The following is a 56,815-nucleotide window of genomic DNA, read 5'->3' as shown; positions in this document are numbered from 1 at the left end:
CTGACGTTCCCGCTGTACCTCCTCGGCGGCGCGATGGTCCCCGTGGCGCTCCTGCCGGCGGGGTTCGAGGCCGCCTCGCGGCTGTTCTTCCTGTCGTGGGCGACCGACCTGCTGCGCGACAGCCTCGCGCCCGGCCCGGTCGCGGCCTTCGGGCCGCGCCTCGCCGCGGTGCTCGGCCTCGCGGCGGCGACGTTCGCCGCGGGGTTCTGGATCGCGCACCGCCTGGTGCGGCGCGTCCGGCGGACCGGGACGGTGGGGTTCGCGTGAACGCGATCGCGGTACTGCGGCAGACGATGTGGTCGGGCTGGACCGACCTGCGGATCGTCTACACGCCTACGACGTGGGCGTTCGGGTGGATGGTGCGGGTGTTGTGCCAGGTCGTGTTCTATTCGATGCTCGGCACGCTGCTCGGCGACCCCGAGCGCACCCGCTACCTGCTGGTCGGCGCGGCGGTCTTCATCGCCGTCAACGAGACGATGATGGCCTCGGCCTCGACGACCTGGGAGCGCATGAGCGGCACGCTGTCGCTGCTGGCGGCCGCGCCGGCCGGCATGGTGACGGTCCTGGCCGCCCGGAGCTGGTTCTGGGTCGCGACCGGGACGCTCTCGTCGTCGATCGCGCTCCTGGCGCTCGCGCCGGTATTCGGGCTCGGCCTCGGGCCCGGCGAGTCGGCCGCGGCGGCGGCTCTGGTCTTCGCGACGGCACTGGCGAACTACCCGGTCGGACTGTGCTGCGGCAGTCTCTCGCTGCGCTTCCACCGGCTGCGGAACGTCTTCTCGAACCTGACGCTGCTGACGATGACCGCCGTCGGCGGGGTCATGGTCCCGGTCGCGTTCTGGCCCGGCTGGATCCAGTGGTTCGCCGCCGCGTTCCCCGCGGTGCACGGCCTGGAGGCGGTCCGCCTCGCGATCGGCGGCGGCGCCGCGGACGCGGTGTTCGCTCGGCTCGGGCTCGCGTTCGCGACCGCCGCGGCCTGGCTCGCCCTCGCGGCCGCGTCACTGTGGTGGTTCCAGCGCGACGCGAGGCGGACCGGCTCGATCGACTTCGGCGACTGAGTCAGCGGCGGGGGCCGGGGGCCGCGGTGCTCGCTCGGATGACGAGCCGGGGGCGTTCGGAGGAGTGGCGGCGGTCGTCGGTCCCGTTGACGGCGTTGAGGAGCAGCTGGAAGCCGCGGCGGCCGAGGCCGGCGAAGTCCTGGCGGACGGTGGTCAGGGGCGGGCTCCAGAGTTCGGCGAGGGGGTTGTCGTCGAAGCCGGCGACGGAGATGTCGCCGGGGACGCGCAGGCCCGCCTCGGCGATGCCGCGCATGACGCCCATGGCGATCTCGTCGTTGCCGCAGAAGACGGCGGTGACGCCGGGGTCGGCGGCGAGGGCGCGGCCGACCGCGATGCCGCTGCGGGGCTCCCATGTGGCGTCGAGGACCGGCGGGACGGCCGCGTTCGCGCGGCGCAGGGCGCGGCGCCAGCCGGTGGTCCGTCCGTCCACTTTGCGCGATGGCGGGACGCGCACGTGGTGGACCGTCTCGTGGCCCAGGGACAGCAGGTACTCGGTGAGCTCCTCCGCCGCGGCGGCCTCGTCGAGGACCGCCTGCGACATGTTCGGTTCGCGGACCCCCGAGAGGGCGACCACCGGGAGGTTCCCGGGGATCTTCCCGAGGGCGGCCACGCCGGGCGGGTCGAACTTCAGGACCGCGACCCCGGCGAGGGGCTGGGTCAGGGTCGCCTCGATGGCGCGGTCGACCTCGTCCTCGTCGGCGGACTCGACCACCGTGATCATCACCGTGTAGCCCTCGGCGCGGGCGGCGATCTCGATGCCCCGGATCGTCTCGGCGTAGCCGTAGCGGGAGGTGTTCCCGGCGATGATCGCGATCGTCTGCGGCCGGCGCGAGACCAGCGCCCGCGCGGCGGCGCTGGGGCGGTAGCCGAGCTCCGCGATCGCCTGCTCGACCAGCTCGCGCTTGGCGGGGCTGACGCGAGCGGCGCCGGTCAGGACGCGGGACACGGTCGGGACCGAGACGCCGGCCCGTGCGGCCACGTCGGCGATCGTCGGGTTCTTCGCCTTCACGCCCGCCCTCGCGTTCACTGCACCGCCCCGCTCGTGCTCATTTCACCGCTCCGCCGGTGATGCCGGAGATGATCCTGCGCTGGGCGACCACGAACGTGATCAGCAGCGGCAGGCTCATCAGGATGATATAGGCGAAGATCAGGTGCCAGTTCTGGAGATACAGGCCGGCGCTGGCGACCTGGTAGAGGTTCAGCGGGAGCGTGTCGATGCGGCCGCCGATCACGAAGAGCGCGTAGAACACGTCGTTCCAGATGTACAGGCAGATCAGGATCGTCGCGGTGGCCAGGACCGGGCGCAGCAGCGGCAGGATGATCCGGACGAACACGCGGACCGGCCCGGCGCCGTCGACGCGGGCGGCCTCTTCGAGCTCGTGCGGGATCGTGCGCACGAACCCGGTGACGAAGAAGATCACCGTCGACAGGTACATGCCCATGTAGACGCCGATCATGCCGAGCGCGGTCCCGGCGAGGCCGAGCTGGCGCAGCAGGAGCACGATCGTGACGACCGCGGGCGGCAGGACGATGCCGCTGATGCCGAGCGCGTAGACCGCGGCCGAGAGGCGCCCGCCGCGGCGGCCGAGGATCCAGGCGGCCATCGAGCCGAGGACGAGGACGCCCACGACGGAAGGGACCATCACCAGGACGCTCCCGAAGAGCGCCGGGAGCATCCGGCCGTCGGCGTACACCTGGGCGATGTTCTCCCACAGCCGCCAGTCGGCCGGCGGGGCCAGGTTCGGGTCGAGCGCCTCGCCCTGGTCCTTGCCGGCGGTGGCGATGACGAGCCAGAACGGGACGCCGAGGACCGCGGCGGCGGTGAGGACCGCGGCGATCGGCTGCCCGATGCGGCGGCGCCGGCGCGGGGCGCGGTGGGCGGCGGTGGCGGCGGCCGGCCGGGTGGGCACAGTGGTCACAGGACTTCCTCTCGCTTGCGGAGGTACCGGATGACGGGGAAGGCCAGGATCGCGACCGTCAGGAACAGCACCAGGCTCATCGTCGTGGCCTGCGCGAACAGGCCCTGCCCGAAGGTCCGGAAGATGAAGATGTTCAGCAGCTCGGTGGTGCCGCCCGGGCCGCCCTCGGTGGTGGCCTGGACGATGTCGAAGCCGTTCATCGAGCCGAGGAGCGCGGTCGCGACGTTGAACGTGACCGCGGGGGCCAGCAGCGGGAACCGGATGGAGCGGAACATGGTCCAGCGGCTCGCGCCGTCGAGGCGGGCCGCTTCGAGGACGTCCTCGTCGATGGTCTTGAGCCCGGCCAGGTAGATGAGCATCGACAGGCCCATCCACTTCCAGGCGTGCACGATCGCGACGACCACGATGGTCCAGGTGGTGGACCCCAGCCACGGGATCGCGACCTCGGTGCCGGTGAACCAGCCGATGATGCCGTTCAGCGCCCCGTCCGGTTTGAGGAGCGCCTGGAAGATGTAGCCGACCGCCAGCGCGGACATGACGACCGGGACGAAGAACGCGACCCGAACGGCCCGGTTGACGGCGGTGTCGCGTTCGAGCAGCAGCGCCAGGCCGAGGCCGAACAGGTTCTGGAAGAGCGCGACGAGCACCGCGTAGACCAGCGTCACCTTGAGGGAGTTGAGCAGGGTGCCGTTGGAGAACAGGGAGACGAAGTTGTCGGTGCCGGCGAAGTTGATGGCGCTCTTGAAGCTCGACCAGTCGGTGAACGCGTACACGAAGTTGAACAGCGTCGGGACGAAGAAGAACACGACCAGGACGGCCAGGGCCGGGACGAGGAACCACAGCGGGTGGTCGCGGTGCCGGGAGCGCGGGGCTCCCGCGGTGACGGTTGCCATTCGGATGCCTTTCGAAGCTCTGCCGGGGTGCGGGGGCGCCGGCCTCATGCCGGCCGGCGCCCCCTGGGGCGCGGTCTAGAAGCCCTCGGCGCCTTGGGCCTTGGCGAGTTCGGCGAACTGGGCCTGGGTCGCCTCGGCGACTTCGGCGGGCGTCTTGGTGCCCTGGATCATGTCGGCGAGGTAGATGTACAGGTCCGGGTTGGCGATCGCGAGGGCCTGCATGGAGCCGACCGAGGAGCCGACGGCGTCGGAGACCGAGAGCAGGGCCTCGGGGACGTCGGCGGGGGTCGCGACGCCGGTCTGGAGCGAGACGGTGGACTGGGCGTTCACGAAGTCCTCGTAGCCGTCGCCGAGCCAGTAGGACAGGAGCTGGCGGGAGGCGGACTCGCGGTCCTCGTCGCCGGTCTTGAACGCGACGAGGGCGTTGGACTGGTCGGGGATGAACGTGCCGGTGTTGCCGGACGGGGAGATCGGGAAGAAGCCGATCCTGCGGTTCAGCTCCTCGGTGTCGGCGAGGGACTGGAGCTGGCCGAAGAACGAGTTGACCTGCATGACCATGGCGGCGTCGCCGGCCAGGAGCGCGGCGCCCTGGTCTTCGAACGTGGCGGTCGCGATGTCCTCGTTGAACAGTCCTTCGTCGATGAGGGCCTGGTACTGGTCGATGGCGCCCTGGATGGTCGGGTCGGTGAAGGACTCCTCGCCGGCGTTGACGCGGTCCCAGAGGCCGTCGGCGGCGGCGTCGGCGAGCTGGACCTGGACCCACCACTGGGTGGCCCAGCGGTCGGCGCCCATCTCGAAGAACGGGGTGGTGCCGGCGGCTTTGAGGTCGCGGGCGGTCTGGAGGAAGGAGTCCCAGTCGGTCGGGAGGTCGGTGATGCCGTTGGCGGCGAAGACCTCCTTGTTGTAGTAGACGCCTTCGACGGCGGGCGTGGTGATGAGCGCGGCGTAGCGGGTGCCGTCGAGGATGCCGGTGATGTCGCGCAGTGCGGGGTCGTAGGCGTCGAGCCAGGGGGCGCCGTCCAGGGACTGGAGATTCTGGCCGGCGTTGAGCGCGGTGAGCTGGGAGGCGGTCGGCTGCCAGAACGCGAGGTCGGGCATGTCGCCGGTGGCGACCTTGGTCTGGACGCCCTGCTCGTAGGGGTCGGGGATGGTGACGACCTCGACTTCGGCGCCGGTGAGGTCTTCGAAGCCGGCGATGACGCTGTCGGGCACGGTGTTGGAGTTCTGGGCGGCCCAGATGGTGAGGGTGGTGCCGCTCAGGTCGGCGTCCTGCGCGGGCCAGTCGGCGGGGCCGCCGGTGTCGGTGCCGGCGCCGGGATCGGAGCACCCGGCGAGGGTGACGGCGCCGGCGGCCGCCAGCGCGAGCGCGGTGCGGAATCGGTTCTTCATTGAAACTGCTCCTTGTCTTGGGAAGGGGGCCCAGGGATCGGGTCGAAGGGTTCAGCGGGCGGTCAGGCGCAGGGTCCGGGCGGCGATGTCGGCGTCGCCGGCCTGCACGGTGAGGGTTCCGGTCCGGGCGTTCCAGGCCGTCTTCCATTCGGGGAGGCCGGTCGGGAAGACGTGGGCGACCTCGACGTCGCGGCCGGCCAGGTGGGGGAAGGCGAGTTCGGTGGAGGCGGGTCCGCCGCGGCGCCACACGGAGACGAGGTCGTGCTCGCCGCGGAGGCCGAGGGCGGTCCAGGGGTCGGTCCAGCCGGGGATGCCGCCGGGCCAGTGGGGGTGCCCGGTGGCGACGGCGCCGCGGAGGGTCTTGGCGACGCGGACGGCGTCGGCGACCAGGGCCCGCTGGCGGTCGTTCATGCGGTTGAGGTGGCCGGAGACGTAGAAGCGGCCGAGGAGGCCGGTGACGAGGCAGAACGCGGCCTCCTCGTCGGTCATCCCGGGCTGGGGGTAGGCCCAGTTGGCGGCCTGCTCGGGCAGGAGCGAGAGGGGGGCGGCGGCGGCGATCGGCGGGAACTTGGTGAAGTCCTGCTGGTCTGATGTGGACTGCATGGCGAGGCGGGAGAGCATCGCGAAGTCCATGCGCAGCGCGCCGGAGGAGCAGTTCTCGATGACGAGGCCCGGGTGGCGGTCGAGGACGGCGTCGAGCCAGGCGAGGTGGGCGCGGTTGTGCTCGAGGAGGCCGTCGCCGACGCTCTGGGCGTCGTGGTCGGTGCCGGGGCCGGGGTTGATGTTGTAGTCGAACTTGAAGAAGCCGACGCCGAAGTCGGCGACGAGCCGGTCGACGACGCCGTCGAGGTGGCCGATGGCGGCGGGGTGGCGCAGGTCGAGGTGGTACCGCTGGTTCTCGACCAGGCGCTGGCCGTGGCGCTGGAGGAAGGCGGCGTCGGGGAGGCGTTCGGCCATCGGGCTGCGGACGCCGACGACCTCGGGTTCGAGCCACAGGCCGGGGGTCATGCCGGCGTCGCGGACGGCGTCGACGACTTCGCCGAGGCCGCCGGGGAAGCGGGTGGTCGAGGGCAGCCATTCGCCGACGGTGGGCCACCAGTCGCCGCTGTCGTCGTACCAGCCGGCGTCGATGCAGAAGATCTCGGCGCCGATGTCGGCGGCGGCTTCGATGAGCGGGAGGAGCTTCTCGGTGGTGGGGTCGCCGAGGAGGGTGTTCATGTAGTCGTTGAAGACGACCGGCATGGCGGTGTTGTCGGGGTGGGGGCGGCGGGCGGCGCGGCGGTGGTCGGTGAGGGCGGCCAGCGCGTCTTCGAAGTCGGTGCCGGCGGCGACAGCCGCGGGGACGGTGGTGAAGGCGTCGCCGGGGTCGAGGCGGCGGGTCCAGGAGGCGTCCGCGTCGGTGGGGCCGGAAAGGCTGACGTAGCCGCCTTCGACGTCTTCGCCGATCTCCCAGCGCCAGGCGCCGTTGTGCTCGATCTGCCAGACGAGGGCGAGTTCGGCCGCTTCGGACTCGACGCCGCCGACCGGCAGGTGGTGCTCGGTGGACCAGGTGCCGTCCGAGGTGACCGACCAGCAGCCGTGCGGGTCTTGGAAGGTGAGTTCGGAGGCGAGTTCGGGGAAGTCGCGGCCGCGGAGGGGCTCGACGGCCCAGCGGCCTTCGCCGAGCCAGTCGCTGACGCCGTGGAGGCGCCGCCAGGTGTCGAACGCGCCCGGTGCGGGGGCGGTGAAGCCCATGGTCCAGGTGGCGACCGAGCGGAGGACGACGGGGGCGTCGACGGCGCGGACGGTGGTGTGCGCGCGGATCGCGGCCGGGGCGCCGTCGCGCTGTTCGAGGACGGTGTCGACCTCGATGCCGTCGGCGGCCTGGCGGATGACGAGGCGGCGGCCGCCGGGGAAGTCGGACTCGGTGCGGGAGGCGTGGCGCAGGAGGGCGCCGAGCGCGGTGTGGGCGAGGCGGTCGGAGGAGGGCGAGCGGCCGTGGGCGGCGGTCATGATCTCGGCGACGGGCATCGGGTGGACGGGGTGGTCGCGGCCGTCCCGGACGATCCCGGCGACGCGCACGGGGGTGTCGTCGCCCCACTCGAATCGGAGTGCGAGTCGGCTGCTGCCCCAAGCGAACTGTTCGGCCACGGTGCCCCTTGTCAGTGCGTCCCGCCGGTGCGGTCGGGTCGTTGCGGTTCTGCGTGCTTCGTGATCGGGCGCCGAGGTGCCGGCGCCTGATATCGATTTCAATCGGAACCCTAGCGTGATCTGATATCGATTTCAAATCTTGTCTTGAAATCGTTATCAACTCTGGGGTACGGTCGGGCTCCGATCTACGGATCGACCCCTGTCAATGACGATGAGAGGACCGACGAGATGAGGAGACCGATGGCGACTGTCGCTGCCGCAGCGGTCGCCGCGACGGCCGTGACCGGCTTGAGCGGCGCGCCGGCCGGCGCGGCGGAGCGCGAGGTGCTCGCGGTGGACTTCGCCGAGCGCACCGGCGACTTCCGCGGCGGCGCGTCAGGCACGCTCTACGGGTTCGGCGACGAGGGCGCCCCCACCCAGGCCCTGATCAACGGCGCGCACATCACCAACACCTCCCAGAAGGCCCCGTACGGCACCCAGCACCCCTCCGGGGACGCGATCAAGGTCGAGGACGGGTTCTTCGCCAAGCACGGCGAGGACATGTACATCTATGTGCAGGACTACTACCCCGACTGGTCCTACAACGGCGGCCGGCGCCCCGGCGACGACCGCACGTACGACCTCGGGGACGGCACCTACACCGAGGAGCCCAACGGCGTCTGGGACTACCTCGAGGTCGTCGAGTTCGTGGCCGAAGCCGTCGCCACCGACTCCGACCGCCCCCAGGACTACATCTTCATCCCCTACAACGAACCCGACGGCGGCAACTGGTACCCCGACTGGGCGAACCAGCGGGAGCAGTTCCTCGCCGACTGGCAGGCCACGTACGAGAAGATCCAGGAGGTCTGGGAGCGCCACGGCCTCGGCCACGCCCGCATCGGCGGCCCCGGCGACACCCGCTGGCAGCCCGAGCGCAGCGCCGACATCCTCCGGTTCGCCGAGGAGCACGGGTCGCTGCCCGACGTCTTCATCTGGCACGAGCTCGGCATCGGCAACCTCGCCACGTACCGGCAGAACTTCGCCGACTACCGCGCGCTCGAACGGGAACTGGGCCTCGACCCGATCCCCGTGAACATCACCGAGTACGGGATGCTCCGCGACATGGGCGTGCCCGGGCAGCTCGTCCAGTGGTTCGCCATGTTCGAGGACACCAAGGTCGACGCCCAGACCGCGTACTGGAACTACGCGGGCAACCTCTCCGACAACTCCGCCCGCCCCAACGGCGCCAACGCCGGCTGGTGGATGTTCAAGTGGTACGGCGACCTCGCCGGCTCCGAGACCGTCGCGGTGACCCCGCCCGAACTCGACGCCGTCGACACCCTCCAGGGCATCGGCGCGATCGACGAGGCCAACCGCAGGGCCACCGTCCTGTTCGGCGGCACCGACGCCGACGTGACCCTCGACCTGAGCGGACTCGACCCGGACGTCTTCGGCGACCGCGTCGACATCGAGGTCCGCGAAGCCGCCCTCACCGGCGCCGAGGGCCTGGCCGACACGCCGCGCGTCATCACCGCCGCGAACGGCGTCGCGGTCGGCGGCGGCGAACTCGAACTCGCCGTCCCCGTCTACGACCGGTACGCCGGGTACCAGGTGATCATCACCCCGGACGGCGCCCGCGACGTCGAAGCCGGCGCCGCCGCGCAGCCGTGGACCGCCTCGATCGAGGCCGAGGACATGGCCCTGACCGACGCCACCGTGTACACCCAGGACCCGCAGGCCGACGGCGGCTGGAAGTTCCTCGCCTCCGGCGGTCGGGACGTCGGGTCCTTCAACCGGGCCACCTCGCGCGCCGACTGGACCGTCGAGGTCCCCGAGGACGGGACCTACCGGCTCCAGGTCATCGGCGGCGCGCCAGGGGTGCCGGGCCGGCACGCGCTGTTCGTCGACGGCGCCGCGGCCGGGACGATCCAGTACGCGGCCGACCTCGCCCTCAACGCCACCAGCCGCTGGCAGTACCGCGGCAGCGCCGAGCTGCTGGTGGACCTCGCCGCCGGCGGCCACACGCTCTCGATCCGGTCCAGTGAGGACGGATCGACCGTGCTTCCCAACGCCGACATCACCCTCGACAAGGTCGCGCTGACCGCCGTCACCGCGGAGTCCGCGATCTACCCGGCCTCGACCTTCCGCCTCGAGGACGGCGCGGCCCTCGACTGGACCAACGGCGCGAACCGCGGCTCGGCGGCGCTCGCCGGCGACGCCAGGGCCGACCTCTACGCGACCGCGATGGAGACCGGCTACTACGAACTCGCCGTCGACTGGGCCTCGGCCGAGGCGTCGTCGCTCGAACTGACCGTCAACGGCGAACCCACCGCGGAGCTGACGGCGAACCGCAAGGGCAAGTGGCGCTCCAGCGCCACCGTGCACCTCGTCGAAGGCATCAACGAGATCGAGATCCGCTCCCCCGAGGGCGCGACGGCCCAGTCCCTCGCCACGGTCCGCGACCGCGGCGCCGACGATGCGGCCGTCTCGATCGAAGCCGAGGACGCCGAACTGCTCGGCTCGGCCGCGGTGACCGAACTGGCCGACACGACCGGCTCGAACGCCTCCGGCATGGCCTACGTCGGCTGGGTCGGCGACGGCGCCGAGAACGCGATCGAACTCCCCCGCGACGGCTTCGCCGCCCCGGGCGACTACGACGTGACCGTCTACTACGCCAACGCCGAACTCTCGGGCGACCACGACTACAACCCGCAGGTCGTCGACCGCCTGCTCCAGGTGACCGAAGGCGGCACGGAGGTCGGCCACGCCTACTTCCGCTACACCTACTCGTGGGACAGCTTCTCCCAGCGGTCCCTCTCGGTCACCCTCGCGACCGCGAACGAGCCGCTGCGCCTCGGCAACCCCGACGCCTGGGCGCCCAACCTCGACAGGATCGTCATCTCCCCCAGGGTGATCGGCGAACCGACCACCGCGCGGCGGTAGCCGCCGGAGGACCGGGCCGCCACGCTCCCGCAGGCCCGATCCTGTTCGGACAGCGCCTGACCGGGCCGCGTGGCGGCCCGGTCAGGCGCGTGACGAGACCTCCTCCGGCCGCCGCATCCGCAGCCTGCGGATCGTGTCGATGTAGCGGGAGATGGCGTCGCGGCTGCGCGTGAGGGTCTCGATCCGCTCGGACATGCTGTCGCGCTCGCGCTCGAGGATGTCGATGGTCTCCGGGGTGGCGTCGAAGACCAGTGCCACCCCCGGCTGCTTCAGGCACGGGAGGACCTGCTTGATGACGCGCGTGGGCATCCCGGCGTCCAGGAGGCCCCGGATCTGGAGGGCCCGGTCGGCGCTCTGCTCGTCGTAGTCGCGGTAGCCGTTCTCGCAGCGGCCGGGCACGAGCATCCCCGTCTCCTCGTAGTAGCGCAGCATCCGCCGGGGGATCCCCGTCCGCTCCGACAGCTCGCCGATCCGCATATGACGCACCTCATTCGCTCATGACTTGACCCTCACACTTATGTGAAGGTCGGAGGGTACAGGTCATGACGACAACGAGTACCGAACGTATTCCCGAACCCGTCGAAGCCTCAGGGCGCCTGCCGGTCTCGCCGCTCCTGGCGCTGGCCGCGGCCGCGTTCATGGCGATCCTCACCGAGGCGCTGCCGGCCGGGGTCCTGCCGGAGATGGCCGCGGGCCTCGCCGTGAGCGAGGCGGCCGCCGGGCAGACCCTCTCGATCTACGCCATCGCCACCGGCGTCTCGGCGATCCCGGCCATGGCCGCCACCGCCGCCTGGCCGCGGCGGCGCCTGGTGCTCACCGCGGCGCTGACGTTCGCGGTCGCGAACCTGGTCACCGCGGTCTCGGACTCGTACGCCCTGACGATGGCCCTGCGCCTCGCGGCCGGCGTCGCCGCCGCGGTCGTGTGGGCCGAACTCGTCGCCTACGCCCGCCGACTCGCGCCGCCGCACCTCCAGGGACGCGCGATCGCGCTGACCATGGCGGGCGTGCCGCTGGCCCTGTCGCTCGGCATCCCGCTCGGCACCCTCCTCGGCGACCTCGTCGGATGGCGCATGACCTTCGGCCTCGTCGCGGCGGTCTCCGCGCTGCTGGCGATCTGGATCCGCGTGTCGGTCCCCGAGTTCCCGGGCCGCCGTTCCGGTGCGCGCGAACCGATCCTGGCCGCGCTCAGACTGCCGGGCGTCGTGCCGGTGCTGTTCACGGTCGCCGCGTACGTGCTCGCCCACAACATCCTCTACACCTACATCGCGACGTTCCTGGACGCCAACGGCATGAACGACCGGCGCGAAGCGGTGCTGCTGGTGTTCGGCCTCTCCTCGGCGGCGGGCATCGTCGTCGTCGGCGCCCTCGTGGACCGGCGGCTGCGCCTGCTCACGATCCTGAGCTCGGGCCTGTTCCTCGCCGCCGCGGCCGTGCTCACGGCGCTGGCCGACGAGACCGTGCCGCTGTTCATCGCCGTCGTCCTGTGGGGACTCGGCTGGGGCGGGGTGCCGACCCTGCTGCAGACCGCGGTCAACGACGCGGGCGGCGACGGCGGCCAGGCCCTCCTGGTGACGACGTGGAACTCGGCGATGGCGGCGGGCGGCGCGGTCGGCGGCGTCATGCTGAGCCTGCTCGGACCCTCGTCGTTCCCGTGGGGGCTCCTGGCGCTCATGGCGCCGGTGGCGGCGGTCGTCATCGGGGCGCGCGTGCACGGGTTCCCGGCGAAGCGGCCGGGCGTGGAGTGAACCGGGCGGGACCCCGGCGAGAGCCGGGGCCCCGCCGCGGCGGCGAACCTTGCGGTCCTCCACAAGGGATCGGGATCGGGCGGGCATCTGGTGCCGGCCCTCGCACCGACATCCGCGACTCGGCGGCGCCGCAGCGGCCGTGGCCGCGCCGGCGGAAACCGAAGCAGCCCAACCGATAGGCGCCGCCTATTTGCCGCAAAGGCTACGACTCTTGGACGTATCCCCTCCCAGGTGAGACAGTGATCACAGTCAATCCCTCAAGGAGGAGGCATGGCTTCGACAGCCGAGCACGAGGGCGCGGCCGCGCCCGCCGACGTGCCACCCACCGATGTGGACAAGGCCCTGCTGGGAGGGTCGACCTACCGCAGTCTCTCCGAACTCGGTTCGGGCGCCGAAGAGCGGTTCGAGAAGGGCCGCCGGCTCGTCGGCTGGTTCCTCGCCCCGCTGGTGAGCCTCGTCTTCGGGTTCCTGCCGCTCGACATGCCCGGCGACCAGCAGACCCTGGCGGCGGTGCTCCTCGGCGTGGTGGTCCTGTGGATCTGCGAGCCGATCCCGATCCCCATCGGGGGGCTCGTCGGCGTCGCCGCGATCGTGGTCCTCGGGGTCGCGCCCGGCGACGAGGTACTGGCACCGTTCGGGTCGACCACGATCTTCACGTTCATCGGCGCGTTCATCCTCGCCCAAGCGATGCTCAAACACGGTGTGGCCCAGCGGGTCGCGTACTTCGTGCTCGGCCTCCCCGGAGTCGGGAAGTCCACGTTCCGCACCATCGTGGCGTTCGGGGCGATCACCTGCGCCCTGTCGGCGTTCATCTCGAACACCGCCACCGTCGCCATGCTCATGCCCACGGCCCTCGGCATCCTCGCCGTCATCGCCAAGCTCATGCAGAGCCAGGGCGTGGTGCGGCCCGACTTCGACCCGATGCGACTGCGGGTGGGCACCGCGCTCATGCTCATGCTCGCCTACGGCGCCAGCGTGGGCGGGCTCCTGACACCGGTCGGATCGCCGCCGAACCTCATCGGCCGCGGCCTGATCGAGGAGGCCACCGGCGAGCGGATCTCGTTCGGGCAGTGGATGCTCGCCGCGCTGCCGATCTGCCTGATCATGTTCGCCGTCCTCGCCGTGGTCCTGATCCTGGTCAACCGCCCCGAGATCCGCCGGATCGAGGGCGTCGAAGAGTACATCCGCGACCGCCGCGCCGAGCAGGGGCCGATGAGCCGCGCCGAGAAGAACACCGTGATCGCCTTCGGCGTCACCGTGGCGCTGTGGCTGGTCCCGGCCGTGGTCGGCCTGGTCTCGGGCACCGACTCGAGCGCGTACGCGACGGTGAGCGACCGGCTCGACGAGGGCGTCGCCGCCGTCATCGGGGCCGCGCTGCTGTTCGTGCTGCCCGTCGACTGGTCCAAGCAGCAGGCGACCCTGACGTGGAAGGACGCCGCGAAGATCGACTGGGGCACGATCCTGCTGTTCGGCACCGGGATCATCTTCGGCGCCATGCTGTCGGCGACCGGCCTCGCCGAGACCATCGGCAACGGCGCCTCCGACGCGCTCGGCATCACCAGCGCGTTCGCGATCACCGCGTTCGCCGTGGTCCTCGCGGTGCTCATCTCCGAGACGACGTCGAACACGGCGTCGGCGGCGGTCGTGGTGCCGATCATCATCCCGCTGGCCGCCGCGGCCGGGGTCGATCCGCTGGTGCCGGCGCTGGCGGCGACGTTCGCGGCCTCGCTCGGGTTCATGCTGCCGGTCTCGACGCCGCAGAACGCGATCGTCTACGGCACCGGCTGCGTGCCGATGACGAAGATGATCCGCTCGGGCATCACGTTCGACCTCATCGGCGCGGTCGTGATCATCGCGCTCATGCCGCTGATGGTGACGCTCACGGGTATCGGGAGCTGAGCGAACTAGCGCAAATGGGGCGTCCGACCTAGAATGCCGTGAAGCGGTGTCCGAGGACGGGCGCCCCTCGTCACGCCGGAGTCGCATGGACGCACGACAACTCGGATACTTCCTCGCGGTCGTCGAACACGGCGGGTTCGGCAAGGTCGCCGAGCAGATCCACCTCGCGCAACCCTCACTGTCGCAGGCGATCGCGAACCTGGAGCGCTCGCTCGGCGTCGAGCTGTTCCACCGGGTCGGCCGCGGCGTCGTCCTCAGCGACGCGGGCAGGCGCCTGGTCGAGCCGGCCCGGCAGGTGTTGCGGGACATGGAGACCGCGCGCGACGCGGCCCGCTCGGTGCGCGAACTCGAACGCGGGCGCCTCGACATGGTGTCGATGCCCTCCCCGGGGATCGAGCCGCTGACGGCGATGATGACCCGCTTCGCCGAGCGGCACCCCGGGATCGTCATGAACGTGGAGGGCGCGTTCACCGCCGAGGAGGTCGTGGCGCACGTCAGGACCGGCGCGAGCGAGATCGGGCTGCTCGGCTCGGCCGAGGACCTGCGCACCGCGGAACTGCGGGCGGTGCCGATCGAGCGCCAGCCGCTCGTGCTCATCTCGCCGCCCGGCCATGTCTTCCCAGAGCACGACGGTTCAGAGCACTCGGAGCGTGCCCCAGGCCGCGGCCTGCCGCCGGGCGGGACGGTGCGGCGCGAGGACTTCCGGGGCCTGCGGCTCATCGCCTCCCAGCGCGGGAGCATCATGCGCCGCTTCGTGGACGACCTCCTCGCCGACGTCGACGGGGTGCACCTGGCGGCGGAGATCGCGCACCGGACGTCGATCCTGCCGCTGGTGCTCGCCGGGTTCGGGCACGCGGTCATGCCCGCGTCGTGGACGCTGCTGGCGGAGCGCACGGGTGCGGTGGTGCACCGGATCGAGCCGGCCTGGCACCTGCACGTGTCGCTGGTGAGCCGCCCGGACGGGCTGACGCCGGCGGCGCGGGCGTTCGTGGCGATGGCCGAGACCTGGTCGGGGCGCGGTCCGGACTCATAGGGCCGGCCGATGGGGGCCATCGCGAACCGGTCTTGGACGCGGGTTCGCGGGCGGGTGTTGACTCGATGCGAGTCCCTTCCGCCGCTTCGCGAACGAGCCCTGAGGAGCAGCCGTGAACGAGTTCCGCATCGCCGCCATTCCCGCCGACGGGATCGGGCGGGAGGTGGTGGCCGCAGGCCGGACCGTCCTCGACGCGCTCCAGGCCGAGGGGCGGTTCTCTTTGGCGTGGGAGGAGTTCCCTTGGGGCTGCGACTACTACGCCGAGCACGGGGTGATGATGCCCGAGGACGGGCTGGAGGTGCTCGAGGGCTTCGACGCGATCTACTTCGGTGCGGTCGGGTGGCCGACGGTGCCCGACCATGTGAGCCTGTGGGGGCTGCGGCTGCGGATCTGCCAGGGGTTCGACCAGTGGGCGAACGTGCGGCCGGTGCGCTTCCTGCCCGGCGTCGCGAGCCCGCTACGCAAGGCCGACGACGCCGAGCTGGACTGGGTCGTGGTGCGGGAGAACTCCGAAGGCGAGTACGCCGGGCTCGGCGGCCGGAACCTGGCCGCGCGGGGCGCGGGCGGCGAGGTGGCGGTGCAGTCGTCGCTGTTCACCGAGGTCGGGTGCGAGCGGATCATGCGGTTCGCTTTCGACCTGGCGCGCACGCGGCCGCGCCGGAGGGTCGCCAGTGTCACCAAGAGCAATGCGCAGCAGTACGGGATGGTCCTGTGGGATGAGGTGTTCCGCCGGGTCGCCCGCGACTACCCCGACGTCGAGACCGAGAGCGTCCTGGTCGACGCGATGGCCGCGAAGTTCGTGCTGCGTCCGGAGGACCTGTCGGTGGTGGTGGCGTCGAACCTGAACGCGGACATCCTCTCCGACCTCGGCTCGGCGCTCGCGGGGAGCCTGGGCCTGGCCGCCAGCGCGAACCTCAACCCGGAGCGCCGGTTCCCGTCGATGTTCGAGCCGGTGCACGGTTCGGCGCCGGACATCGCGGGCCGTGGCGCGGCGAATCCGGTGGGCGCCATCGGAAGTGCGGCGCTGATGCTGGCGCACCTGGGGCTGGAGGAGGAGGCGGCGCGGATCGAGCGGGCGGTCGAGGCGGCGTCGGCGCAGGGCGTCTTGACGCGGGACGTGGGCGGGTCGGCGTCGACGGACGAGGTGACCGCGGCGGTCGTCGCGAACCTGTGAGGCCGCGGTGTCGGCGGCCGGGGGGCGGCGGCAGCGGTGATGACGGCGCCGGGCGGTCGGGAGCGGCGGGGTGTCCGGTGCGACTGGGAGGTGCCGCTTCCGGCGTCCGGCGGGGGCCGGTCCCGCTCTACAGGCGGGTCCCTACTACCGGTTCCGGGTCTCGTGCGCGGTCGATAGGCTTCGCGGCATGAACGTGGCGATGGCCCTTGATCTCGGCGGCACGAAAGTGGAGGCCGCGCTGGTGCGCGCGGACGGTTCGGTGGTGGAGGGGACGCGGTCGCGGGCGGCGACCGGCGACGCCGCCGCGGTGGACCGCGGCGCGGCCGAGCGGGCGATCGAGCAGGTCGTGCGGCATTGCATGGCCGCTCCCGAGTGGGGTGCGGTGTCGGCGGCGGGCATCGGGTCGGCCGGGCCGGTGGACTTGGCCGCGGGTGCGATCGCGCCGATCAACCTGCCGTCGCTCCGGGGTTTCGGCATCGTGGACTTCGTCCAGGGCCTGACGGGTCTGGAGCGGGTGGTGCTGCGGCTGGACGGGACGTGCATCGCGATGGCCGAGGCGTGGCTGGGTGCGGCGCGCGGGGTCCGGAACGCGCTGGTCATGGTCGTCTCGACGGGTGTGGGCGGCGGGCTGGTGAGCGATGGGCGGCTGGTGGCCGGGGCGAGCGGGAACGCGGGGCACATCGGGCAGCTCGTGGTCGACCGGGTCGAGGGCCCGGCGGCGGGCGCGACCGTGGAGGGCATCGCGTCGGGGCCGAGCACGGTCCGGTGGGCGCAGTCGATGGGGTGGAGGGGCGCGTCCGGTGAGGACCTGGCGCGCGATTACCGCGCGGGGGCGCCGATCGCGATGGACGCGGTGCGCCGCTCGGCGCGCGCGGTGGGGCTGGGTCTGGTGAACGCGGCGACGCTGCTGGACCTGGAGATCGCGGTGATCGGCGGCGGGTTCTCGTTCGTGGCCGACCGCTACCCCGACCTGGTGGCCGCGGCGGTCCGCGAGCATGCCGTGAACGGCTACGCGGCGGACTTGAAGGTGGTCCGCGCGCAGCTCGGCGGTGACGCCCCGCTCATTGGCGCGGCGGCGCTGGTGCACCGCGGCATCGGATAGGTGTATTGCCCTGCGGGGTTGAGAGCATCGATAGCGGGGCCGGGTCGGTGGTCGATCAGCGTTCGAGCAATCAGCGACGGCGGAGCGGGAGGGCGTTCCGGAATGCCGCCGAGGCCGGGTCGGCAGCCGATCAAGGCACGAACAGTCAGCGACGGCAGAGCAAGTGGCGTGTCCCAGGACACTGCCGAGGCCGGGTCGGCGGCCGATCAAGGCTCGAACGATCACCGACGGCAAAGCGAGTGGCGTGTCCCGGAATGCTGCCGAGGCCGGGACGGCGGCCGATCAAAGTTCGAGCAATCAGCGACGGCGGAACGGGAGGGGCGCTCCGGGACACTGCCGAGGCCGGGCGGCATCTGGGGCGGCGTTCGCGTGTCGTGGGTGTCCGGGTGCGTTCGCAAAGCGAGAGCGGCGCTTCCCGAACGGTTCTTGTTGCAGCTGTTGGCGGTGGACAGCATCCGGCGGGATGTGACCATATCGGCCGGCTTGGCTCTGGGCCTTCTTGCCGCCTTCTGATCGGCCTCCCCTTGGTCGTGACACTCGGACGGTCGTGTCGCAACCGGGTCGGGCCGTTGCGGCGGCCTCGGAGTGCGGGGCGTCGTCTCGATGGCATCGACGGCACGCACTGGCGGGACTGCGGTCGTGGCGTCGAAGAGCGGCTTGCCACTGGGAGCTGGGCGCATCGGCTGCGGAGCCGGCCTCGGATTCGTGGGCGAGATTCGGGTCTCGGTTCGCGGACATCGGGTGCGGGACCCGCAGCAGGGTCTGCGTTCACCGCGCGCTCGACGGCCCGATCGTCGGTTTCAGGGCTGCCGCCTGCACCATCGGTCGGCGGCCTGCCCCGAGCATCGAGGCTCGGGCCGTCGGCATTGCGTCCGGCGCCCGGTCTCGGGTCGCAGTGCGGACACGCACGCACTGTCGCTATCGCCATTGCCTGTTCACCTCCTTCCATTCCTGCGCCGTCTCAGGCTTCCGCCTCCCGCTATCTCCTGCTCGTGCACTGCTCCGCATTGCATGCGAACATCGGGACACGCAGTGGCACTAGCGCATGCCGCATCGGTTACGGTGCACTGTTGTGCTCGCACACGCCGTGGCAGTGGCGGTGCACTGTTGCGCCAGCACACGCCGCAGTGGCGGGTGCGCCGTGGTGGGGAGCGCGCTGTTGTACTGGCGCGCTGTCGTGATGGGCCACTGCCGCCTCGATGCACAACGACTAACTACTGCATTGGCCGCGGTGTCCGCGTTCGCTGCATAGCCTCTGTTGGTCGGCTGCTTGGTGGTGCGGAGCCGGTGCCGGGTCTCGAATGCCCGGCCGGGTGGCATCGCGCACGCGTCGCTGGCACTCGTGCCGGCGTGCGGTTGGCCTCGTCGGTTGCGGTGATGGTCCGGTCGTGTGCCTCGTAAGGAGCACTGCCTCCGGTCGGGGTGATCCCTTCCGGCGGTCTGCCGCCCGATCACAACCCCCTCGTCGAGGGCTGTTGACTGCTGCGGGTCGCGATAGCACGTGGGGATGAGATCGACCGGTAACCCGACCACGCTTGCATCGGCGGTATTGCCTCGGAATCAGCTCGGTTTGCCCATAGGCCAGAGGCTTGTCTTAGTCTGCTTGCACCTACGCGACACCTGAACGATTTCCCTGTCCCTGTGCGTCTCTCAATACTCCCACGCCTGTACGAAACCGTCATCACCCACACGCGTGCAAACCACTCATATTCGCCCCAGTCCTCAACGGCCCCAAGCCAACCAATCCGCCCCGCCCCGCCACTCACCCTTTCGTCGCTGCCCGCTCTGACCCCGACTCCCACCCGCCGAAGGAGGGCACACGACCCGAGGATCGGCCGCCCCCGAGCCGGCGCCTCCCCGCCCCCCTCCAGCCATGCCCAGGCCGCGCAGCGGGACCGGCGCGGCGCGCCGGGTGGGCGGCCGCTTCCAAGGGCTGGTGCACGCGGTGAGCTCAGGCGACCTGGCCGGTCGTGTAGAGGGCGCCGGCGAGGGCGGCGAGTGCGAGGAGCGCGGCGATGCCGCGGACGTGGTTCCACCGGATCCAGGTCTGCTCGGTCTCGGCGCGGAGCGCGGCGGGGTCGGGGATCGCGGCGGGGTCGCCGGCGGCTTCGAGCTTCTCGTTGAGGGGCACGTTCTTGGCCATGGTGCCGATGAACATGACGAGGGTGCCGGCGAGTCCGGCGGCGGTCCAGGGCAGTGCGGACCGGTCGTCGAGGAACAGGCCGAGGATGAGCGCGATGAGCGCGAAGACGACCGATCCGAGGAACGCGGACAGGAAGCGGCCGTTGAGGATCACGCGGTTGATGTGCTGGAGGGCGGCGATCCAGGAGCGGTCGTCGAGGATCTTGAGACCGGGCATCACCGAGTACGAGTACCCGGTGAACAGCCCGGCCATGAGACCGGCGCTGAGGAGCGCGGCGATCAGGGCGATGAGGTGGAGCAGCTCCATGTGGCGGGGGCCTTTCGCGGTTCAAGGTTCGGTTACGACAGCGGCATCACCCGGGCGATGCGGATCGAGCCGCCGCCCCCGGCCGCCGGGAAGGCGACGCTGCCGTCAGGATAGGCCTTGAACGCCTGGTACGGATGATCCGGCACGGCGATCGTGAACGCGTCGCCGGCGGCGGCGCCGGAGTCGGCGCTGTGGACCTGCGCGGCGATGCCGTCGCCCGATGCCCAGGCGAGCAGCATGTGCGCCTCGCCGTAGCCGACGAGGTGCGGGTGGTCGGTCGCGGCACCGGTGTCCACAGTGGTGTCGGAGGGTCCGTCGGTGAAGTGCTCGAGGCGGGCCCGCCCGCCCTGGCTCCACGCGGTCCAGTAGCCGCCGTCGGCGGCGGTGACGAGGTCGCCGCCGAAGAGGGTCCCGTCGCAGGCGCCCTCCGCGACGGTGCCGGCGGCGGGGACGGCGATGCGGCACCCGTCGTCGGTCGCGCACACCATGCCGAACTCGTCGCGGTCCGGGTTCCAGGCGATGCGGGTGGTCCAGCTGTGGCTGCATCCGACGTCGAACGCGTCCGGGTGGTCCGCGAGGTTCCCGTCGGCGTCGACGACCTGCATGCGGTCGCCCTGGTGGATGTCCACACAGTCGCCGTTGGCGACGGTGACGGCGACGCCGAAGTAGGCGGCGGTGTTGGCGCCGTCGCTGGCGAGGCGGCCGTGGTGCTGGTACCACCAGACGAAGCGGGCGCCGTCGTCGTATCCCGCGAGGCCGTTGCCGAGGTTGGTCACCTGGCGCTCCCACACCTGCGCGCCGCTGTCGTCGAACCGGACCATGTGCATGGTGGCGCACGGACTGGTGGAGCCGCCGCACAGCGGGCCGTCGCCGCACGCCCCTTCGCGGGTGATGAGCACGGTCACGCCGTCACCGTCGGCGATGACGTCCTGGAGGTCGATGCCCTCCAAGGCGATCGGCTCGCCTTCGATCCGGTCCTCGCAGTCGAGGCGGGCGAGGTGGATGCGGTCGTCGGTGCCGTCCCAGGCGACCCAGGACCGGCCGGTCGGAGTGGCGGCGAGGGCCGCCGGGAGCGGGTCGGTGTCGGCCGTGCCGCCGCCGATCACCTCGGCGTCCACTTCGGTCACGACGACTTCCGGTGCGGGGCCGGCGGTCCGGTCGCACATGCCGTCGCCGTCGGGCACGGCGTCGGCCTGGACTCCGTCCGGGGGACCGTCGGAGGCGGCCTCGCCACTCTCGGTCTCGCCGCCGGATGCCGTTGCGGCGGTGCCGGTGTCGGCCGCCGCGTCCGCGGCGGGCCTGTCGGGGGTGAGTGCGAGGGCCGCGGCGATCGTGCCCGCGGCCGTGAGGCCGACCGCGGCGCCCGCCACGATGACGAGGCGGCGCCAGTGCTCGATGCCGCCGAGGCGGTGGCTGTGGATGGTGCGTCGGGGTGAAGGTCTACTCATTGCCGGTTTCGTCCTTCATACGGCCGCCGCCCCGCGCGTGCCGAGCGGCGGTGGAGGGTCGTACCGCCCGACCCTACTGGCCGCTCGTAAGCGGACGGCGCGCCGCCCGCGATGATGCACCGATGTGGACGGATCGGTGACGCTGCGTCGTCTCGGGGCGCGCGCCGTCTGGAACCGGGTCGTCTCAGGCCGGGTCGCCGTCGCAGGCGGCCTCGATGAGCGCCTCCAGGCGCCGCGCGACCCGGTCGAGCGGCTCGGTGCTCTGCTTGGCCCGGCACATCGCGACGGTGCCCTCGACGGCGGCGACCGCGAGCGTCGCGAGCTCGCGCGCCTCGTCGGGGTCGGCGCCGTGCGCCTCGAGCGAGTCGGCGAGCAGCCGCTCCCATCGGTCGAACGCCAGCGCGGCGGCGAGCAGCGCCGGCGGGAACTCGTCTTCGGGGGGCTCCTCGACGGCGACGGCGAGGACCGGGCAGCCGGTGCGGAACCCGCTGTCGACCACGATGTCGCGCCAGCGCTTGAGGTAGGCGCGCAGCCCGGCGGTCGGCCCGGCCTCGAGCGCGGTCCGCATGTGCTGCTCGACGCGGCCGGCCGCGTACTCGACGGCTTCGGTCGCCAACTGGCCCTTGCCGTCCGGGAAGTAGTGGTACGTGGAGCCGAGCGGGGCGGCGGCGTGCTTGGCGGTCTCGCGGATGCTCGCGGCGCTGAGGCCGCGGCGGGCGATGAGGTCGGCCGCTCCGGCGACGATGCGCTCGCGGGAAGGGGGGCTCGCCTGGGCCATGGACGGTCTCCGTTCTGCGGGTGCGTGGTAGCCTGACCCGGACCCCGATTATAACGAACGTCATAGCAGGAGGAGCACACGATGTCGAGCGAGGATCTCGAACTGCGCCGCGAGGCGGTCGCCGGGCTCGGCCGCGAACTGCGGGCGCTCATGGAGACGGTGGCGCGCACCGAGACGCCCACCGAGGTCCTCCAGGAGCTCGCGGGCGAGGTCAAGCGCCTCGAGGCCCGGTTCACCGGCCACCGCCGCGAGCGCTCCGAGATCCCCAGCGTCGACGTGTTCCCCTTCGGCCTGCGCATGTACAGCCCCGCGACCGGGCACGGCAGCGCCTTCGCCCCGCCCCTGGAGATCGAGGAGCGCGAGGACGGGTACATCGGCCGCTGCGTCCTCGGCGTCGCCCACGAGGGCCCGCCCGGGTACGCCCACGGCGGCATGAGCGCTCTGCTGCTGGACGAGCTCATGGGCTGGGCCTGCGCCGCGAAGGGCCTGCCCGCCATGACGATCGCCCTCGACGTCCGCTATCAGCGGCCGGTGCCGGTGGAGCTGCCGCTGCTCCTGCGTGCCGAGGTCACCGGCATCGAGGGTCGCAAGATCACCGTAGACGGCACCGTCGCCCCCGAGTCCGACCCGGACGCGGTCCTGGTCGCCGCCCAAGGGCGCTTCGTGGCACCGGACCTCGAACGCGCCCGGTCGCTGTTCCCCGGGGCGAAGAACTACCAGGCCTGAGGGTCAGCCCTTGAGGCCCCGGGCCATGAACGCGATGGACTCCTCGATCTCGTGCACGCGCGGCGGGTGGTTCAGGTGCCCGTGGGTCATGCCTGCCGCCAGGTAGGACTCGACCGGGACGCCGACCTCGGCGAGCTGGCGCTCGAGGAGCTCGGCCGAGCCGCGCAGGTCGTCGTACTCGGAGACGACGATCCACGTCGGCGGCAGCCCGTCGAGGCGGGCCGCGCCCGGGAGCGCGTCCGGCGGGACGTCGCTGATGCGGCCGACGTAGTTGCGGACCATCGTCTCGACGCCGGCGGCGTCGAACCGGAACGGGAGTGCGGCCATCTCCGGGTACAGGTCGAGGTCGAGCGCCGGGTTCGGGTAGTGCGCGAACGGGTAGGCGAGCAGCAGCGCGTCGGCCTCGCGCGGCCCGGTGTCCCTGGCGCGCAAGGCGGTTGAGACCGCCAGCGCGGCTCCGGCGCTGGCGCCGCCGAGCCCCAGCGGCGCGTCGGCGAACTCCTCGAGCCCGGCGAGCCAGGACCACGCGGTGTGGACGTCGTCGATCGGGAACGGGTAGAGCACCCGCTCGCCGTCGGCGAGGCGGTAGTCGACGGAGACGACGAAGGCGCGGGCGCGGCGGGCGAGCTCGATGGCGACGATGTGGCCTTCGGGCATGTCGAGGTCGCCGTGGCGGAAGCCGCCGCCGTGGCACCAGAGGACGGCGCCGTCGAGCGCGCCTTCGGGCCGGTAGGTGCGGACCGGGACGGGCCCGTGGGGGCCGGGGACCGCTGCGTCCTCGATGGCGATGCCGGCGGCGTCCCAGCCTTCGTCGAGGCGGCGGTACTCGTCCATGAACCGCTGGGCGCGCGCCTCCTGCTCGGCCTCGGTGCCGCCCCCGGCGCGTGCTTCGTCGAGGCCGCGGAACATCGCGGTGAAGTACTCGTGGACCGGCATGGGGACCTCCTGCGGCGGGGTAGGGATGTCGGCAACCAGTTTCCACCGTCCACCCAGTGGACGCGCGGGGGCCGGGTCCCTCGGCCGGCGGCGGGCGCCGGCGGCCGGACCGGCCCGCGCCGCGAGCCTGTTCGGCCACGGCGGGTCCGTCGGGCCGTCGCGACAGCGGCGGTCTCCCGCACCACGGTGGGATCGGTGCGCGTGCCGGCCGGCACGATCGCGGCGGGGTCGCGCGCATGGCCGCTCAGGCCGCGCCGCGATTGGAGGCGGGGGCCGCATCGCCGCGGTCACCGCGACCGGCGGACCGGACGCGTCGCTACGCTCGGAACACCATGCCCAGCAACGAAGGAGCGCGACGATGAGGTTCGTACTCGACTGCGACACCGGATCCGACGACGCCATCGCGATCCTCGCCGGCGTCGGACACCCCGGGCTCGAACCGGCGGCCGTGACCACCGTGAACGGCAACGTGGCCCTCGAGCACGTCACCGACAACACGCTGCGCGCGCTCGACCTGGCCGGCGCCGGGGTGCCGGTGTACGCGGGGGCGGCGCGGCCGCTCATCCGGCCGGACCTGCCCATCCCCCGGGACGTCCTCAACAAGGACAGCGCGTTCCAGCAGCACGGGCTCGGGCTGCCCGAGGCGGTCTCGGCCGTGCGCGAAGGGCACGCGGTGCCGTTCCTGGTGGACTTCTTCATGGACGCGGCGAACGCGGACGCGACGCTGGTGGCGACCGGGCCGCTCACGAACATCGCGCTCGCGCTCGCGCTCGAGCCGCGACTGGCCGAGCGGATCCCGCGGCTGGTGCTCATGGGCGGCGCGCACGGCAACGGCAACGTGACCGCCGCGGCCGAGTTCAACTTCTGGGCCGATCCCGAAGCGGCCGAAGCGGTCCTGAGCACAGGGCTGCCCGAGGTGGTGATCGTGCCGCTCGACGCGACGCACAGCGCGCCGCTCACCGGACCGGACTGCGACGAGCTCGAGCAGCTCGGCACCCCGGCCGCGGCCGCCGCGGCGGCGCTCATCCGGCACCGCCTCGAGCACGACCAGGCGTCGCCCTCGCACGAGCCGTCCACGCCCGTCCACGACCCGATGTGCCTCGCCTACCTGGTGCGCCCCGACCTGTTCACCGCGACGGTGCGGGCGCACGTGAGCGTCGAGACCGCCGGGGCCCGCACGCTCGGGCAGCTCCTGGTCGACACCCGGCCGTGGCGGCCCGAACCCGCGAACGCGACGGTCGCGCTACAGGCGTCGGGCACGGTGTACCGGGCGTTCCTCCGTGAGGCTCTCGGGTCCTGACGGCCCCCGACCGGCCGCGCCTCAGCGTCCGCGCGTAGGCGCGGATACGACCCAGGTACGACTCCGGCCCCCGCAAGACCCGCGCTCAGGCCCACGCGGTGAGAGGCGCGCGTCCGTAGCGTCGAATCCATCAGGCCGCGATGCCGCTGCGGCCCGGAGGAGACGAGGGAACCGCGATGATCGAAGCGCGCGAACTGACCAAACGCTACGGCGACAAGACCGTGGTCGACCGCCTGAGCTTCACCGTGAAGCCCGGCGAGGTGACCGGGTTCCTGGGCCCCAACGGGGCCGGGAAGTCCACCACCATGCGGATGGTCCTGGGCCTGGACGCCCCCACGGCCGGCGAGGTCCACGTCAACGGCCGCTCCTACGCGGGGCACGCCGCCCCGCTCCACGAGATCGGCGCGCTGCTCGAGGCCAAGTCCGTCCACCCCGGACGGTCCGCCGTCGGCCACCTGACGGCGCTGGCGCAGACGCACGGCATCGGCCGCAGACGCGTCGACGAGGTCATCGACCTCGCCGGGCTCGGCAGCGTGGCGCACAAGCGGGTCGGCGCGTTCTCGCTGGGCATGGGCCAGCGCCTCGGCATCGCCGCCGCGCTGCTGGGCGACCCCGAGGTGGTCATGCTCGACGAGCCGGTGAACGGCCTCGACCCCGAAGGGGTGCTGTGGATCCGGAACCTGCTGGCGCAGCTCGCGGGCGAGGGCCGGGCGGTGCTCCTGTCCTCGCACCTGATGAGCGAGACCGCGCAGGTCGCCGACCACCTCATCATCATCGGCCGCGGCCGGCTCCTGGCCGACACGAGCGTGGCAGACCTGGTCGAGGCGTCGCTGGGCGGCGTCAGGGTCGGCACCGACGAGGCCGCGCGGCTGGGGCCGCTGCTGGCGGGGCCGGGTGTCAGCGTCACCTCGTCGGGGGACGGGGAGCTCCAGGTCGCCGGCCTCAGCGCCCGCGAGATCGCCGCCGTGGCGCTGCGGCACGGCGTGCTGGTGCACGAACTCACGCCCACGGGCGTCTCCCTGGAGGAGGCGTTCATGGAACTCACCCGGGACGAGCTGGAGTACCAGAGCGCCCCCGCCAGTGGAAGGACCGAACGATGACCGCCATCGCCGCCGAGACCCGCCGCACCGCCGTCAAGCGGGTGACGTTCCCGCGGGTGCTCCTGTCGGAGTCGACCAAGTTCCGCACGCTCCGGTCCAGTTGGATCACGTTGGGGCTCAGCCTGGTCCTCCTGGCCGGGTTCGGGGCGATCGCCGCGTACACGTACAGCCCCGGCGGGGCCGGGGTGACCGACGGCCCGCCCGGGATCGCCGGGCGCCCCCTGGACGCGGTGAGCCTGTCGCTCATGGGCCTGTCGTTCGCGTCGCTGGTGGCCGGGGTGCTCGGGGTGCTCATGAGCGCCGGCGAGTACTCCACGGGCATGATCCGGTCGACGCTCGCCGCGGTGCCCAAGCGGCTGCCGGTGCTGTGGGCGAAGGCCCTGATCGCCTTCGGCGCGGTGTTCGCGGTGACCGCGGCCGGCGCGTTCCTCGCGTTCCTGATCGGGACGGTCGGGCTCGACGGCGAGGCGATCGCGCTGACGCTCGGCGACGACGGGGTCGTGCGCAGCCTCTTCGGCGCGGGCCTCTACCTGGGCCTGGTCGCGGTGTTCGGCGTCGGGCTGGGGACGCTGCTGCGCTCACCCGCGGGCGGCATCGCGTCGCTGGTCGGCGTCCTGCTTCTGCTGCCGGGGCTGTCGCAGCTCCTGCCGGACTCGTGGGAGGACACGCTCACCCCGTACCTGCCGAGCAACGCCGGCGGCGCCGCGTACGCCCTGACCCAGGCCGAGGGCGCGCTGACGCCGGGCGAGGGCCTGGCGGTCTTCGCCGGATGGGTTGCGGTGACGCTCATCGGGGCCGCGTTCCGGCTCAAGCGCGCCGACTGCTGAACCGGTGCGGCAGCCCCGGGGCCGCGGCCCCGGGGCTCTGTCAGTCGTGTCCGGGGTGCACCTGGATCACGGCCTTCGTGCCGGTGAGGCGCCAGTCGGGCGCCTCGGCGTCGAGCTTCGCAAGGCGGGCGGGGTCGACGCCGACGGCGAGGTCGGACTTGGCGGTGCGGAGCGCGGCCACCGGGCCCGGGAAGTGGCCGGCGGCCTCGGCGAACGGGGTGGTCGGGTCCCACTGGAGATCCCCGACGAGGCGGCGGTAGTTGAGGTCGCCCTTGAGGATCACGAGCTTGGCGGCCGCGAACTCCTCGGCGAGGTCGCTCGGGAGCGTCCGGTAGTCGGTGGGGTGGACGTAGGCGCCGTGGGTGCGCAGGCGGAGCCATCCCATGCGGACGGCGTCCCGCAGGCGCCGGGCGAGGTCGCGGACGGCGGCGTGCGGGTCGCGGTCGAGGGCGTTCAGGGTGGCGACGACGTCCTGCCCGGTGGCGTCGGAGACGAAGTACGGGTGCGGTTTGAGGTGGAGCTCGACCGGGCCGGTCGCGGTCTCCAGGAGGTGGTCGACGAGGGCGAGGTCGGCGGTGATCTCGCGGCCGGCGTTGTCGGCGACGACGATGACCGGCGCCTCGCCGGGGGCCTCGGCCAGGTCCCAGAGGGCCTCGGACTCGTCGGCGACCAGGTCGCCGACGCTGGTGTCCGCGCCGGGGTTGTTGGTGCGGAAGCCCAGGTCGGCCTGGTTGCCCCAGAGGGAGGCGAGGAGGATCGCGCGGCGGCGGTCGGCGGCGGAGGCGTCGCTCAGCGCGGCGTAGGCGTCGAGGTCGGCGCGCAGTTCGGGGCCGTCGAGCTGGGCGTGCTTCTGGGGGGCGAAGGGGTCGACGCCGCACCATGGGCTGTCGTAGTGGTGGTATTCGACGGCGCGCAGGAGGCGGCGGTAGAAGTACGACTCGGCCCACAGGAACGGCAGGGACTCCCACGGCTGGCCGATGCGGGCCGAGACCTCCAGGTGCCAGGTGTGGATCTCGGGGCCGCCGGGGGTGCGCGGCGGGACGGTGCCGGTGAGGGACTCGGCGAGGAGCGCCTCGAGGGCCTCGGCGATGTGGGGCGGGTAGGGGAAGTCGCCGAGGAGGTTGTCGACGAGCACCGGGTGGCGCTCGTGGAAGACCGAGCGGCTGAAGGAGCCGGGGAGGTCGATGCCGATGGGCGGGGGCAGTTCGGGTCGCACTGTCCACTCCGTTCAACTCGCGGGACCACGCCATGATCGCACCGCCGGGATCGCGTGCTCCAGCGGTGCCGCCCTGTGGCCGTTCGGGCCGCACTGTCCCGCTTGGGATGTGACGCACGGCATTCCCCCGATAACGCTTGTATCGGTCAACCGGTCCGCTACCAGGGGCGAGGTTGCTCGAATCGTTATCTACGCCGGTCTATCCAACCATTTATCTATGGGTTAGATTTACCCCCGTCTCAACCCCGTGCCGACGGTGTAGTCGGCGCAAGACAGAGAGAGGCCGAGACATGGAGAACAAGATTCGCCGGCGCACCCTCGCGAAGGCCGCCGCGACGGCTTCGCTGGCGGCGCCCGTGCTGGCGGCGTGCGGTTCCGGCGACGACGACGGCAGCGGTCCCCTGAAGATGGTCGTCTGGGGCGGCGACCTCGACAAGGAGACCTACCAGGCGCGCATCGACTTGTTCGAGGCCGAGAACCCCGACATCAAGATCGAGCTCCAGCTGATCCCCTCGGACCAGTACGAGCAGAAGGTCCAGACGATGATCGCCGGCGGCGACGGCCCCGACATCATGCAGGTCGCCGAGGGCGTCAACACCTACTCCTCGAAGAGCCAGATCCTGCCGCTCGACGAGTACGCGAAGGACGCCGGCCTCGACCTGGAGCAGCGCTTCGGTCCCGTGGGCAACCTGTACTCCTACGAGGACAAGGTCTACGCGATCCCGGACCGCTCCGGCGCGATGATCGTCTACTACAACAAGGACCTGTTCGACGCCGCCGGCGTCGAGTACCCGACGGCCGAGTGGACCCAGGAGGACGCCCAGGCCGCCATGGAGAAGCTGACGGTCGCCGGCACCCAGTGGGGCTACGGCGGCGCCGGCTGGTGGCCGCAGTGGTGGAGCTTCGCCTACCAGAACGGCGGGCAGATCATCGACGACGGCGGCAACCCGACCGCCAACTCCCCCGAGGTCGTCGCGGCGCTCCAGTGGGCCAACGACCTCGCGCACGTCCACCACTTCGTGCCCACCGCCGCCGAATACGCGGACATGGGCCCCGACATGGGCGGCGACCCCGCCTTCGCGGCGGGCAAGGTCGCGATGAACACCACCGGCTTCTGGGCCATCGGCGGTCTCCTGGAGGCCGACATCAACTGGGACATCGCCCCGCTGTGGCGCGGCGCCCAGCAGGCCGTCTCGGCCTTCGGCTCCGGCCTGGCCATCTCGCGCGACGCGGCCGACCCCGCGAAGGCGTTCAAGGCGATCGAGTTCCTCACCGGCGCCGACGCGCAGGAGCTCATCATCGACAAGGCCCAGGACGTCCCGGCCAACCTCGAAGTGCAGCAGTCCGACGCGTTCCTGGCGCCGTCGTGGGCGACCAAGCCCATCAACATGGCCGCGTTCGGCGAATCGGCCGAGTTCATCTTCCGCGCGCCGTTCATCCCGCAGTGGAACGAGATGCAGGCCGCGTTCAACGACAACCTCGGCACGTTCTGGAACGAGGGCGGCGACGCCCAGACCGAGTTGGACAAGATCCAGACGCAGCTCGAGTCGATCATCACCGATTAGGGCCTGAAACATGTCGAAGACCATCGACGAAGCCCCCGGCGCGGCGCGCACCGTGCGCCGCGCCGGGAGGCGCAGCATGTCGTCGCGCAGCAAGAAGGAAGCCTTCTACTTCTGGCTCTTCATCTCGCCGTGGCTGATCGGGTTCGTGGGGTTCCTCCTGGGCCCGATGATCGCGTCCGTGTACATCTCGCTGACCGAGTGGGACTCGTTCACCCCGCCCGAATGGGTCGGCCTGGACAACTACGCCAAGGCGCTCACCGAGGACCCGATCTTCTGGAAGGCCCTCGGCAACACCTTCTACTACGCGCTCGTCTCGGTGCCCCTGGGCCTGGTCATCGGCGTGTGGCTCGCGAACCTGCTGAACAAGCGGGTCCGGGGGCGCAAGCTCTTCCGCACCTTCATCTACCTGCCCACGCTGGTGCCGCTCGTGGCGACCGCGATGGTCTTCAAGATGGTGCTGGCACCCTCCGGCCCGCTGAACGACCTGCTCGGGTGGTTCGGGATCCAGGGACCGAACTGGCTGCTCGACCCCACCTGGGTCAAGCCCGCGCTCATCGTGCTGTCCGCCTGGGGCGCCGGCGGGGCCACGGTGCTCCTGCTGTCGGCCATGAACGGCATCCCGCGCGAGCTCTACGAGGCGGCCGAGATCGACGGGGCCGGCGCCTGGCGCCAGTTCTGGGCGGTCACGTTCCCGCAGATCACCCCGGTCATCTTCTTCAACCTGATCATGGGCCTCATCGGGGCGTTCCAGATCTTCTCGCAGGTGTACATCCTCACCGCCGGCGGTCCCGACAACGCGAGCCAGATGATGGTCCCGCTGCTGTTCCGCGAGGCGTTCTCCTTCTACCACTTCGGATACGCGTCGGCGGTCGCCTGGCTGCTGTTCCTCGTCATCCTCGCGTTCACGCTCATCGCGTTCCGCACGTCCCGCAGCTGGGTCTTCTACGAGCAGGAGGTGAAATGACCGGTCTCGCTTCACAGGTGCCGGCCCGCGCCGGCGCCGAGCGCAAACGCCGCGAGCGCGAGCCGCGCCTGCTGTCGGCGTTCAAGGCGTCGCCCGCGACCTACGCGGTGCTGCTCATCGTCTCGGCGGTCTTCTTCGTCCCGTTCATCCTCATGGTCTCGATCTCGCTCTCGAGCGACCTGACCAGTTCCCAGAACGCGTTCACCGTCATCCCGACCGAGTTCGAGTGGCGGAACTTCACCGAGGTGTTCACCGCGACCGGCCTGCCGGTCGGGCGGTTCGTCCTCAACTCGGTCCTCATCGCCACGCTCTCGGCGGTCGGCCAGGTGCTCTCGTCCTCGCTCGTCGGCTACGCGTTCGCGCGGCTGCGGGCCCCCGGCAAGGGCGTCATGTTCATCATCGTGCTCGCCACCATGATGATCCCCTCCCAGATCACGATGATCCCGCAGTTCCTGCTGTTCAAGGAGCTCGGCTGGGTCAACACGTACCTGCCGCTGATCATCCCGAACTTCTTCACCAACGCGTTCAACGTGTTCCTGGTGCGGCAGTTCGTCTCCCGCATCTCCGGGGAGCTCGACGAGGCGGCGCAGATGGACGGCCTCGGCTACTTCGGCGTCTACCGCAGGATCATCCTGCCGATGATGTGGCCGATCCTCACGGCGATCGCGATCTTCACGCTCACGCACGCGTGGGGCGACTTCATGGGCCCGCTCATCTACCTCAACTCCGAGGAGTCGATGCCGCTGGCACTCGGACTCCAGTACATGACGGGGACGAGCAACGAGATGCAGCTGCCGCCGTGGAACCTGGTCATGGTCGGGTCGATCATCCTGACGCTCCCGATGATCGCCATCTACTACCTCGGCCAGAAGTACCTCTACGAAATGAACCTCCAAGGCGGAAGTGCAGGAGTGAAGTAAGTGACTGACCTGTCCACATCGGCGCTCGTGAACGGCACGGACGCCGGCGGCACCGCCGAGCTCCGCCCCACCGGGCTGGTGCTCGACGGCCGCGAGGAGGCGCTGCTGTGCGCGTCGCTGTTCTACTTCCGGCTCCCGAGGGAGACCTGGGAGGCGCGGCTCGCGCAGGTCCGCGCCACCGGCTACCGCGCGATCGACGTCTACCTGCCGTGGAACTTCCACGAGACCGCCCCCGGCGCATGGGACTTCACGGGACGGCGCGACGTCGGGGCGTTCCTCGACCTCGCGCACGAGGCCGGCCTCGCGGTCATCGCCCGGCCCGGGCCGTACATCTGCTCCGAATGGGACGGCGGCGCGCTGCCGGCGTGGCTGGGCCTCGACGAGGACCTGCGCCTGCGCCAGGCCGAGCCGCGCTTCCTCGAGCAGGTCCGCGGCTGGTTCGACCGGGCGATGCCGCTCCTCGCCGAGCGCCAGTGGGGCCGCGGCGGCGCGGTCGCGGCCGTCCAGCTCGAGAACGAGCTGGACTTCTTCGACACCGCCGACCGGCACGCGTACATCGGCGCGCTGCGGGACATGGCGAGGGAGCACGGCATCGAGGTGCCGCTCATCGCCTGCGCCGGCCAGGGCGACCTGAACGGCGCCACCGGCGGCGCCGAGGGCGTCGCGCCCGCGTTCAACTTCTACCCCGACGACCGCTCGCCGTTCGTCGAGGCCGAAGTGCGCCGCTACGCCGACCTCGTCGCCGAGCAGGGCCTGCCGCTGCTGGTCACCGAGACCAACCGCAGCCACGCCACGCTCCGCCGCCTGCTCGTCAGCGGCGCCACGCTGATCGCGCCGTACCTCCAGGCGTCCGGGTACGACTTCGGGTACACGCCGTCGGTCGGCAACTGGGGCGACCCGGGCGGGTTCATGACCCACGACTACGACTTCGGCGGCTACCTCTCCCCCGTGGGCGAGGCGCGGCCCGAGACCGCCGAGGCCCGCGTGCTCACCGCGTTCGCGCGCACGCTCGGCCCGGCCCTCGCCAGGGCCCGCACCACCGAAGCCGAAGGCGTCCAAGGCGTCTCGGTGACCACCAGCGCCTCGCCGTCGCGGCTCGTCCTCGACGGCGGCGGCACGGTCACCGGCGTCCCGAACCTCACCGAGGAACCGGGCACGGCGACGGTCGAGGTCGGGGACCACTTCCCTGTCACGTTCGCGCTCGCACCGCGTTCGTGCGCGCTCGTGATCCAGGATCTGCCGCTGGACAGGTTCGGTCTCGAGGGAACCTTGAAGTTCGCGTCCGCGGATCTCATCGGCGCCGGGCCGGAGGGACTTCAGTTCGCTTCGCGCACTTCGAGTCGCGTCGCGCTCGCGAACGGTCCGGGCGTCACGTTCGTGGAGCTCGACGCGCCGGTGCCGGGCGCTCCGGTCCGAGTCGCCACGAGCATGAACGGCATCCGGATCATGGTCCTCCACCCCGAGGACGTCGCCGACCCGCGCGGCGCGAAGGCCGAGATCTCGGCAGCTCCAAGCGAACCCGAGGCCGTCACCGCGGCCGTCAAACTGGACCTGGCGGCCCGCTCGGGCGAGACGACCGCGCACGACCTGCCGCCGGCCTCCGAGGCCGTCGGCGTCTACCGCGGCCGCACGCACTACGCGACCGTGCTCGACGGCGTCGACGAGCTGCTCATCGAAGGCGCGGCCGACATCGTCGACCTCGCCCTCGACGGCGAGGCGCTGCCGTCCAAGGTCGTCTACGGGGCCACGATCACCGTGCCGACCGCGGGGAAGACCGCGTTCACCGCGACCGTGGAGACCTGGGGCCACTGCAACTTCGACGACACGCGCCTCCCGGGCCTCGCGCTCGGGTCGCTCCGCGGCCTCGGCCGGGTCTGGGCCGTCGCCGGACGCGAGGACGTCCATGCACTGTGGACGGTCGACGGCGGGGAGCAGTGGGCCGGCGACCCCGCGCCCGTGCGGAGCCTCGGCGGCTGGAGCAGCACCCGCATCGGACGTCCGGCGACCTACCGCCGCGCGCTCCCGGTCGACGGCATCGGCCACTACGCCTTCCACATCGAAGGACTCACCGTTCCCGTCGAGGTCGACGTGGACGGCGAGACGCGCATGGTCAGCCCGATCGACCCGTGGGTCCACCTCGCCCCCGGCGAGGGCCGCCAGGTCGCGGTCACCGCACCGCACTGGCCCGGATCGGGCGGCGGCGCCGAACTGCTCCGCCTCGCACCCGTCGAGGGCTGGCAGGTCGAGGCCCAGCCGGACACCGCGATCCTCGGGCTGGCCGGGCACGGCGCCGAAGGTCTCGCCGTCGAGCTGCCGCTCGACCTCGCCCCCGGCGAGGAGACCTGGCTCGACGTGGCCGTCCCGCCCGGCGGGCGGTCGCTCCGGTTCGAAGGCGAGCAGGTCCGCCTGAGCGCCTTCGCCCACGGCGAACTCCTGGGCCGCGTCTGGCTGGAGGACCCGCACCGCCCGCGGTTCACCGGCGGCGATCCGGGTCGACTGTGGATCCCCGCCGGATGGAACTCCGGTACCGTCAGGTTGCTGGTCCGCGGCACCGCGGGAGGCGCGCAGCCGCGCCTCGCGCGCGTGACCGCCGCCGCCGCCCCGGAGTAGACCGCAGCCCCCCAGGAGAACCGATGGCCCCCACCAGGCGCACCTCGCGCGACATACGCAGCGAATCGCGGCTCGACGTGCTGCACGCGCTGCTCGCCGCGGGCGAGACGACCCGCAACGAGCTCGCGCGCACCACGGGCCTGAGCACCGCGACCGTCGCCACGGTCGTCAGCGACCTGCTCTCGGGCGGGATCGTCACCGAGGCCCGCGTCGCGAGCGGACGCGTCGGGCGGCCCACCACCCTCCTGCGGCTCAACCAGGACCGCGGCCGCATCGTCGGCGTCGACGTCGCGGAGACGTACATCAGGGCGGTCGTGTTCGACGCCGCCCTCGATGAGACCGCCTCCGCCGAGATCGCCGCCGACGAGCGGCACGACGAGACCGAAGAGGTCGTCGACGGCATCGCCCGCGCCGTCGACGCCGCGCTCGCGCAGGCGGGCACGCCGCGGGGCGAGGTGCTCGGGGTCGGCATCTCGCTCCCCGGCTCCATGCAGCGCTGGGGCGGCGCGGCGCCCGTCATGCCGAACGCGGCCTGGCGCCACGTCGACCGGCTCCGCGAACGCCTCGACCTGCCGATCGTGATCGACAACCCGCTCAAGGCCATCGCCACCGCGGAGCTGTGGTTCGGCGAGGGCCGCCGGCACTCGAGCACCATCACCGTGAACCTCGGGACCGGCGTCGGCGCCGGGATCATCCTCAACGGCGCGATCCTGCGCGGCGCCACCAACTTCGCGGGCGAATGGGGCCACAGCCTCCTCGCCCTCGACGGCCGCGCCTGCCGGTGCGGGCGCAACGGCTGCGTCGAGGCGTACGTGGGCGCGCTGGGCATCCAGCAGACCCTGGGAGCGATCGCCCCCGGGCACCCGCTCGCGGCGGTGCCGCTCCAGCGTGACTTCATCGACGCCCTCGCCGCCGCGCTGGAGCCGCCCGAACCGGACCCGGCCGTCACCGAGACGATCCGGCTCACCGCCCGCTACCTAGGGGCCGCGCTCGCCGACCTCGTCGCGATCGTCAATCCCGAGACGATCACGCTCACCGGCTGGACCGTGTGGGCCCTCGGCGACCACCTGGTGCCGGCCGTGCGCCGCAGCGTCGTCGAGGAGGCGCCCGGGGACGCGGCCGCCGACCTGGAGGTCCAGGTGTCGACCGTGCGCGGCAACTCGGTGGCCACCGGGATCGCGACGATCGCGCTCGAACGCTTCCTCAGCGACGTCGGCCTCGTCACCACCCGGGTCCCCACCGCCCTGTAGGGCCTGGCCCGAGGGCCGGAAGCGGCTGCGACCCGGAGCCGCGGCGCGGGCCCAGGTGTGCGGCGAACGGCCGCGGGGTAACCCCGGACCGGAAGACGACGCGCCGACCGGCGCGTTCCGCGACCGAAGGAGGATGTGCCTTGAGCACCATCACCGAATCAGTCGACGTTGAAGTCCCGGTCTCAACGGCGTACAACCAGTGGACCCAGTTCGAGACCTTCCCGTCCTTCATGGAGGGCGTCGAGGAGGTCCAGCAGATCGGGGACACGCTGACGCACTGGCGCACGAGCATCGGCGGGGTCACCCGCGAGTTCGACGCCGCCATCACCGAGCAGCACCCCGACGAGCGGGTGGCCTGGAAGTCCGTCTCCGGGCCGGTCCACGCGGGCGTCGTCACGTTCCACCGCCTCGACGACGCCACCACGCGCGTCACGGCGCAGATGGAGATCGACCCTGAGGGCTTCGTCGAGAAGGCGGCCGACAAGATCGGCGTCCTCGACCGCCGCGTCAAGGGCGACATGCGGCGCTTCAAGGACTTCATCGAGCACCGCGGCGGCGAGACCGGCGGCTGGCGCGGCGACGTCGAACCGCCCGGCATTCCGACCTGACCCGTCGGCCGGCCCGCGGGCCGGGACTAGTCCGCTTCGAGAGCCTCGGCGAGTTCGCCGAGGCTCTCGGCGTGCCGGTCGAAGGCGTCCCCCGGCGCGGGCGGGTCGCCGACCGGGCGGCGGAGGTAGGCCGTGCGCATCCCGACGCCCTGGGCACCGCGCAGGTCCCAGGCGTGGGCGGCGACCATGAGCAGGCGCTCGGGCGGGCAGCCGACCGCTTCGACGGCGAGCCGGTACACCTCGGGCGCGGGCTTGTACGTGCGGGCGTCCTCGGCCGAGAGCGCCTGGTGCCATCGCAGGCCGGCGTTGGCGCTCAGGTGCAGGAGCGCGGCCCGGTTCGCGTTCGACAGGGCCAGCACCGGGTACCGGCGGGCGAGCCGCTCGAGGCCCGCCGCCGAGTCGTCCCAGGCGGGGTGGCGCCGGCCGGCGGAGGCGAGCCGGGCGAGGGCGGCCGCGTCGGTGACCCCGGCGCGCTCGGCGACGGCGCCGGCGGCTTCGCTGTCGATGGCGTCGGCCGTCGCGAAGGGCCGCTCGCCCTTGACGATGCGGTCCTGCTCGCGTTCGACGTGGCGCTGCCACAGGTCGAGCAGCGCATCGGTGTCGGCGTCGGGCGCGGCTTCGCGGATGGCGTCCGCGAGCCCGCGGGCCTCGTCGACCATGGTGCCCAGGACGTCGAAGACGACGGCCTCGATGTGCGCGGTCATGTCCGATCCTTCCGTTGCGTCGGAGGCGATTGTGCCACTGCTATGCGGGGACGACGGGGCGGACCGAGCCGCGGATGACCAGATGGGCGCCGAGGACCGTGTGCGGGGGCGGGCCGCCGTTGCGGGCGTGCTCGAGGGCGAGGCGCACGGCGGTGCGGCCGAGCTCCTCGTGGGGCTGGTAGACGGTGGTGAGGTCGATGTCGGCGGCGGGAGGGAGGTCGTCGAAGCCGACGAGGGAGACGTCGCCGGGGACGGTGAGGCCGCGTTCGAGCAGGGCCTGGCGGGCGCCGGCGGCGATCTGGTCGTTCGCGGCGAACACGGCGGTGAAGTCGGGCGCTCCGGCGGCGAGGCGCTCCTGCATCATCCGGTAGCCCTCGAAGCGCTCGAAGGTGCCGTCGGCTTCGAGGCCGGGGTCGTGCGGGACGCCGTAGGCGGCCAGGGCGCCGCGGTAGCCCTCGATGCGGGCGTCGGCGGTGGTGTAGCCGGGGCGGCGGCCGAGGTAGAGGATGCGCCGGTGGCCGTTGGAGAGCAGGTGGCCGGTGGCGGCGAAGGCGCCGCCGGTGTTGTCGTACTCGACGACGACGGCGGGGGCGTCGGGGCCGAGCGGCGGCCGGCCGCACAGGACGAGCCGCGAGCCGATCGCCGCGAGCGCGTGGGCGTAGCGGCTCATGCGGGCGCGGTACTCGTCGTCGGCGTTGACGTTGCCGACGAGGATGACGGCCTCGGGGTGCTGCTCGCGCATGAACTGGACCATGGCGAGTTCGCGTTCGGCGTCGCCGCCCGTGGTGCCGATCTGGCAGAGGCGGGCGTCCTCGGCGGCCTGGGTCTGGACGCCTTGGGCGACATGGGCGTAGTGGGGGGAGATCACCGAGTTGACGATGATGGCGATGCTCTTGCGGGTGGTGCCCTGGAGTGCGCGGGCGTGGTGGTTGGCGACGTAGTCGAGTTCTTCGACGGCGCGCATGACCTTGGCGCGGGTGGCGGGGGCGGCCGGGTAGGTGCCGGAGAGGATGCGGGAGACGGTGGCGACGGAGACGCCGGCGCGTTCGGCGACCTCGCGGATGGTGGTGTGGCGCTTGCCGTCGCCGGTGCTGGTCCCTTTGCGCGCCAAGCTGTCCGCCTTTGCTTCAGGGTTTTCTGAGAACGGTTCCTGAAACAATGATTCCCCGCGGGCGGCGGCGTGTCAAGTTCGGGGCCGCGGTGGGGCGCGGTCGGGCGGGGAGCGGCCCCTCATCGTCGCTCCCCGCCCCGGGGACGGCTTACTGCTCGCTGGCGAAGAGCGTCTCGGCTTCGGTGAAGAAGAGGTCGGCGGCTTCGGCGGCGGTCATCTCGCCGTACTGGACCTGCTGGTAGATCTCGGTGAACTTGGCTTCGATGGCGCCGGCGGCGGCGGGCGGCACGACCGGCGCGCCCGCGAGGTGCTGCTCGACGCCGGCCTCGTAGTCCAGGACGAGCTGCGACGCCTCGTCGAGTTCGACGCTCTCCAGGGCGGCGGTGGTGGACGGGATGCCGCGGTTGGTGCCGAGGATCGCGGCGGCCTCGGGGTCGCCGAGGAGGAACTCGATGAGCTTGGCGGCCGGTTCGGGCTGCTCGGAATTGGCGGCGATGACGAACTGCATCGAGGGCCGCAGGTGGAGGGCGAGGTTGGCCGGGTCGGCGGTGGGCGGGGCGATGATGCCGAGCGTGCCGCCGCTCTCGGTGATCGTGGGCCAGTAGCCGTTGATTGCGGTGTCCCAGCGCATCTCGGTGGCGACGGTGCCGGCGGCGACGCCGGGCGCGTTCTCGGCGGCCGCCTCCTCCGGGGAGGGGACGGAGCCGTCGGCCTGGAGCGGCGCCGCGAGGCTCCACCATTCGGCGAGCTGCTCGCGGGTGAAGTTGAGGCTCGCGGCGTCGTCGGAGTAGAAGCTGCCGCCCTGCTGGCGCAGCCAGAGTTCGGCGAGGAGGTAGGAGCCGGTCCAGTCGCTGCCGCCCCAGCGGCCGTCGCCGAGGGCGCCGGTGAGGGTCCGGACGAGTGCGGCGTAGTCGGTCCAGGAGTAGCCGGTCTCGGGCACGGGGATGCCGTACTCCGCGAACCAGTCCGGGCGGTAGATGAGGCCGAAGACGTTGGTGCCGACCGGGACCGCGATGAGCTGCCCGTCGAGTTCGGCGGTGTCGAGGACGCCGTCGCGGAAGGCGGCGGTGTCGACGAGGTCGTCGAGGGGCATGAGCATGCCGTTGCCGCCGAACTGGCGCAGGCGCGGGTAGTCCATCTGGAAGACGTCGGGCAGGTCGCGGGAGGCCATGCGGCCGGTGAGGCTCTCCCAGTAGGCGGGGTAGTCGGCGAAGTTGGTGGTGACCTTGATGCCTTCGTTCTTCTGCATGAAGAGATCGACGGCCTGCTTGGTGACCTCGGCGCGGGCGTCGTCGCCCCACCATTCGAAGGTGATCTCGACGGGGTCGTCGGCGGTGCCGGCGGGCCCGTCGTCGCCGCAGGCGGTGGCGGCGGCGAGGGCGGCGGTGGCGGTGGTGCCGGTGAGGAGGGTCCGGCGGCGGATCGGGCTGCTCATCGTTGAACTCCTTTGTGAGGGATGGGGGTTGGGATCGTCGTAGTTAAATCGTTTTAACTTTCAATGCGGCCACCTTAGAACGCGCTTTCAGCGGCTGTCAAGGCGGCCGGTCCGGTTCGGGCCGCGCTCACTCCCTTCCGGCGAAGAACCGGGCCCGGTAGACGTGCCGGCCGGGGCCGAGCTCGCCGGTGAGCACCGGCAGGACCGTTGCGGGCCAGTACAGGTGGGTGCCGGGCATGGGCCAGACGAGTCCGGCCCGGCGGTTCCCGCCGTCGTCGAGGGCCTCGCTGCGGATGCCGCGGGAGACGGCGGCGGCGCGGTCGTCGGCCACGGCGGTCTCGCTGCCGTCGCGCGGCACGCACCAGCCGCCTTCGCCGGTGCGCAGGCGCCGGCCGGTCTCGATGACGTGGGTCCGGGTGTGCCAGCCGTCCTCGAACGCCTCGAGCACCGAGGTGACGGTGACGTCCTCCCAGGGCCGCCAGACGGTCGTGAGGCGGCCGCTCCAGTCGATCGCGCAGGAGTCGGCGTCCTCGCGGCCGCGCCAGTGGACGCCGTCCTCGGAGAGCACGAGCGCGCCGTCGGGGGCGGCGGCCTCGAGGCCGGGACCGTCGACGGCGTGGGAGAAGCCGGCGAGCGAGGAGTAGGCCAGGCGCGCGTAGGTGTCGCGGCCGCCGCGCATCTTCGCGCGCCAGGACTGGCCGTTGAGGCGGGTGACGTTGCCGCCGGCGTCGCGCACATGGACCGATGCCGCGGCCGGGTCCGCCTCGGTGACCGGCCCCGGGACCGCCGCCTCGGTGGTCCAGAAGGGATGGTCGGCCGGGGCGAGGAGGCCGGTGAAGACCTTCGCGGCCCACCACGGGGACCCGGCGGTGAGGTACTGCTCGACGAGGGCGTCGTTCGGGTAGCCGTAGCCGACCGTCAGGCGGTGGTCGGGGGTGAGGATCGGCTTGTCCCACCACCATTCGAGCAGGCGGCGGCTGAAGCCCGCGGCCTCGGCCCACGGGACGGCCTCCACGTCGGCGGCGGCCAGCGCGCCCCACAGCGACCCTTGGGCGAAGCGGTAGCCCATGCTGCGCCCGTAGGGGACGGCCGCGCCGTCGGCGGCGAACCAGGAGCGGAAGCTGCGGGCGAAGTCGGCGGCGGGTCCGACGAACCGGTCGTCGCCGCCGATCCGGTAGTGCAGCAGTGCGTAGGTGTGGAAGGCGAACGGGTTGTAGTAGTCGACCCGGCCCTGGGGGCCGTCCTTGAAGGCGCCGCCGCCGAGGTGGAACTCGCCGATGCGGTCGAGGTGGGCCTCGGCCACGGCCGGGTCGCGGTCGGCGCCGACCGCGTCGAGGCCGTGGCCGGCGAAGACCGGGAAGTAGTGCCAGTTGTTGTCAACCACTCCGGTCCTGTACGCCTGCGAGAGCCAGGCGACGGTGTGGTCCTTCGCCTTGGGCTCCAGGGGCTCCCAGAGTTTCTCGGGGACGGTGGCGAGGGCCCAGCCGACGGCGGCGGCCTCGACGCAGCGCTGGTCGCCGTCGCCGAAGTCGCCGGCGTACCAGTCGTCGCCGGGGTCGAGGGCCCGGGAGAGCGTCGCGGCGAGGGCGTCCCAGAGGTCGTCCGGGACCGCCTCGGCGGCTGCGGCCAGGCCCCACAGCGGGCGGGTGAGCAGTTCGAACCAGTTCTCGCGGTGGGAGTGGTTCGACATGGTCACCGGCATCGCGTCCGGTCCTTCGGCGGCGAGCGCCACCGCGGGCCGTCCGAGGGCGGTCGCGGCGGCCTGCCATCCGGTGCGGGTCTGGTCGAGCGGGCCGAAGGCCCGCAAGGGAGTGGTCACAGGGTTCAGTCCATGGGGTCGGGCGGGGCCGCCGGGGAGGCGGCGGCCCCGCGGTCGGTCAGTAGGTGATCGGCGGCCGGGGCGGGGTGGGCATGCCCGAGCCGAGGTAGTAGTCGGTGTGGTGGGACTGCATGTAGCCCTTGACGGTCATGTCGTTGCGGTAGGCCGGGTTGTGGGCCAGGGTGTACAGCCGGATGTCGCTCGGCTGATCGGTGGTGAAGACGAGCAGCTCGTCGTAGGAGCCGTTCGGGAGCACGACCTCCTCGCGCCAGTCGCCGAAGACGTCGGCGATGAGCGTGGGCTGGCTGCGCGGTCCGAGGACCCCGCCGTAGTTCCAGGTGGATTCCAGCCGCGGCAGGCTGCCGCTCGGGGTGGGGTTGTTCCAGTCCCACTGCTCGATCTTGCCGGCGTTGAACAGCTCCATGGTGATGTCGCCGTCCCACCACAGGCCCATCTGCGGCCAGGGTGCGTTGCCGCTGTCGGTGGTGAGCCGGTTGGCAGAGGCGTTGTAGAGGCCGTCGAAGGACCAGACCTCCATGCCGGGGAAGCGGGGGTCGATGTCGCCGGCCATGCCGCGGCCGACGTCGGCGGTGCCGCTGAGGGTGTGCTTCCAGATCATCTGGCCGGTCGCGGCGTCGTAGTAGTACTCGCGCAGGCCGCTCGGGTTGTTCTGCTGGACGCCGTAGCCTTCGAGGCCCGGGTTGGCCGGGTCGATGTCGGCGATGTGGAACCGGTCGCCGTGGATGACGCCCTGCGAGCCCAGTGAGTACTTGAGAGTGCCGTCGCCGTTGAGCACGAATCCGATCTCGGCGAACTCGTCGGTGCCGTTCCCGTCGACGTCGATGCAGCGGCTGTTGTGGCCGTCGGGGTGGTTCCCGTTGCCGCGCAGCCACTTCCATTGCATGTCGACGTTGGCGCCGTCGAACTCCCAGGCGGTGACCATAAGGTTGAATCCGCCGTTGCCGATCCGGTTCTTCATGAACGCGACCAGGCTCGGCGTGGTGCCGTCGAGGTGGCAGGCGACGAACCTGGCGTACATGGGGCCGTCGGAGAGGTAGTCGGTCGGCACCTTCGCCGAGTCGCGCAGCGCGCCGGTCCGCCCGTCGAGGATGGCGATGAACTGCTCGTTGTCGTTGGCGTGGTTGAACCTGGTGCCGTCGCCGAACGTCACGCCGTCGGCGATCCTGACCGCGACCTCGGATCGGCCGTCGCCGTCGAAGTCGTAGACGGTGACGCCGTCGTTGTGGCCGACGTTGATGGTGGACGAGCCGCCTTCGATGTTGTTCTGGTCGGTGCTGTTGGGCCCCATGTCGACTTCCCAGAGGAAGTCGCCGTCGCTCGAGTACGCCTCGATCGACTGCGGGGAGGTCTGGCGGTCGACCACGTAGTCGTATTCGCCGTCGCCGTCGAGGTCGCCGACCCAGGTGAAGTGGATCGGGCCGCCGTCACGCAGGGGGATGCGGACGATCGGTTCATCGGCGTGGTTGGCGGTCAGCGTGAACGAGCCGCTTGCGGCCTGCTCGGACCCGTTGACGACGGGGGTGACGCGGTAGGCGTTGGACTGCGTGAGGTTCGCGGTGGTGTCGGTGTAGTTGGTCCCGCCGGTGAGGACTTGGCTGTTGAGCTTCGTCCATGAGCCCCCGGCGGCAGAGCGGTAGACGTTGAAGCCGATGCCGGTGGGATCGAGCCCGAGCAGGCGCCAGCTGACCAGGACGTTGCGGCCGTTGCGCACGGCGACGACGCCGCGGCCGAGGTCCTCCATCTGGCGGGAGCCCTCGGCCGGGCCGCCGCCGATGACGACGTCGAGGTAGTCGATGTTGGCGAGGCCCGAGGCGGTGGTGGCGACGAGCCGCACGGTGTTGGCGCCGGCCTTCACCGGCACGGTGAGCGTGGTGCCCGACCAGGAGTTCCATGCGCCGGTGCTCGGGAACCCGAGGCCGGCCCGGACGGTCGAGCCGTTGACCTGGACGTCGGCGGCGCGGGTGTCGCTCCCGCCGTTGGCGTGGCCGATCTCGATGGTCGCGTCGCCCGCCTGGGGCGCGTTGAAGGTGAACGCGACCGCGGTGCCGGCCGCGTTGGGGGTGTTGCAGAAGCCGTCTCCGGAGTACCCGGAGTGGTTCGTGTCGACCGTGCCTTCGCAGGTGGCGGGCGAGCGCTCCGCCTCGTACCTGCCGTCTTGGGCGTGCGAGGTCGCGGCGTTCACCGCGAAGCCCGCGGCGGCGGTCGCCAGGGCGACCGCGACTGCGGTGATCTTCAATCGCGAACGCCGGGTTCGCTTAAACGTTTTCATGATCGCTCCAAGTATGCCGGTGGAACGGGCTTGCCGCCAGACCCGGCCGGCGATGCCTCCGTCGGTCGGATGGGGCGCACCCTCGATCGCTTGACGATACATCGACAGGTGACTATATTGAACCCCCTGAGTTAAAACGATTTACATCGATCTTCGACTCGCTTCCCCTTGGAGGTTCCATGTCAAGCACTTCACCGGAGGCGGACCCGTTGCCGCGCACCGGATTCAGTCGCCGCGGCGTCCTCGCGACGACGGCCGGCGTCGCCGCCGCGGCCGCGCTGTTCGAGCCCTCCCCCGCGCACGCCCAGACCACCGGACCGGCCACCGATCCCGGCCCCGAGTCGGTCGAACTGAAGTGGCTCGAAGGCGCCCCCGCCGAGTCCCCCGGCTCGACCTGGGGCGTCCCCTGGGGCCCGGGCCGCTTCCCCGAGGACCAGGCGTTCCGGCTCACCGGCGCCGACGGGTCGGCCGTCCCGGTCCAGACCTGGCCCCTCGCCTACTGGCCCGACGGCTCCCTCAAGTGGACCGCCCACGCGATCGGCCCGGCCGCGACCCACGAGTCGTTCACGCTCGAAGCCGGGGAGCCCGCCGCCCCCGCGACCCCCGTCACGGTCACCGAGTCCCGCAACCACATCGACGTCTCGACCGGCGTCATCACCGCCCGGATCGGCAAGAGCGGCACCGACCTCGTCAAGCACGTCAAGCGCGGCGACCGCACCATCGCCGAGGCCGGCCACCTCGTGAACATCACCCAGACCGAGCCCCCCGAACCCGAGACCGGGTCGGTCACCCGCGAGCGCTACACCTCGGAGATCGAGGAGGTCGCGATCGAGCAGGAGGGACCGGTCCGGGCGGTGATCCGCATCGACGGCAACCACCGCAAGATCCGCGGCCGCGGCCGCTCCTGGCTGCCGTTCACCGTCCGCCTGTACTTCTACGCCGGCGGCGAGTCCTTCCGGATGGTGCACACGTTCGTCTACGACTCCGACGGCGGCGACGCGTTCATCGCCGGCCTCGGCGTGCGCTTCAAGGTCCCGCTCACCGACGCCGCGTACGACCGCCACGTCCGCTTCGTCGGCGAAGGCCACGGGCAGCTCACCGAGGCCGTCAAGCCGGTCACCGGCATGCGCCGCGACCCCGGGCGGGCCGTCCGGGAGGCCCAGATCGCCGGGCGGGCACTCCCCGACCCGTCCACATGGGACCAGCGGGTGACCACCCGGCTCCACTGGATCCCCGACTGGGGCGACTACTCGCTCACCCAGCTCACCAGTGAGGGCTTCGCGATCAAGAAGCGCACCAAGGAAGGCCACGGGTGGGTCCCGGTCGACCAGGGCCGCCGCGCCTCCGGCTTCGGATACGTCGGCGGCGTCTCCGGCGGGTTCGGGTTCGGCCTGAAGGACTTCTGGCAGCGCCACCCGTCCGGGCTCGACATCCGCGGCGCGCACACCGACGAGGCCGTCGTGACCGTGTGGCTTTGGTCGCCCGAGGCGCAGCCGATGGACAACCGGTTCTACCACGACGGCCTCGGCCAGGACACCTACGCGAAGCAGCTCGACGCCCTCGAGATCACCTACGAGGACTACGAACCGGGCTTCGACACCCCCTACGGCGTCGCCCGCACCGGCGAGCTGCTGTTCTGGGCGCTCGACGCGACCCCCTCGGCCGAGCGCCTCGGCGCGATGGCCGACGCCGTCCGCGCCCAGCCGCAGGTCGTCGCCCCGCCCGAGCACCTGTCCGCCGCCGGCGCCTTCGGCGGCCTCGTCGGGCCCGTGGACCGCTCGCACCCGTTCAAGGAGTACACGGAGGACCTCCTCGACGCGAACTTCGCGTACTACCGGGCCGCCCAGGACCAGCGGCACTGGTACGGGTTCTGGGACTACGGCGACGTCATGCACTCCCAGGACGGCGACCGCAAGGTGTGGCGCTACGACGTCGGCGGCTACGCCTGGGACAACTCCGAGTTCTCCACCGACCAGTGGCTGTGGCAGTACTACCTGCACACCGGCCGCGCCGACGCGTTCCGCTTCGCCGAGGCCATGACCCGCAAGACCACCGAGGTGAACACCTACCACATCGGCGAATGGGCGGGCCTGGGCACGCGGCACGGCGTCATGCACTGGGGCGACTCGTCCAAGCAGGTGCGCATCGCGAACGCGAACTACTGGCGCTACTTCTACTACCTGACCGCCGACGAGCGGGTCGGGGGCATCCTGCGCTTCCTCCACGACTCGGAGAAGACCGCGCTCGTGCTCGACACCGGCCGCAAGATCCGCGACCCCGAGGCCGACCCGTGGGTCCCCGACCCGACCGCGCTCGACATCGGTTTCGGCACGAGCTGGGCGCCGCTCGCGGCGGCCTGGCTCACCGAATGGGAGCGGCGCGGACCCGAATGGGAGTGGTGCCGGGACAAGGTGCTCGGCACGATGGAGACGATCGCCGCCCAGCCGAACGGCTTCGCGCAGGGCTCGGCGCCGTACAACATGGAGACCGGCCGGTACGCCGTCAGCGAGACCCCCGTGGTCGAGCGGTCCAACCTCTCCAGCGGCTTCGGGCGCTTCGAGATCGTCGCCGAACTGCTCCAGCAGGTCGACATGCCCGCGTTCGAGGCCGACTGGCTCCGCTACAGCCGCTTCTACACCGCCACCCGCGCCGAGCAGGAGGCCGAGTACGGCGGCCGATTCGGCGACCTGTTCCTGTGGGCGTACACGCGCGGCAATGCGCAGGTCTACGCCCGCACCGGCGACGAGTCGCAGGCCCGCCACGCCTGGAAGGTGTTCCGGACCCAGGCCGAGTACTGGAAGGGCGACCTGGAGGACTGGCCCGCCTTCGAACGGGTCGAGACCACCTTGAACCCGACCGACTGGTGGCCGCGCATGGCCACCAACGACGCCGCCCAGTGGGGCATGGCCGCCATCCAGAACCTGCACCTGATCGGCGACTTCGTCCCCGACGAGTGAGCCGGACGCAAAGCCGTGGTGGGGGCCCCGGGGGGGCGGCCCCCCCCGGGGGGCCGGGGGGGGGGGGGGGGGCCCCCGGCCCCCCCGGCGGTGTCGGCCCCCCCCCCGGGGGGGGGCCCCCGGGGGGGGCCCCCCCCACGGCTGGTTCCCGGGCGGCGGTTCTCGGCGACTCGCGCCGACGGGAACCGGAATCCGGCTGAGAGTGTCCCCGCAGTCCATGACGGGACGCGCCCCGGTCCTTTCGATCGGGATCGGGCGGACACCACGAGTCTGCCTGTGAACGAAGTGGCGTGCGAGGCGGAAGACCGGCGGGACACCGGCGGGAACGGCGCCTGGAGCGCGGCGGTCCCGGTGCGCCGCGACGCGGCAGGCGGCGAGGACCGCGCGCGATCACGACGACGAGTTCGCCGGCATGAGCCGTATCCCGCCGCCCTATCGCTGCGGCGCCGCCCGGACAGCGGCGACGACTTCCCGATAAGTCCTGGCTTCGACTGATGTGCATTGATTCAGCCCTTGCGATTCACAGAGAATGAATCCGAACCTCAGAAAAATTAAACTCTCACCGTTGACTCCTTAAGAATCTTAAGATAGAAATGAAGGACGTCATCGTTGAGAGTGAAGGAGCCGGGATGGACTGGCAGGAGCTGACGGACCTGACGGGAGGGCAGGAGTTCGTCGTCGAACGGGTGCGGCTCGTCGAGAGCGGCATCGCGGTCGAAGGCGAGTTCGAGCCGCCGCAGCTGGCCCAGCTCAGCGCCGACGACCAGGTGTTCGTCGCAGCGTTCGTCAGGTCGCACGGCTCGATCAAGGAGATGGAGCGGATCTTCGGGGTCAGCTACCCGACGGTCAAGGCGCGGTTGAACCGGATCGCCGCGCACCTCGACTTCGTCGAGACCGACCCGGCGCCGTCCGGCGCCGACGTCATCGAACGGCTCCGCCGCGGCGAGCTCAGCGTCGACGAGGCTCTGGCGGAGCTGGAGAAGCCGCGATGATCCCGCAGCTCGTCACCGTCCGCTGGCGCCGCAGAGGAAACCGCGTCCGGCGGCTGTGGATCCCCGTGGTCCCGGTGGCCCTGCTGCTCTCGCCGCTGCTGGTGCTCGCGGTGATCGGAGGCGTCGTCGCCTGCCTCCTCTTCGACATGAGCCCGCTCCGAATGCTCGGCGGGATCGGGCGGGTCCTCTGGACGCTGCCGGGCACCAGGTTCGAGCTCGAGATGCACGGCACCGCCGTGTTCCTCGGGATCAGATGAGACCGGGAAAGGAAACCACCACCATGAACGAGCAGCGCCGCCAGATCCTCCAGATGCTGGCCGAGAACAAGATCACCGCCGACGAGGCCGAGCGCCTCCTGGCCGCGATCGAGCCCGAGGAGTCCGACCCCGCGCCGGGGGCCCGGGTCCGTGCGAAGTCGTCGCGCCCCAAGTACCTGCGTGTCATCGCGAACTTCAACGACGAGGTCGACGGCGAGTTCCGGGTCAACGTCCGGGTGCCGCTCCGGCTCCTGCGCGCCGGGGTCCGGCTCACGAGCCTCATCCCGCCGCGGGCGGTCGTCCAGGTCAACACCGAGCTCGCCAAGGTGGGCGTCCCGTTCGACCTGGGCGAGCTCAAACCGCAGCAGCTCGAGGAGCTCGTCGACGCCCTCGACGAGCTCACCGTCGACGTCGACCAGGCCGACATGACGGTGAAGGTCTACTGCGAGTAGGGGTCGTGCTCGACCCCGTGCTCGACCTCGGCCAGCGGCTCACCCTCTCCCCTCCACCGAAGCAAGGAGCCATGAACACCCCAGTGCCGCCCGCGATCCTGATCCAGGGCGTCCAGAAGTCCTACCAGGACGTCCACGTCCTCAAGGGCGTCGACTTCGAGGTCGTGCGCGGCGGCATCTTCGCGCTGCTCGGCTCGAACGGCGCCGGCAAGAGCACGCTCGTCCGCATCCTCTCCACGGCCGCGATGATCGTCTACCGCCGGAAGATCGCTTGACCCGCAAGGGAAACCAGAGCGGGCCGGCCCAGCGAGGGGCCGGCCCGTTCCTTCCCCCTAGGCCCTCGACTCCTCGGGGAAGAGTTCGGCGATGAGGCCCTCGATGCGGGTCTTGATCTCGTCGCGGATGGGTCGGACGGCTTCGATGCCCTGGCCTGCGGGGTCGTCCAGGGTCCAGTCCAGGTAGCGCTTCCCGGGGAAGACCGGGCAGGCGTCGCCGCAGCCCATGGTGATGCACACGTCGGCGGCTTCGACCGCCTCGGTGGTGAGGATCTTCGGCTTCTGGTCGGCGATGTCGATGCCGACCTCCTTCATCGCCGCGACGGCGACCGGGTTGACGCTCGACGCGGGCGCGGACCCGGCGGAGCGGACCTCGACGCGGTCGCCCGCGAGATGGCCGAGCCACCCCGCGGCCATCTGGGAGCGGCCGGCGTTGTGGACGCAGACGAAGAGGACCGAGGGCTTCGAGGACATGGCGGCTTCCTTTGCGGTGTCGGGCATACGGTCGGGCATGGTCAGGCTTCCCGGGTCGCGGGCGGGCGGAAGGAGCGGCGCGCCCGCAGACTCACGTAGACGAGGCCGACAAGGACCGGGACCTCGATGAGCGGGCCGACGACTCCGGCGAGGGCCTGGCCGGAGGCGGCGCCGAAGGTGGCGATCGCGACGGCGATGGCGAGTTCGAAGTTGTTGCCCGCGGCGGTGAACGCGAGCGTCGTGGTGCGCCCGTAGCCCAGGCCGACGGCCTTGCCGAAGGCGAAGGACCCGGCCCACATGACCGCGAAGTAGACCAGCAGCGGAAGTGCGATGCGGACGACGTCCATCGGCCGGGCGACGATCGCCTCGCCTTGGAGGGCGAACAGCACGACGATGGTGAACAGGAGCCCGTAGAGGGCGAACGGCCCGATCCGGGGCAGGAACCGGTCCTCGTACCAGTCGCGGCCCTTGCGGCGCTCGCCGATGCGGCGGGTCAGGTAGCCGGCGGCGAGCGGCACGCCGAGGAACACCGCGACGTTGAGGGCGATCTCCCGGCCGGAGACGTCGAGTCCCGTGGCGTCGAGGCCGAGCAGGCGCGGAAGGGCGTCGAGGTAGAGCCAGCCGAGGGCGCCGAAGGCGACGACCTGGAAGACCGAGTTCAGGGCGACGAGGACGGCGGCGGCTTCGCGGTCGCCGCAGGCGAGGTCGTTCCAGATGACGACCATGGCGATGCAGCGGGCGAGGCCGACGATGATCAGGCCCGTCCGGAACGCCGGGAGGTCGGGTAGGAAGACCCACGCAAGGGCGAACATGAGCGCGGGGCCGATGAGCCAGTTGAGGACCATCGAGGCGACCAGGAGCCGCTTGTCGGCGGTGACCGGGTCGAGCTTGTCGTAGCGGACCTTCGCCAGGACCGGATACATCATGACCAGGAGCCCGGCCGCGATCGGGAGGCTGATCCCGCCGATCTGGACCGCGTTCAGCGCCTCGCCGACGGCGGGGATCCACTGGCCGAGCGCGATCCCGGCGAGCATGGCGGCGCCGATCCAGACCGGCAGGTACCTGTCGAGGGTGGAGAGCCGACCGCCCGTCGCGGGCGCTTCGGTGGTCGCGGTCATGCGGCCGCGCCTTGAGGGACCGAGAGGACGGTGGAGAGCAGTTCGAGTGCGGCCGGTTCGGCGCGGTAGTAGACCCAGGTGCCGCGGCGTTCGGAGGTGACCAGACCGATCTCCTTGAGGACCTTGAGGTGGTGGGAGATGGTCGGAGCGGTGAGGTCGAACGCCTCGGTCAGGTCGCACACGCACACCTCGCCTCCCGCATGGGAGGCGATGAGCGAGAGCAGCCGCAGCCGCACCGGGTCCCCGAGCGCTTTGAACGACGGCGCGAGTCGCTCCGCCTGCGAAGCGGTTAGCGGTTCGGCGACCAGGGGGACGCGGCAGTCCTCGAGTTCGGCGGCGCTCAGGAGGGGCAGGGGCTGCTTCGACATGCGTCTAGTTTGACGAGTGCCTAAGCAGCCGGCAAGTCCGGAGGCCGAGACGTGGCCGAGCGTTCAAGCGGGGTTCATCCGGAGGGGAGGACCGGGGGCGATCCGGGCGGGAAGCGGCGATCGGCGCGGTTCCCCCGGCGCGCCGCACGCCGCGCACCAGAGAGCGCCGGATCGCAGGCCGCGACGAGGCGGAACGCGTTGGGCGGCCGCGCCCGGCTGGATTCGAGGCGTCCGGCCGGGCGCCATGGACGGACGCTTCCGACGTGGGGCCCGTCCCGTGAAGGCGAGGCGGTAGCCGAGTCCGTTCGTTCGCCCACAAGGCGAAGGGGCCTCCAGATGCCGGTTGCATCGGGAGGCCCCGACGACGCGGGGAGCGGGCGAACAGACCGTTTGACGACCGTTCTGATTCCGGGGACAGGCCCTAGCCGCAGCAGCCGCCGCTCAGCTGCGGGAGTTCTCGGCGTTCGCCCGAGCGGCCGTGGAGGACGCCGGTGGCGAGTCCGCGCGCATTGACCGCGACCGGCTCGGGCCGCGACGTGCCGCAGCCGCCCGCCGACGCGTCCTTGCCGGTGCCGCAGCCCGAGTCCGCTTCGGCGCTGGTGCCGCAGCAGCCCGCGCCTTCCGCGGCGTCGGCGATGCTGGTGGCTTCGAGGGAGCGCGACGAGGAGCAGACGCCGGTCTCGGGAAGGTCGAGTTCGACCTTGTCGGCGGCCTCGCGGTCCCCGGCGAGGGCGGCGGCGATGGAGCGGACCTGCTCGTAGCCGGTGGCGAGGAGGAAGGTCGGTGCCCGGCCGTAGGACTTCATGCCGACGAGGTAGAAGCCCTCGTCGGGCTGGGCGAGGTCGGCTTCGCCGTGCGGGGGCACCGTGCCGCAGGAGTGGAAGTTCGGGTCGATGAGCGGCGCGAGCTTCGCCGGGGCTTCGACGATCGTGTCGAGGTCGAGGCGGATCTCGCGCAGCATGCCGAGATCGGGCCGGAATCCGGTCGCGGCGGCGACCTGGTCGGCCTCGATGACGCGTTCGGCACCGCCGACGTTCCCCACTACCGCGACCGAGCCGTCGGCATGCGGCTCGAAGCGGTCGATGGTGAACCCGGAGACGAGGTCGATCGCGCCGGCTTCGACCAGTTCGCGCAGGCGGGTGCCGATCGTGCCCCGCGCGGGCAGCGCGTCGGCGGCGCCGCCGCCGTAGAGGCGGGTCGGGGAGGCGCCGCGGATCGCCCAGGTCACGGTCGTCCCTGGTTCGGCCTCGGCGAGCTTGGCGAGGTTGAGGAGCGTGTTCGCGGCGGAGTGGCCCATGCCGACGACCAGGGTTCGCTTGCCCGCGAAGCGGTCGCGCTGCGCACCGAGGACGTCCGGGAGCGGCCCTGCGGCCCAGGCGGCTTCGTGGTCCTCGCCGGGGGCGGCGAGGCCGTGGGCGCCGAGGGGGTTGGGCTGCGACCAGGTGCCGGAGGCGTCGATGACCGCGTCGACCACCAGGTCCGCCCATGCGCCCGCGGTGCTGCGGGTGCGGACGAGGTAGGGGCGGGTGTCGCGGTCGATGGTGCGGGTCTTGTCGACCCCGAGCCGGGACACCGCGACCGCGCGGGTGCCGTAGCGGATATGCGGGGACAGTTCCGGGGTCTTGGCGAGCGGGGAGAGGTAGTCGTCGATGAGTTCGGCGCCGGTCGGCAGTCCGTCCGGGTCGGGGGCGGTCCAGCCCTGGGCTTCGAGCAGTCGCTTCGCGGCCGGGTCGATGTCGAAGCGCCACGGGGAGAACAGGCGCACATGCCCCCATTGGCGGATCGCGTCGGCCGGGCCGTCGCCGGCTTCGAGGACGATCGGGGTCAGGCCGCGCTCGACCAGATGCGCGGCGGCGGCGAGACCGACCGGTCCGGCGCCGATGACGGCGACCGTGGATGCCGGAGGTGACGTGGGATTGGACATGGCGGGCTCCTGTGCGATCGGGCGACTGCGAGGACCGCAGTCACATCAACTCACGTCATTAATACCAGCGAACACTGTTGATAGCAAGTTCTGTGGTTTACTTGACTCCATGAGCCGCACGATCGAACTCGAACTGACCGACGTGAGCGCCCCCGGGGTCTCGGACGCGTCGGTGATCGAGCACGCCAAGGACCTCGCTCCCCAGTTCAAGGCCCTCGCCGACGAGAACCGGCTCGCGATCGTGCTGCTGCTGTCGGAGCACTCGCGCACGGTCCGCGAGCTCACCGAGGCCACCGGCCTGGCCCAGACGCTCGTCTCCCACCACCTCGCGCCCCTGCGGGAACTCGGCCTGGTCAGCGTGACGCCGAAGGGCCGCAGCAACGTCTACTCGCTGTGCTGCGAAGCCTTCTCCGGGCCCCTGCGCGCCCTCGCGGGGCTGTCGACGCCGAGCCAGGACACCTGCTGCAGCTGACCCCCGCGGGTCCACACCACCCGTTGAACGGCGAGCGTGACGATGCCGGCGAGGATCATGCCCGCTAGGTTGACCGCGAGCTGGACGAACGAGGCGCCGACCTCGCTCCAATGCTCGAGCGGGATGGCGACGGCCATGTTGCCGACCGCCGGCACGGTCGTGACCGAGATGAAGACGCCGACCAGCGCGGAGGACTTCCGCGCGGTCATGGACAGGATGCCCGCCACGCCCGCGAGCACCGCGACGACGAACGACCAGCGGTCGGGGTGGATGATGAAGCTGGTCAGCGGTCGGTCGTCGAGCATGCTCGGCTCGATCCAGCCGATGAGCCGACTCGTGAACGCGCAGGCCAGGGTCACCGCGATCGCCACCGCGAAGCCCACCAGGAGCGTGCGGACCGCCGTGGCGGCCAGGCGCAGGTCGCGCTGGAGCGCACCGAAGCAGAGCGCGGCGACCGGCCCGAAGTCCGGTCCGAGCACCATGGCCCCGACGATGAGGATCGGCTGATCGAGGAGCGCCCCGATCGACGCGATCTGCACCGCCAGGACCAGGAACACCAGGTACGACCAGGTCAGGCGCGTCTCCGACGCCGTCCGGGCCGAGAGCTCCTCCCAGACGACCGCGTCCTCCGAATGCCCGGGAGCCGCTTCGACGGCCTCTTCGGCGGCATCGGAGATCCAGAGGTCGACCTCGTCGACGGCGATGCCGCCGGTCTCCTTGATCCCCATCTCCCGCAGTCGCTCGAGGATGTCGTTGGCGCCTTCCCTCGCGACGTCGAACTCGACGCAGTCGCCTGGGGGCGAGTAGGCGACACCGGGCAGCTTGATCACATTGGCGACCGCTTCGTCCGCGGCGGCGATGCGCACCACCTCATCGGTGAGCGCGGGCGGGGAGATGACTCGAACATGCAGCACCTCCGCATTGTGCCGGAGGGCGGCCACGCCTTCCCCTGCCGAGGCGCGTCAGGCCCGGCGGCGGAGCCGCGTCCGGGGAACCCGGACGGCGACCGCGCCGCCGCCCGGGTCAGCCTCCGCGCGCCGCCACTCGCGCTGGGGAGCGCTCCGGTGCCTTCTCAGTGCCGGGCGTTCTGGAGTGCGTAGCGCAGCAGCACCACGCCGTTCCCGAACGCGGTGGCCTCCAGCGGCTCCAGGTCGCGCCGGTCCTCGAAGACGCGGGTGCCCTTGCCGCGGGTCGCCGGGCAGACGAGCATCCGGACCTCGTCGACTTCGCCGGCGTCCATGAGGGAGCGCATGAGGGTGAGACTCCCCCACAGCCAGATGTCCTTGCCGGCCTGCTCCTTGAGCGTTCGGACCGTGGCGGCCGGGTCGCGCGTCACGGTCGCCGCGGGGAAGTCGCCCCAGGGCGCGTCGTCCAGCTTCGTCGAGGCGACGAACTTGGCGAGGTTGTTGAGTTTCAGGCCGTACTCGCCCTGCTCGGCGGCGGTCGGCCAGTAGTCCTTGCTCTGGGCGTAGGTGTTCGCGCCGAGGATCATGGTGTCGACCGAGTCGATGAACCCCATCAGGTCGTCCTTGAACCCGGGGTCGCTCGCGTCGGAGAACGGCTCGCCGGAGACGAAGCTGAGGCCGCCGTCCTCTTCCGCGGCGATGTTGTCCACGGTGACCCACTGCTGGACGATGAGCTTTCGCATGTTCGGTTCCTATCGTCTGGTGCGCCCGGAACGAGCGCGGTGGTTCTCGCTGGAATGCAGGGTTTCGGGATCACGCGCCGCGGCGGAGCTCCTCGCACAGCCCGATGATGACGCCGGCGGGGCCGCGGACGTAGCAGTACCGGTAGATGTCCTCGTACTGCGACACCTCGGCGACGAGTTCCGCGCCGTGGGGACGCAGCCGCTCGAGGACGTCGTCCACGGCGTCGACGACGAACGTGAGACGGGGGATGCCGGGGACGTTCACCGGCGCGCTCGGCGCCGGCGTGGTCGACACCGGCCGCTCGAACGTCGACAGCTCGACCCGGCTGTGGCCGTCGGGGGTCCGCAGCATCGCGATGTCGGCCCTGACGCCGTCCAGGCCGATGAGCTTGTCGGCCCATTCGCCCTCGACCGTCGCCTCGCCTTCCAGCTCCAGGCCGAGCTCGACGAAGAACGCGACCGCCGCCGCGAGATCCTCGACCACGACACCCGCGTGGTCCATTCGGTAGACCGCCATGTTCGCCTCCTGAGTCCCGGGCCGCGCCTCTCGCAGCCCTTCAGCCGGGGAACGAGGCCGGCCGGCGATTCTCGACATCACCGCGTCGATTGTGACCTAGAACACATAACAATCGCCGCCCGCTCGCGCGGATCCGCCCGGCCGGGGCGGCTGCGGTACGTTCCTTGAGGTGAGCGAGACTTCCGTATCTGCGGTGGCCCGGTGGTTCGCCGAGGCCGAATCGGTCGTGGTGCTGACCGGGGCCGGGATCTCCACCGAGTCCGGCATCCCCGACTTCCGGGGACCGCAGGGGGTGTGGACGAAGAACCCGGCGGCGCAGTACCTCTTCACGATCGACAACTACCTGGCCGATCCGGACGTGCGGCGGCAGGCCTGGGCGGCGCGCCTGGCGAGTCCGGTGTGGACGGCCGAACCGAACGCCGGCCACCGGGCCCTCGTCGACTACGAGCGGACCGGGCGCCTGCGCGCCATCCTCACCCAGAACATCGACGGCCTCCACCAGGCGGCCGGCTCCGCCGCGGACCGGGTCGTCGAGCTCCACGGAACCGCCCGCGAGGTCGTCTGCCTCGCCTGCGGCGACCGGAGGCCCATGCCCGAGGTCCTCCCGAGAATCGAAGCGGGCGAAGCGGACCCGCACTGCCTCGAGTGCGGCGGCATCCTGAAGTCGGCCACCGTCTCCTTCGGCCAGCAGCTCGACCCCGACGTCGTCGAGACGGCCGCGGCGGCGACCCGGGACGCCGACCTGTTCGTCGCCGTCGGCACCTCACTCGGCGTCTACCCGGCGGCCGGCTTCTGCGACTTCGCGATCCGCCTCGGCACCCGGCTCGTCATCGTCAACGCCGAACCGACCCCCTACGACGAGGACGCGTCCGCCGTCCTGCGCCTGCCGATCGGCGAAGTCCTCCCGGAACTCGTGGCGGCGGCGGCCTGATCACCGGGTCCGCTGATCTCGCGCGGCGGCGAGGAAGTCGAGGAGTTCCCGGCACAGGATCGAGCGCCTGGCGAGGCCGGTCAGCATGGCGACGTGGCCGCCCGGGCAGGTGACCACCCGGGGCGGGCGGGACAGGAGGCCCGTGAGGGCGAGGCTTGCGGGCGGCGGGACGATGTGGTCGGCCGCGGCGACGGCGACCATGACCGGGACCTGCAGGTGCTCGAGCCGGGCCGGGCGGCCGTGGACGTGCCACGTGCCGGCGGCCAGGGTGTTGCCGCGGGCGTAGTCGACGAGGTCGAACAGCAGCGCGCCGGGCAGGGGCGTCTGCTCCCAGACCCAGCGGGACACCGGGCCGGCCACCGCGCGCCAGGTCGGATTGCGGCGCCGCCGCCAGGTCTGGCGGGCGGTCTTGAGCGCGACCGGGCGGAGCCAGTGGAAGCTCTCGCGGATGAGCGCCGCGGGCACCAGGCCGTGCCCGTCGAGGGCGAGGACGGGCGGGAGCCGCAGCGAGCGGAGGATCCCGTCCAAGCGTCCGTCGACCGCGGTGTCGATCGAGGGGGCGATCGCGGTGAGGGACGCCAGGCCGCCGTCGCCCAGGGCCGCGTGCGCGGTCAAGGCCAGGGTGCCGCCGAGGCAGTAGCCCACCACGTGGAGGTCCGCGTGGCCGCTGCGCTCGCGGACCGCCTGCTCGGCGAGCATCAGGGTGCCGACGTAGTCGTCGAAGCCCCGCCCGGCGTCACCGGGTCCCGGGGTCCCCCAGTCGAGCAGGTAGACGTCATGGCCCGCTTCGAGCAGGGCCGCAATGAGACTGCGTCCCGGCGCCAGGTCCAGGACCCAGGAGCGGGTCACCAGCGAGTGCACGACGAGCACCGGCGGACCGGAGCCCGCCCGCTCGCCCGCATAGTGCCGGAGCACCGCCGCACCGGACCGCCACACCACCGACGACGGGGTCGCCGGGACGCTCGACCGGTGCATCCCGGCGGCGACCTCGACGACATGCGGCCAGGCGGCCACCGCCGCCAGCGCCCGCGCGCCGCCGGCCCGCAGCCGGCGGCCGGCCCGCACGACCGGGTTCGCCCGCAGGTGGCGTCGGTCCGTCGAAGCCAGGCGCCG

48 protein-coding genes and 1 pseudogene (1 of these 49 cut by a window edge) are annotated in these 56,815 nt (G+C 71.8%); 25 read left to right on the top strand and 24 right to left on the bottom strand.

All coding sequences use genetic code 11. The features are described 5' to 3' along the window. Together GFD30_RS15850 and GFD30_RS15845 are read left to right on the top strand one after the other, a co-directional pair. On the top strand, nt 1–267 hold the end of the coding sequence (locus GFD30_RS15850; RefSeq protein WP_153026171.1) for an ABC transporter permease. 513 nt of this gene lie to the left of the window's left edge; 267 of the gene's 780 nt are visible here — the last part of the coding sequence; the start codon falls outside the window, past its left edge; it ends in the stop codon at nt 265–267. Further along, the gene (locus GFD30_RS15845) at nt 264–1,055 is read left to right on the top strand and encodes an ABC transporter permease (protein WP_153026170.1); all 792 of its coding nucleotides are present in this window, start codon (nt 264–266) and stop codon (nt 1,053–1,055) included. Before GFD30_RS15850 ends, GFD30_RS15845 begins: the two co-directional genes overlap by 4 nt. A gap of 1 nt (nt 1,056) precedes the next feature. Here the strand turns inward: GFD30_RS15845 and GFD30_RS15840 are convergent, their stop codons facing one another. The 5 genes from GFD30_RS15840 to GFD30_RS27035 all read right to left on the bottom strand — a co-directional run bounded on the left by GFD30_RS15840 (nt 1,057) and on the right by GFD30_RS27035 (nt 7,386). After that, complete coding sequence (locus GFD30_RS15840) at nt 1,057–2,082, bottom strand: LacI family DNA-binding transcriptional regulator (RefSeq protein ID WP_322633297.1); 1,026 nt, start codon at nt 2,080–2,082, stop codon at nt 1,057–1,059. A 19-nt stretch (nt 2,083–2,101) separates the two neighbouring features. Next, the gene (locus GFD30_RS27965; protein ID WP_407649068.1) at nt 2,102–2,965 is read right to left on the bottom strand and encodes a carbohydrate ABC transporter permease; all 864 of its coding nucleotides are present in this window, start codon (nt 2,963–2,965) and stop codon (nt 2,102–2,104) included. 5 nt (nt 2,966–2,970) lie between these two features. Next, nucleotides 2,971–3,867 (bottom strand): carbohydrate ABC transporter permease, encoded by an 897-nt coding sequence (locus GFD30_RS15830; RefSeq protein WP_153026169.1) that lies wholly within the window; start codon nt 3,865–3,867, stop codon nt 2,971–2,973. Nucleotides 3,868–3,942: 75 nt separating this feature from the next. Next, on the bottom strand, nt 3,943–5,256 hold the full coding sequence (locus GFD30_RS15825) for an ABC transporter substrate-binding protein (protein WP_153026168.1): 1,314 nt from the start codon (nt 5,254–5,256) through the stop codon (nt 3,943–3,945). A gap of 51 nt (nt 5,257–5,307) precedes the next feature. Further along, nucleotides 5,308–7,386: a glycoside hydrolase family 36 protein gene (locus tag GFD30_RS27035; RefSeq protein WP_322633295.1), complete on the bottom strand. Its 2,079-nt coding sequence runs from the start codon at nt 7,384–7,386 to the stop codon at nt 5,308–5,310. 240 nt (nt 7,387–7,626) lie between these two features. Between GFD30_RS27035 and GFD30_RS15815 the strand changes: the two genes are divergently transcribed. Next, nucleotides 7,627–10,308: a carbohydrate-binding protein gene (locus GFD30_RS15815; RefSeq protein ID WP_153026167.1), complete on the top strand. Its 2,682-nt coding sequence runs from the start codon at nt 7,627–7,629 to the stop codon at nt 10,306–10,308. An 81-nt stretch (nt 10,309–10,389) separates the two neighbouring features. Here the strand turns inward: GFD30_RS15815 and GFD30_RS15810 are convergent, their stop codons facing one another. After that, the gene (locus GFD30_RS15810; RefSeq protein ID WP_153026166.1) at nt 10,390–10,785 is read right to left on the bottom strand and encodes a MerR family transcriptional regulator; all 396 of its coding nucleotides are present in this window, start codon (nt 10,783–10,785) and stop codon (nt 10,390–10,392) included. 65 nt (nt 10,786–10,850) lie between these two features. Between GFD30_RS15810 and GFD30_RS15805 the strand changes: the two genes are divergently transcribed. The 5 genes from GFD30_RS15805 to GFD30_RS15785 all read left to right on the top strand — a co-directional run bounded on the left by GFD30_RS15805 (nt 10,851) and on the right by GFD30_RS15785 (nt 17,261). Then, a complete protein-coding gene (locus GFD30_RS15805; protein WP_153026165.1) occupies nt 10,851–12,053 on the top strand; it encodes an MFS transporter in 1,203 nt (400 codons plus the stop codon). A 270-nt stretch (nt 12,054–12,323) separates the two neighbouring features. Continuing rightward, complete coding sequence (locus tag GFD30_RS15800) at nt 12,324–13,952, top strand: SLC13 family permease (RefSeq protein ID WP_153026164.1); 1,629 nt, start codon at nt 12,324–12,326, stop codon at nt 13,950–13,952. An 85-nt stretch (nt 13,953–14,037) separates the two neighbouring features. After that, a complete protein-coding gene (locus GFD30_RS15795; protein WP_153026163.1) occupies nt 14,038–14,985 on the top strand; it encodes a LysR family transcriptional regulator in 948 nt (315 codons plus the stop codon). A gap of 112 nt (nt 14,986–15,097) precedes the next feature. Then, nucleotides 15,098–16,159, top strand: coding sequence for a tartrate dehydrogenase (locus tag GFD30_RS15790; protein WP_322633294.1), 1,062 nt, complete (start codon nt 15,098–15,100; stop codon nt 16,157–16,159). A 187-nt stretch (nt 16,160–16,346) separates the two neighbouring features. Continuing rightward, on the top strand, nt 16,347–17,261 hold the full coding sequence (locus tag GFD30_RS15785) for an ROK family protein (protein ID WP_153026162.1): 915 nt from the start codon (nt 16,347–16,349) through the stop codon (nt 17,259–17,261). 1,951 nt (nt 17,262–19,212) lie between these two features. On the opposite strand, the gene GFD30_RS15780 is transcribed toward GFD30_RS15785, so the two are convergent. The 3 genes from GFD30_RS15780 to GFD30_RS15770 all read right to left on the bottom strand — a co-directional run bounded on the left by GFD30_RS15780 (nt 19,213) and on the right by GFD30_RS15770 (nt 21,936). Next, nucleotides 19,213–19,710 (bottom strand): anthrone oxygenase family protein, encoded by a 498-nt coding sequence (locus GFD30_RS15780; protein ID WP_153026161.1) that lies wholly within the window; start codon nt 19,708–19,710, stop codon nt 19,213–19,215. 32 nt (nt 19,711–19,742) lie between these two features. Continuing rightward, nucleotides 19,743–21,158 carry a hypothetical protein gene (locus tag GFD30_RS15775; RefSeq protein ID WP_227996424.1) on the bottom strand — a complete coding sequence of 472 codons (1,416 nt, stop codon included), beginning with the start codon at nt 21,156–21,158 and terminating at the stop codon, nt 19,743–19,745. 184 nt (nt 21,159–21,342) lie between these two features. Next, complete coding sequence (locus GFD30_RS15770; RefSeq protein ID WP_153026160.1) at nt 21,343–21,936, bottom strand: TetR/AcrR family transcriptional regulator; 594 nt, start codon at nt 21,934–21,936, stop codon at nt 21,343–21,345. 81 nt (nt 21,937–22,017) lie between these two features. Here GFD30_RS15770 and GFD30_RS15765 point away from each other — a divergent pair, with 81 nt between their 5' ends. Beyond that, nucleotides 22,018–22,662 (top strand): PaaI family thioesterase, encoded by a 645-nt coding sequence (locus GFD30_RS15765; protein WP_153026159.1) that lies wholly within the window; start codon nt 22,018–22,020, stop codon nt 22,660–22,662. 3 nt (nt 22,663–22,665) lie between these two features. On the opposite strand, the gene GFD30_RS15760 is transcribed toward GFD30_RS15765, so the two are convergent. Continuing rightward, nucleotides 22,666–23,598 (bottom strand): alpha/beta hydrolase fold domain-containing protein, encoded by a 933-nt coding sequence (locus GFD30_RS15760; RefSeq protein ID WP_227996422.1) that lies wholly within the window; start codon nt 23,596–23,598, stop codon nt 22,666–22,668. Nucleotides 23,599–23,956: 358 nt separating this feature from the next. Between GFD30_RS15760 and GFD30_RS26325 the strand changes: the two genes are divergently transcribed. The 3 genes from GFD30_RS26325 (at nt 23,957) to GFD30_RS15745 (ending at nt 26,825) form a co-directional block, all read left to right on the top strand. Next, entirely contained in the window at nt 23,957–24,898 is a 942-nt protein-coding gene (locus GFD30_RS26325) for a nucleoside hydrolase (protein ID WP_194201991.1), read from the top strand. A gap of 176 nt (nt 24,899–25,074) precedes the next feature. Next, nucleotides 25,075–25,998 (top strand): ABC transporter ATP-binding protein, encoded by a 924-nt coding sequence (locus GFD30_RS15750; RefSeq protein WP_153026157.1) that lies wholly within the window; start codon nt 25,075–25,077, stop codon nt 25,996–25,998. Further along, nucleotides 25,995–26,825 (top strand): ABC transporter permease, encoded by an 831-nt coding sequence (locus GFD30_RS15745; protein ID WP_153026156.1) that lies wholly within the window; start codon nt 25,995–25,997, stop codon nt 26,823–26,825. The genes GFD30_RS15750 and GFD30_RS15745 overlap by 4 nt, the downstream gene beginning before the upstream one ends. A gap of 40 nt (nt 26,826–26,865) precedes the next feature. On the opposite strand, the gene GFD30_RS15740 is transcribed toward GFD30_RS15745, so the two are convergent. After that, a complete protein-coding gene (locus GFD30_RS15740) occupies nt 26,866–28,041 on the bottom strand; it encodes a damage-control phosphatase ARMT1 family protein (protein ID WP_322633293.1) in 1,176 nt (391 codons plus the stop codon). Between the two features lie 290 nt (nt 28,042–28,331). On the opposite strand from GFD30_RS15740, the gene GFD30_RS15735 reads away from it, so the two are divergent. The 6 genes from GFD30_RS15735 to GFD30_RS15710 all read left to right on the top strand — a co-directional run bounded on the left by GFD30_RS15735 (nt 28,332) and on the right by GFD30_RS15710 (nt 35,958). Further along, the gene (locus tag GFD30_RS15735; protein ID WP_227996420.1) at nt 28,332–29,606 is read left to right on the top strand and encodes an ABC transporter substrate-binding protein; all 1,275 of its coding nucleotides are present in this window, start codon (nt 28,332–28,334) and stop codon (nt 29,604–29,606) included. A gap of 76 nt (nt 29,607–29,682) precedes the next feature. Further along, on the top strand, nt 29,683–30,570 hold the full coding sequence (locus GFD30_RS15730; protein WP_407649066.1) for a carbohydrate ABC transporter permease: 888 nt from the start codon (nt 29,683–29,685) through the stop codon (nt 30,568–30,570). After that, nucleotides 30,567–31,490: a carbohydrate ABC transporter permease gene (locus GFD30_RS15725; protein WP_153026154.1), complete on the top strand. Its 924-nt coding sequence runs from the start codon at nt 30,567–30,569 to the stop codon at nt 31,488–31,490. The genes GFD30_RS15730 and GFD30_RS15725 overlap by 4 nt, the downstream gene beginning before the upstream one ends. Next, the gene (locus GFD30_RS15720) at nt 31,491–34,100 is read left to right on the top strand and encodes a beta-galactosidase (RefSeq protein ID WP_322633292.1); all 2,610 of its coding nucleotides are present in this window, start codon (nt 31,491–31,493) and stop codon (nt 34,098–34,100) included. It abuts the gene before it with no gap. Between the two features lie 23 nt (nt 34,101–34,123). Next, nucleotides 34,124–35,350 carry an ROK family transcriptional regulator gene (locus tag GFD30_RS15715; protein ID WP_153026153.1) on the top strand — a complete coding sequence of 409 codons (1,227 nt, stop codon included), beginning with the start codon at nt 34,124–34,126 and terminating at the stop codon, nt 35,348–35,350. Between the two features lie 140 nt (nt 35,351–35,490). Then, the gene (locus tag GFD30_RS15710) at nt 35,491–35,958 is read left to right on the top strand and encodes an SRPBCC family protein (protein ID WP_153026152.1); all 468 of its coding nucleotides are present in this window, start codon (nt 35,491–35,493) and stop codon (nt 35,956–35,958) included. Between the two features lie 26 nt (nt 35,959–35,984). Here GFD30_RS15710 and GFD30_RS15705 read toward each other — a convergent pair whose 3' ends face one another. The 5 genes from GFD30_RS15705 to GFD30_RS15685 all read right to left on the bottom strand — a co-directional run bounded on the left by GFD30_RS15705 (nt 35,985) and on the right by GFD30_RS15685 (nt 43,284). Then, nucleotides 35,985–36,662 (bottom strand): haloacid dehalogenase type II, encoded by a 678-nt coding sequence (locus GFD30_RS15705; RefSeq protein WP_153026151.1) that lies wholly within the window; start codon nt 36,660–36,662, stop codon nt 35,985–35,987. Nucleotides 36,663–36,702: 40 nt separating this feature from the next. Then, the gene (locus GFD30_RS15700; RefSeq protein WP_153026150.1) at nt 36,703–37,773 is read right to left on the bottom strand and encodes a LacI family DNA-binding transcriptional regulator; all 1,071 of its coding nucleotides are present in this window, start codon (nt 37,771–37,773) and stop codon (nt 36,703–36,705) included. Nucleotides 37,774–37,921: 148 nt separating this feature from the next. After that, nucleotides 37,922–39,208, bottom strand: a complete 1,287-nt coding sequence (locus tag GFD30_RS15695) for an ABC transporter substrate-binding protein (RefSeq protein ID WP_153026149.1) — start codon at nt 39,206–39,208, stop codon at nt 37,922–37,924. A 127-nt stretch (nt 39,209–39,335) separates the two neighbouring features. Further along, nucleotides 39,336–41,027, bottom strand: a complete 1,692-nt coding sequence (locus tag GFD30_RS15690; RefSeq protein WP_153026148.1) for a DUF2264 domain-containing protein — start codon at nt 41,025–41,027, stop codon at nt 39,336–39,338. Between the two features lie 58 nt (nt 41,028–41,085). After that, nucleotides 41,086–43,284: a rhamnogalacturonan lyase family protein gene (locus GFD30_RS15685; protein ID WP_194201990.1), complete on the bottom strand. Its 2,199-nt coding sequence runs from the start codon at nt 43,282–43,284 to the stop codon at nt 41,086–41,088. 212 nt (nt 43,285–43,496) lie between these two features. Between GFD30_RS15685 and GFD30_RS15680 the strand changes: the two genes are divergently transcribed. From GFD30_RS15680 to GFD30_RS15660, 5 genes and pseudogenes are all read left to right on the top strand, one after another. Further along, nucleotides 43,497–46,274, top strand: a complete 2,778-nt coding sequence (locus tag GFD30_RS15680; protein WP_153026146.1) for an exo-rhamnogalacturonan lyase family protein — start codon at nt 43,497–43,499, stop codon at nt 46,272–46,274. Nucleotides 46,275–46,903: 629 nt separating this feature from the next. After that, the gene (locus tag GFD30_RS15675) at nt 46,904–47,266 is read left to right on the top strand and encodes a DUF2089 domain-containing protein (RefSeq protein WP_153026145.1); all 363 of its coding nucleotides are present in this window, start codon (nt 46,904–46,906) and stop codon (nt 47,264–47,266) included. Beyond that, nucleotides 47,263–47,523, top strand: a complete 261-nt coding sequence (locus GFD30_RS15670; RefSeq protein ID WP_153026144.1) for a hypothetical protein — start codon at nt 47,263–47,265, stop codon at nt 47,521–47,523. Before GFD30_RS15675 ends, GFD30_RS15670 begins: the two co-directional genes overlap by 4 nt. Before the next feature lie 23 nt (nt 47,524–47,546). Next, complete coding sequence (locus GFD30_RS15665; RefSeq protein WP_153026143.1) at nt 47,547–47,975, top strand: SHOCT-like domain-containing protein; 429 nt, start codon at nt 47,547–47,549, stop codon at nt 47,973–47,975. Nucleotides 47,976–48,046: 71 nt separating this feature from the next. Beyond that, a pseudogene (locus GFD30_RS15660) lies at nt 48,047–48,214 on the top strand (ATP-binding cassette domain-containing protein); the annotation flags it as partial. A gap of 93 nt (nt 48,215–48,307) precedes the next feature. Here GFD30_RS15660 and GFD30_RS15655 read toward each other — a convergent pair. The 4 genes from GFD30_RS15655 to GFD30_RS15640 form a co-directional block, all read right to left on the bottom strand. Continuing rightward, nucleotides 48,308–48,724, bottom strand: a complete 417-nt coding sequence (locus tag GFD30_RS15655) for an arsenate reductase ArsC (protein WP_153026141.1) — start codon at nt 48,722–48,724, stop codon at nt 48,308–48,310. A gap of 41 nt (nt 48,725–48,765) precedes the next feature. Further along, nucleotides 48,766–49,842, bottom strand: a complete 1,077-nt coding sequence (gene arsB / locus GFD30_RS15650) for an ACR3 family arsenite efflux transporter (protein ID WP_153026140.1) — start codon at nt 49,840–49,842, stop codon at nt 48,766–48,768. Then, nucleotides 49,839–50,210 (bottom strand): ArsR/SmtB family transcription factor, encoded by a 372-nt coding sequence (locus GFD30_RS15645; protein WP_153026139.1) that lies wholly within the window; start codon nt 50,208–50,210, stop codon nt 49,839–49,841. Before GFD30_RS15645 ends, arsB begins: the two co-directional genes overlap by 4 nt. 421 nt (nt 50,211–50,631) lie before the next feature. Continuing rightward, nucleotides 50,632–52,134 (bottom strand): FAD-dependent oxidoreductase, encoded by a 1,503-nt coding sequence (locus GFD30_RS15640; protein ID WP_153026138.1) that lies wholly within the window; start codon nt 52,132–52,134, stop codon nt 50,632–50,634. A 109-nt stretch (nt 52,135–52,243) separates the two neighbouring features. Between GFD30_RS15640 and GFD30_RS15635 the strand changes: the two genes are divergently transcribed. Next, on the top strand, nt 52,244–52,606 hold the full coding sequence (locus tag GFD30_RS15635) for an ArsR/SmtB family transcription factor (RefSeq protein WP_153026137.1): 363 nt from the start codon (nt 52,244–52,246) through the stop codon (nt 52,604–52,606). On the opposite strand, the gene GFD30_RS15630 is transcribed toward GFD30_RS15635, so the two are convergent. The 3 genes from GFD30_RS15630 to GFD30_RS15620 form a co-directional block, all read right to left on the bottom strand. Next, on the bottom strand, nt 52,519–53,520 hold the full coding sequence (locus tag GFD30_RS15630; protein WP_322633291.1) for a DUF389 domain-containing protein: 1,002 nt from the start codon (nt 53,518–53,520) through the stop codon (nt 52,519–52,521). The two genes, GFD30_RS15635 and GFD30_RS15630, sit on opposite strands and share 88 nt — an antisense overlap. 158 nt (nt 53,521–53,678) lie before the next feature. Continuing rightward, nucleotides 53,679–54,254: a dihydrofolate reductase family protein gene (locus GFD30_RS15625; RefSeq protein ID WP_153026136.1), complete on the bottom strand. Its 576-nt coding sequence runs from the start codon at nt 54,252–54,254 to the stop codon at nt 53,679–53,681. 70 nt (nt 54,255–54,324) lie between these two features. Next, on the bottom strand, nt 54,325–54,771 hold the full coding sequence (locus tag GFD30_RS15620) for a VOC family protein (RefSeq protein ID WP_153026135.1): 447 nt from the start codon (nt 54,769–54,771) through the stop codon (nt 54,325–54,327). A gap of 169 nt (nt 54,772–54,940) precedes the next feature. On the opposite strand from GFD30_RS15620, the gene GFD30_RS15615 reads away from it, so the two are divergent. Next, complete coding sequence (locus GFD30_RS15615) at nt 54,941–55,702, top strand: SIR2 family NAD-dependent protein deacylase (RefSeq protein ID WP_322633290.1); 762 nt, start codon at nt 54,941–54,943, stop codon at nt 55,700–55,702. Here GFD30_RS15615 and GFD30_RS15610 read toward each other — a convergent pair. Then, nucleotides 55,703–56,815, bottom strand: a 1,113-nt coding sequence (locus GFD30_RS15610) for an alpha/beta fold hydrolase (protein ID WP_153026134.1), incomplete at its 5' end; no start/stop codon positions are given.

Origin of the sequence: Glycomyces albidus, assembly GCF_009451885.1 — a bacterium.
GTDB classification, from domain to species: domain Bacteria; phylum Actinomycetota; class Actinomycetes; order Mycobacteriales; family Micromonosporaceae; genus Glycomyces; species Glycomyces albidus.
This window is presented reverse-complemented; position numbering and strand designations above follow the sequence as displayed.

Excerpts from the sequence above, each read along its gene's own strand:
- GFD30_RS15830 (WP_153026169.1), bottom strand. The coding sequence starts at position 3,867 with ATGGCAACCGTCACCGCGGGAGCCCCGCGCTCCCGGCACCGCGACCAC.
- GFD30_RS15825 (WP_153026168.1), bottom strand. The coding sequence starts at position 5,256 with ATGAAGAACCGATTCCGCACCGCGCTCGCGCTGGCGGCCGCCGGCGCC.
- GFD30_RS15815 (WP_153026167.1), top strand. The coding sequence starts at position 7,627 with ATGGCGACTGTCGCTGCCGCAGCGGTCGCCGCGACGGCCGTGACCGGC.
- GFD30_RS15810 (WP_153026166.1), bottom strand. The coding sequence starts at position 10,785 with ATGCGGATCGGCGAGCTGTCGGAGCGGACGGGGATCCCCCGGCGGATG.
- GFD30_RS15805 (WP_153026165.1), top strand. The coding sequence starts at position 10,851 with ATGACGACAACGAGTACCGAACGTATTCCCGAACCCGTCGAAGCCTCA.
- GFD30_RS15800 (WP_153026164.1), top strand. The coding sequence starts at position 12,324 with ATGGCTTCGACAGCCGAGCACGAGGGCGCGGCCGCGCCCGCCGACGTG.
- GFD30_RS15795 (WP_153026163.1), top strand. The coding sequence starts at position 14,038 with ATGGACGCACGACAACTCGGATACTTCCTCGCGGTCGTCGAACACGGC.
- GFD30_RS15785 (WP_153026162.1), top strand. The coding sequence starts at position 16,347 with ATGAACGTGGCGATGGCCCTTGATCTCGGCGGCACGAAAGTGGAGGCC.
- GFD30_RS15780 (WP_153026161.1), bottom strand. The coding sequence starts at position 19,710 with ATGGAGCTGCTCCACCTCATCGCCCTGATCGCCGCGCTCCTCAGCGCC.
- GFD30_RS15775 (WP_227996424.1), bottom strand. The coding sequence starts at position 21,158 with ATGAGTAGACCTTCACCCCGACGCACCATCCACAGCCACCGCCTCGGC.
- GFD30_RS15770 (WP_153026160.1), bottom strand. The coding sequence starts at position 21,936 with ATGGCCCAGGCGAGCCCCCCTTCCCGCGAGCGCATCGTCGCCGGAGCG.
- GFD30_RS15765 (WP_153026159.1), top strand. The coding sequence starts at position 22,018 with ATGTCGAGCGAGGATCTCGAACTGCGCCGCGAGGCGGTCGCCGGGCTC.
- GFD30_RS15760 (WP_227996422.1), bottom strand. The coding sequence starts at position 23,598 with ATGCCGGTCCACGAGTACTTCACCGCGATGTTCCGCGGCCTCGACGAA.
- GFD30_RS26325 (WP_194201991.1), top strand. The coding sequence starts at position 23,957 with ATGAGGTTCGTACTCGACTGCGACACCGGATCCGACGACGCCATCGCG.
- GFD30_RS15750 (WP_153026157.1), top strand. The coding sequence starts at position 25,075 with ATGATCGAAGCGCGCGAACTGACCAAACGCTACGGCGACAAGACCGTG.
- GFD30_RS15745 (WP_153026156.1), top strand. The coding sequence starts at position 25,995 with ATGACCGCCATCGCCGCCGAGACCCGCCGCACCGCCGTCAAGCGGGTG.
- GFD30_RS15735 (WP_227996420.1), top strand. The coding sequence starts at position 28,332 with ATGGAGAACAAGATTCGCCGGCGCACCCTCGCGAAGGCCGCCGCGACG.
- GFD30_RS15730 (WP_407649066.1), top strand. The coding sequence starts at position 29,683 with ATGTCGTCGCGCAGCAAGAAGGAAGCCTTCTACTTCTGGCTCTTCATC.
- GFD30_RS15725 (WP_153026154.1), top strand. The coding sequence starts at position 30,567 with ATGACCGGTCTCGCTTCACAGGTGCCGGCCCGCGCCGGCGCCGAGCGC.
- GFD30_RS15715 (WP_153026153.1), top strand. The coding sequence starts at position 34,124 with ATGGCCCCCACCAGGCGCACCTCGCGCGACATACGCAGCGAATCGCGG.
- GFD30_RS15705 (WP_153026151.1), bottom strand. The coding sequence starts at position 36,662 with ATGACCGCGCACATCGAGGCCGTCGTCTTCGACGTCCTGGGCACCATG.
- GFD30_RS15695 (WP_153026149.1), bottom strand. The coding sequence starts at position 39,208 with ATGAGCAGCCCGATCCGCCGCCGGACCCTCCTCACCGGCACCACCGCC.
- GFD30_RS15680 (WP_153026146.1), top strand. The coding sequence starts at position 43,497 with ATGTCAAGCACTTCACCGGAGGCGGACCCGTTGCCGCGCACCGGATTC.
- GFD30_RS15675 (WP_153026145.1), top strand. The coding sequence starts at position 46,904 with ATGGACTGGCAGGAGCTGACGGACCTGACGGGAGGGCAGGAGTTCGTC.
- GFD30_RS15670 (WP_153026144.1), top strand. The coding sequence starts at position 47,263 with ATGATCCCGCAGCTCGTCACCGTCCGCTGGCGCCGCAGAGGAAACCGC.
- GFD30_RS15665 (WP_153026143.1), top strand. The coding sequence starts at position 47,547 with ATGAACGAGCAGCGCCGCCAGATCCTCCAGATGCTGGCCGAGAACAAG.
- GFD30_RS15655 (WP_153026141.1), bottom strand. The coding sequence starts at position 48,724 with ATGTCCTCGAAGCCCTCGGTCCTCTTCGTCTGCGTCCACAACGCCGGC.
- arsB (WP_153026140.1), bottom strand. The coding sequence starts at position 49,842 with ATGACCGCGACCACCGAAGCGCCCGCGACGGGCGGTCGGCTCTCCACC.
- GFD30_RS15645 (WP_153026139.1), bottom strand. The coding sequence starts at position 50,210 with ATGTCGAAGCAGCCCCTGCCCCTCCTGAGCGCCGCCGAACTCGAGGAC.
- GFD30_RS15640 (WP_153026138.1), bottom strand. The coding sequence starts at position 52,134 with ATGTCCAATCCCACGTCACCTCCGGCATCCACGGTCGCCGTCATCGGC.
- GFD30_RS15635 (WP_153026137.1), top strand. The coding sequence starts at position 52,244 with ATGAGCCGCACGATCGAACTCGAACTGACCGACGTGAGCGCCCCCGGG.
- GFD30_RS15625 (WP_153026136.1), bottom strand. The coding sequence starts at position 54,254 with ATGCGAAAGCTCATCGTCCAGCAGTGGGTCACCGTGGACAACATCGCC.
- GFD30_RS15620 (WP_153026135.1), bottom strand. The coding sequence starts at position 54,771 with ATGGCGGTCTACCGAATGGACCACGCGGGTGTCGTGGTCGAGGATCTC.